Origin of the sequence: Nonomuraea guangzhouensis, from assembly GCF_019396345.1 — a bacterium.
In the GTDB taxonomy this organism is placed as follows: domain Bacteria; phylum Actinomycetota; class Actinomycetes; order Streptosporangiales; family Streptosporangiaceae; genus Nonomuraea; species Nonomuraea guangzhouensis.
Map to the genome: position 1 here is coordinate 269,535 of NZ_JAHKRM010000007.1, position 57,671 is coordinate 327,205.

A 57,671-nucleotide genomic window follows, 5' to 3' on the forward strand; every position below is an offset into this window, starting at 1 on the left:
CCTCCGGAGCTCCGGTGGCCGCGGTGGAGTCGCTCCTGTCCCGGCCGTTCTCGGCGTCGGCGCCGGACCCGCGCCGCGAGTCGATGTTCCGGATCGGCTGGATCCCCTCGCCGTACACCCGCGACTCGCCCGCGCCGGCGCCGCCCACCTCGGCGGCCGAGTGCAAGGCGGCATCGCCTTTGTCGGTGCCCATGGTGATGTTGTAGCGGGCGGTGAGCGGCCAGCGGGTGTGGTCCTGCGCGATGACCGCGGTGCGCAGGCGGAGGTCTTCGGGGCTGACCTCTTTGAGGTTGGTGTCGTCCCAGTAGACGGTGCCGCTGTCAGGTTCGTACAGGCCGGCCAGGATCTTGGCGAGGGTGGTCTTGCCGGAGCCGTTCTCGCCGACGAAGGCGACGATCTCACCGTGTTTGACCTCGATGGACACGTCGCAGAGCGCGGGCTCGTCGGCGCCCGGGTAGGTGAAGGTCACGGCGTCGGCGACGATGCTCTGGAACGCTTCGGGGGCCGTGGTCGGTCGGGGGCCGGGGAGGCGGCGTTCGGCGTCGGCGCAGAACTCCAGGAAGTCGGTGAAGTAGAGGCCCTGCTCGTAGAGGCGGTTGGTGGCGTACATCAGGCTGCTCAGGGACTGCTGGGCGGATCTGATCGCCAGGACGGCGGTGCCCGCCACGGCGAGCGGGATCGCGGCGATGGCCAGCAGGACGCCGAGCGCGGCGTAGACCAGGCCGGTGCCCAGGCCGCCGAAGGCCTCGCCCACGAGCCGCGCCGTCGTCTCCCGTCTGGCCAGCCGCAGCAGGACGTCCTGCTCGGCCTTGGCCACCGCGTCGTACATGCGCAGCAGGAAGCCGCGCATCGTGAACGAGCGGACCTCGGCGGCGGACTCGCGGTCTGCCAGCAGCTCGGCGATGATCCACTTACGGCGGCGGGCCGGGATGAGCGCGTGCATCGTCATGTAGCGCATCCGCGCGCTACGGACCGCGGCCCAGGCGTCGGGCAGCACCGCCAGCAGGAGCAGCGGCAGCAGCACCGGGTGGAGCACGCCGAGCACGCCGGCCACGGCCGTGATGCCGACCGCGGCGGTCACCACGTCGATGGCCGAGCTCACCACCGAGTCGGCCACCGCCACGCCCCGCATCTTGGCGCGCTCGAGGGAGTCGTGGAAGCCGGGGTCGTCGTAGGCGACCAGGTCGACGCGGCTGGTCAGGCCGTAGAGCCGCTCCTCGGTGAGCCGGGAGATCTGGGGGGTGAGACGGGCTTGCGCCCAGCCGGCGCCCGCCTGCATGGCGGTGCGCAGCGCGGCGGCGGTGGCGACCAGGGCGAGGCTGGGCAGCGCGGCCATCACGCGGTCGGGGGTCGGCCCCTGGCTGAACAGGGCGGCGAGCACGCCGGTGGTGGCCAGCAGCCCGAACGCGGTGAACACCCCGCCGAGCAGGTTGAGCGAGATGGTGGCCAGGGCGTCGCGTGGGCTGGCCCCCCACGCCATGCGCATCGCCTGGCGCACGAGCGAGGGCAGCCGGCGGGCGATGGTCAGGAAGCTGACCTCCGCCATCTTGTCGGTGTGGGCGTGCCAGTCGGCGACGGAGATCTCGCCGAGTTCGAGAGGCTCGTCATCATGCATACGCACAGTGTGCGATCGGGCACTGACAGTTTTATGGTCGTGGTCCCGGGGGCCCGGGGGTGAGCAGGCCTCGGTTGAACGCCTCGGCCACGGCGGCGGCACGGTCACCTACGCCGAGCTTGGCGTAGATGTTGAGCAGGTGGGTCTTGACCGTGGCCTCGGTGATGAACAGCCTGGCCGCGGTTTCCCGGTTGGTGGTGCCGGCCGCCACCAGTTCGAGGACCTCGAGTTCGCGGCGGCTGAGCGGGCTGGTGCTGGGGGCTCGGAAGCGGCTCATCAGCCGGGCCGCCACCGATGGCGCCAGCACCGACTGACCTTGGGCCGCCGCTCGGACCGCTCGCACCAGTTCGGCGCGGGGGGCGTCCTTGAGCAGGTAGCCGGTCGCGCCCGCCTCGATCGCCGGCAGGACGTGGCTGTCGGTGTCGTAGGTGGTCAGCACCAGTACGCGTGCGGGTATGCCCAGCCTGGCCAGTTCGGCTATCGCGGTCACGCCGTCCATGCCGGGCATGCGCAGGTCCATCAGGATCACGTCGGGGGAGAGGGATCGGGCGAGCCGGATCGCCTCGGCGCCGTCGGATGCCTCGCCGAGCACCTCGAACTCCGGGTCGCGCGCGAACATGCTGCTCAGCCCGTCCCTGACCACGGGATGATCGTCCACGATCAGCAGGCTGATCGGCGCGTCGGCCTCGTCACGACCGCCACTGGTCTCCGGCGCGCCGGCCTCGTCGCGACTGCCGCCGGTCTCCGGGGTGTTGTCGAGGCGGCTCACCGGCCGACGCCTGTCTGCGCGGCGGGAATGGCGACAGGGGTGGCGACAGGGGTGGCAGCGGGGGTGGCGGTAGGGATGCAGGCCGAGATTCCCGTGCCGGCGCCCGGTTCCGATTCGACCTGCAGCGTTCCGGACAGGGCCTCGATTCGTTGCCGCATCGCGACCAGACCGAACCCGCCGAACCCGCCGGACTCGCCGCCGCCCGCGGACGCGTGCGGGCCGCCGCTGCCGAGCCGGGCCGGGTCGAAGCCGCGCCCGTCATCCCATACGTCCACAGCGACCTCACGTTCCATATAGGACAGCGTCACCCCGACCCTGCCCGCCCGAGCGTGCTTGGCCACGTTGGCCAGTGCCTCCTGCGCGGTCCGCAGCAGCGCGACCTCGGCTTCCGGCGGCAGTGGCCGGGCCGTGCCGGTCGTCGCGACCTGGACCGCGACCCCGTGCAGCGCCGACCAGCGGTCCGCGACGTCGGCCAGTGCCTCGCTCAGCCGTGCCGTCCGCAGGGGCTCGGGACGCAGCGCGTGCACCGATCGCCGTGCCTCGGTCAGGCTCTCCCTGGCCAGCGTGGTCGCGGCCGTGACGTGCCGGTGCCATTCGGCCGGATCCTGGCCGGCCTGTTCGGCCGCCTGCAGTTGGGTGATGATCCCGGTGAGCCCCTGGGCCAGGGTGTCGTGGATCTCCCGCGCCATCCGCTGCCGCTCGTCCAGCACCCCGGCCTCCCTCGCCTGGGCCAGGAGCCGCTCGTGCAGGCCGGCGTTCTCCGCCAGCGTCGCCTCGAGCCGCCGGTTGGCCTCGCCCAGCTCTTCCAGAGCCCGCAGGCGCTGCTCGTTCCGCTGCGCGGCCCGCTCGGCGAACCAGGCGAAACCACACATGGGGAGTACGTTCGCCGCCACGACCGCCAGGCAGGTCATCAGGCCCCCGAGCGTGGTCTTGTCCACGTCGTACGCCTGCGCGATGCTCGCCACGACCGCCACCCCGGCGACGCCGGGCAGCCGCCACGGCCAAGGCAGGAGCCTGAACGCGTAGACGTACCCGGCGGGCGTGAAGAACCCGAACCAAGGATCCCTGACCACCAGAACCATCATGATCACGACCAGCACGGCGACGAACACCGTCATCACCGCCGGCCGGTCCCGCCAGGCGGGACGCAGGGTGAACACACACAGCATCCACACCGCGGCCAGCGCGCACAGGACCAGGTCGAAGAGCAGGGAGCCGCCCGCCGAGCGCTTGTTGATCACCGTGACGGCGACCAGGAGCGCCAGCAACGCGTACGGCATGACGGTGATGACCGGACGCTCTCGGTGCTCCCGCGCATCCGCCCAGAAGCGGGGCATCATCATCCGCGCCCTCCTGCTGACAGCTCCTCCCCGCGAACAATCTAGCCGCGCCTGGCGGCGAACAACGAGCGCAGATGCCTGCCGTTGACGATCAGGACGACGCCGAGCAGGAGCAGTCCGCAGACCCCCTGTTCGATCCTCATCCACATCGGCAGGAGGCCGGGGATGGAGATGAGGACCGCGATGGCCACCACCATGAGGGCCGAGGTGATCCGCAGCCGGAGGTACGCCCGGCGCCGCCCCCGGGCCGTGCCGGTCACGAAGGCGTACATCAGCGACGAGGCGACGGCGACGATCGCGCCGCGGATCCAGACCGTGTCGTTCACCATCGCGGGGTCGTCGCGCAGCACGTACGCGGCCACGAGGGTGAGCACGCTCAGGACGAAGTAGCAGCCGACGAGGACCTTCATGCGGCGGAACGCCGTCAGGCTGAACGGATCCTCATCGGCTGTCGCGCGCGGAGACGGGGAGTTCGAGGGATGGCGCATGCCCTCAGCGTCGCAACGCCACGCCCGCGCGCGCATCGACCGATCTCATGAGTCGACGGCTGAACCGGCCGATCGGCCGGATGGCTGAGCCGATCCACCAATCGGTTGAGCCGCCTCGGTGAAGACGTAGACGTAGGGGTGGTGCGGCGCCACCGAGCCGTCGGCGGCGGCGCGGGCCAGGGCGAGCGCGCCGTCGGCCGAGGTGCCTCGCGGTGGCCGGAAGCGAGCGCCGGGGAGCAGGGTGCGGACCGTGTTCTGGAAGGGCTCCATCAGCAGGTCCGCGGCGTCGAAGAGCCGGCCGCCCCAGGAGAAGACCGGTTCGAGTCCGGCCGCGGCGGCCACCGCGGTCTGGCCGAGCTGCCGGCCGGCCTCGGTCCAGATCTGCCGGGCCACCGGGTCCCCGTCGCGGGCCGCCTCCCCGACGTACGGCGCGAACGAGGCGAGGTGGTGGGCCGCCGACGCCGAGCCGTAGACCAGCGCCACCAGCTCCGAGGGGTGCCCGAAGCGGGCCGTCAGGTGCGCGAGGAGAGCGGCCGACCCGCCGACCCGGCCGTCATGCGCGCGCAGCGCCGCCTGCAGGCCGCGCATCCCGATCCAGGCGCCGCCGCCGTGGTCGCCGAGCAGGTATCCCCACCCGTCGGACTGGTTCCAGACGCCGGCCAGGTCGGTGCCGAGCGTGATGACGCCGGTGCCCGCGGCGACCACGACTCCGGGCTGGAAGCCGAGCGCGCCGACGTGCGTGGTCACCATGTCACCGGTGACCACGAGCGCGCCCAGGCCGAACCGCCCGCGCAGCGCGCGCCAGAGCGTGCTCGGGTCCCGGACCAGGCCGGGCAGCCCGGTCGTGCCGATCGCCATGCCGAAGAACCGGTCGATCCTCAGGTCGCGTACGGTGTCCTCGATGACCCGGGTGATCCGTGCGGCGAGCCGATCGAGGTCGACCCGGCCCTCCTCACGGGGCACCGGAGACGCGTCGTCCCCGGCCGCGCTCGACCCGCCGGCCTCGATCCGCACCCTGACCCCGCCACCGCCGACGTCGACGCCCGCGAAGCTCATCTGGCGCCCGCCAGCGCGGCGACGGCCGCCCGGACGCCCGGGTGCCGCTCCAGCGCGGACCGCGCCTGATCGGGGGAGCAGCCGGTGAGCAGCCGTACGAGCGCCTCGGGGATGTTCCCGCCCGCGTCGGTCAGGACCGCGCGGCAGCTCGCCTCGTCCTCGCCCGTCGCCTCGACGAGCAGCCGTACCGCGCGCTCGGCGAGCTTGCCGTTGGTGGCGACCAGCCCGACCATGAGGTTCCCGTACGTCCGGCCGGACTTGATCATGAGAGCCGTGGAGAAAGCGTTGAGGATCACCTTCGTCGCCGTGCCCGCCTTGAGCCGGGTGGAGCCGGTCAGCGCCTCCGGCCCGGTGGCGGCGACGACGGTGATCTCGGCCAGCTCGCGGAGCGGGGCGTCCGGGACGCAGGTGACCAGCACCGTGAGAGCGCCGGCGGACCGGGCCACGCGCAGCGCGCCGGCCACGTACGGAGTCGATCCGGATGCCGTGATCCCGATCGCCACGCTGGTCTCGTCGAGGACCTCGGCGTCGGCGGCGCCCAGCTCCTCGGAGTCCTCGCGGTCGACGGAGGAGTCGCCGACGGCGGCGGGCCCACCGGCGAAGTGGGCGGTGAACAGCTCGCGCGCCACCCCGAAGGTCGGGGTGATCTCGGTGGCGTCCAGCACCGCCAGCCGCCCTGACGCGCCGGCGCCGAAGTAGTGCACGGTTCCGCCCCGGCTCAGGCGGAGATGTGCTTCGTCCACCGCCTGGGCGAGCGGGTCGATGGCCGCGCCGACGGCCTCGACCGCCCGGGCGTCCTCCTCCTGGAGTAGCCGGAGGACCTCACGGGACTCCAGGGTGTCAATGTCGGCGGTGCGGGGATTCCGGCGCTCGGTCGGCGGTACCACCTGGGGCATCGTTCTCCTCATAGATCGTTGTCTGATGGCTGGGCCGCGTAAGCGGTGAACAGCCGGCGTGACTCCGTGGCGAGGTCGCCCAGGTCCGCCGGCGCGGGCGCCGGCCCTTCCCGCAGGAAGGCCTCGGCCCGGTCACGGAGCTGTTCCTGGAGATCCGCCTCGGAGGCGGCGCCGGGCGTGGCGAGCGCGCGGTCGAGGCCACGCGCCCACAACTCCCAGCGGTCGCGGTAGTAGCCGCCGACGAGTCCGCTCCAATGGCGACCCGCGTAGTCGTCGAGCAGGGGGCTGTCCGTGGTGCCCCACACCGTGATGATGCGGCGGGCGTTGTCCAGCAGGACGTCGCGGTCGGCCGGGTCGGCGGCCCACGACAGTGCCTTGGACTCCCAGTGCTGGAAGGTGTACTCGGGCCGGGCGGCCAGCATCCGGTCGAGGTCTTCGAAGACGCGCAGGAACCTGGCGATCTCCGGCAGGGCGGGTGTGCCGCCCGACACCGACCGCTCCACGGCGTCGAGGTAGTAGCGGTCGGCGACCCTGGCCATGAACGCGATCCCCACTTCGACGAGATCGTGCCCCAGCGGGCCGTTCGCCAGGTCGCGGTCGTGCTCGGCCACCTCGATCAGCCGTTCCCAGGCCTGCGCCAGCACGGCCGGCTCGTACCAGAGGGCCTGGGTGACGTCGGCGCGTGCCTGCGCCATCCGCGTGTAGGAGGGTTTGGCGGTGAGGATGCCGTTGAACTGCGCGGGGTAGATCCGCCGGCCCCGGGGGTCGTAGACGGTATCGAGAAGCCCGTGCCAGGCGGTCCGCAACGCGGCCGGGCCCCTGCCGTAGCGCTGGGTCACGAAGGCGTCGAGCCAGGCGTCGAGGTCGGGGACCTGGTTCCAGATCTGGTCGGCGACGAGCTCGAAGAAGACGGGGTTGTTGCGGGTGGCCTCCATGGACAGGCCGAGGCCGGTGGGCGGGTTCGGCGCGGCCAGGGCGGTGTCGACCGAGGCCGGGACGCCGCGCAGGTCGGCGACCGGATCGGTGCGGCCGCCGAAGTTGAGCAGCGCGCACCAGAGCCAGGGCTTGCCGGAGAACTGCTCGAAGCGCTCCCACAACGGGTCGTACTCCGCCCACAGGTCCGCGATGAGCATCCGGTCATCCGGGATCGCGTCGAGAAAGGCGGTGACGCGGTCGTCGGTCCAGAAGTCCCGCTGGTAGGAGAACGGCCAGGCCTGCATGACCCAGACCGCGTCCGGATCGGCGGCCCGCAGACCGGCCAGCGTCGCCGCCGCCACGGCACCGGGGAAGGCCGGGTCGGCGTCGACCGGGATCATCTCGATGAACGGATCGGCGGCGTAGCGGTGATCGGTGCCGAAGAACTTGATCTGGGCCCGGGTGATCTCGGCGCTCAGCCGCTCGTAGAGGGGATCGGCCGGGTCGAGGACCCAGGTCTCGAAGCCCTGCCAGTCGCGGCGACCGGCCCGCGACGACGCGGCGATCTCGGGCGGGACGTGCCCGGTGAACGCCGGAAGGATGGGCGTCATGCCGAAGGCGCGCTCCCGGTCGAGGACGCGCGCCCCGAGCTCGCGATGGCGCTCGATCCAGGACGCGGACAGCGGCCCGGCGAAGCCGTCCAAACAGCCCATGAACTGGAACGGCAGGTAGCCTGGGCCGCCCAGAAAGCCGCGGATGGTCTGGTCGTCGAGATCGAGGAGAGAGTAGGCGGCATGCAGCACGGCCTCGTGGCCGGTGATGGCCAGCGGCATGGTGATGCCGTGCAGGGCCATCCAGTCGATCTCGCGCTCCCAGTCGGCCCAGTCCCAGTAGGGCATCGTGTAGCTGAACGTGCAGAAGTTGAAGTAGTAGCCGTCCTGGACCCGGGCCGAGCCCCGCCGGGGCGGGCTGTCCGTAAGCGTCGTCAGCCCCAACGGCAGCACGGTGTCCCAGCCCACGGACAGGCCGCAACGTTCCCGCAGATAGTGATGGAGGGCGACGGACGCGCTCACGCCATCCGTCGCGGCGACGGTGAGCGCGCCGTCCCTCGCCTCGTACTCATAGCCGCGCCCCGCGCCGTCGCGCGTGACGAACCGGATCGACTCGGCCACCACCGGTCCGAGAACGCGATGAGCCAGCCCGCGGACGGTGTCCGCCCACTGTGGTGCCTGCTCGGGATCACCGGATGACATCGCAGGTCACGCCCCTCGACGAATTAGTTCCGTACGGTCCATAATTATTATGCTAGCGTACCGGCAAGTCGAGGCCAGGGGAGATGTCATGGAGCAGGTGGTCGCGGTCGGCACGCAGTTCATGCGGGAGGTCAACGCCGGCGCCATCCTGCGGCGGCTGCGGACCGAGACGAGCATGAGCGTGTCCGCGCTGGCCAAGGCGGTGGGGCTGTCCCGGCAGGCGGTCACTCGCTCGCTCAACGCGCTGGCCGCGGAGGGTCTCGTCGAGTTCGGTTCCCTTGATCGTGACTCCAGCAGGGCGGGGCGGCCCGCGCAGCTCGTGCGGTTCCGGGCGGAGGCCGGCTACGTGCTCGGCCTGTCGATCAGCCCGCAGGACCTGCGGCTGGCGGTGTCCGACCTCGCCGGTACGGTCATCGCGACCGACGCGGTGCAGCTCAGCGCCGGTTCGAGTGGCGAGCAGGTGGTTTCGAGCGGCGAGCAGGTGGTGGAGACACTCCTGTCCACGGTGGCGCGCACGCTGGATTCGGCGGGCATCACGACCGACGACCTGTGGTTCGCCTCGGTGGGCACTCCCGGCATCGTCGACCCGGCGACGGGGGTCATCAGACTCATCCCGAGCATGCCCGGCCTGACCGGCGACATCCTCCATCGCCGGATGAAGGACGCCCTCGGCTGCCCGATCTACCTGGACAACGACGTCAAGCTGGCCACCCAGGGCGAGCGCTGGCGCGGCGCGGAGCGGCGCGAGGACTCGCTGGTGATGGTCCACTGGGGTGAGCGCGTCGGCGCCGGGATCGTGCTGAACGGCGAGCTCTACCGCGGTGCCTCCAACGACGCCGGCGACGTCGGCTTCCTGGACCTGTTCGCGGACGTCCCGCCGGAGCCCCGCCATCCGCACGGCCTCGGCCCGTTCGAGAGCTGGGTGGGCGGCGAGGAGATCGTCCGCCTGGCGACGGCGGCGGCCGGACGCGACGGCGACGACGCCTTCCGGGCGCGGCTCGAGGCCGCGGGGGAGCGGGCGTTCGACGCCGTGCTGGACGCCGTCGTCGACGGCACACCGTCCGCCCTGGACGTGATCGACGTGGTCGCCCGCCGCTTCGCCAAAGGCGTCGCCGCGATCCGGGCGATCCTCGATCCACGGCTCGTGGTCATCGGCGGCCCGCTGGCCAGATGCGGCGAGACGCTGCTCGCCGCGGTCCGGCGGCACCTGGCCGACCAGCCTCTGGGCCAACCGGCCCTGGAGGTCTCGACGCTCCGGGACGACGCCGTCGTCCACGGGGCCCTGCTGCACTCGCTGGACGAGCTCGAGCGCACCAGGTTCGACCTGGTGCGCAGCGGCCGTCAGGAGACCCGATGAAGATCCCCCGGGATATCGGCGACACGGAGATAGGCGAAAGGTCATGCACATGACAGCACCAGGTCGGTGGCAGGCGCTCGTCGCGCTCGGCACCGCGGCGACACTCACCCTGACGGCCTGCGCGGGCACCGGCGGCACGAGCGCCCCGGCCACCACGAAGAAGGTCGACGTCTCGACGACCGTCCCCAGCGACCCGGTCACGCTGACCCTGGCCTACAGCAACGATCCGCCCACCAAGACGCTGGTGGACGCCTTCACCAAGCTCCACCCGAACGTCACCATCAAGCCCCAGATGACGCCGTTCAACGACTACGTCAAGTCGATCAAGCTGTCGATGTCGTCGGACTCCGCGCCGGACATCGCGCAGTACAACCCCGGCGCGATGAACTCCCTGGTCCCCGCCGGGCTCATCCTGGACCTGGGCCCGTGGGCCAAGGCGTACGGCTGGGACGGCAAGTTCCCCCCGTCCAGCCTGGAGGTGCTCAGCTCGGACAAGGCGGCCAAGCGGTTCGGCACCGGCGGCCTGTACGCCGCGCCCGGCGCGCTGTCGGTGGTGGGCGTCTACTACAACAAGGAGATCCTGTCCAAGGCGGGTGTCGCGGACGTGCCGAAGACGCTCGGCGAGTTCGAGGCCGCGCTGGCGAAGGTGAAGGGCGCCGGGCAGACCCCGCTGAGCCTCGGCGCGCTCCAGGTCGGCGGGTTCCACCTGTGGAACGCGCTGCTCAACGTCACCGGTGACGTGAAGGCCTACCGGTCCTGGGTGTACGGCGAGCCGGGCGGCACCATCGAGAACCCGGGCGCGCAGAAGGCCACCAAGATCCTGATGGACTGGGCGGACAAGGGATACTTCCCGCCGTCGGCGAACGCCACGGCCGACGCCGACGCGCTGGCGAACTTCTCCAAGGGCAAGAGCGCGTTCCTGGTGACCGGCAACTGGGCCGCCTCGACGCTCGAGACGGAGATGAAGGAGAACGTCGGCTTCTTCCTCATGCCTTCGGAGTCGACCACGCCGCTGAACGTCGCCTCGGGGGCGAGCGTGGCCTACGCCATCTCGGCCAAGTCGAAGAACCCGAACGTCGCCGCGGCGTTCCTGGACTTCCTGAGCTCGCCGGAGGCGGCGAAGATCGAGTTCGACGGCGGGTTCATGCCGGTCAACACCAAGGCCGAGCTGGGCGCGACGGGCCTGCGCGGCGACATCGCCAAGGCTTTCACGCCGGTGGCGCAGAACAACGGGATCGTCCCCTTCCCCGACTACGCCTCTCCCGGCATGATCGACAAACTGACCCCCGGTGTCCAGGGGCTCATCAGCAAGAAGATGACCGCTGACGACTTCCTGCGCTCCTTGCAGGAGTCGTGGGACGGACACCATGGCTCGTGATCTGAGCACATCCATCTCCCCGCCGCGGGCCACCTCGGCCCGCGGCGGAGAGCCGGTGTCCGGAAGTAGGCGCGTCCGGCGTGGCGGACGGGCGCGCGGCTGGCTCTACGTGTTTCCCGCGCTCGCCGTCTATCTGGGGTTCGCCATCTGGCCGGCGCTGAACACGCTGCGCCTGTCCTTCCTGCACTGGGACGGCATCCTGCCGGCGACCTCGGCGGGCCTGGACAACTACATCAAGATTTTTCGGGATTCGGCGCTGTACGAGGCCATTCTGCACAGCCTCGTGCTGATCGTCTTCTTCTCGTTCATCCCCATCTGCGTTGGCCTGCTCATGACGGCCCTGCTGATGGGCAAGGTGCGGCGCGGGATGACGTTCTTCCGGATCATCTTCTTCCTGCCCCAGGTGCTGCCGCTGGTGGCCGTCGGCATCACCTGGCGCTGGCTCTACAGCGACACCGGCGTCGTCAACCAGGTCCTCGACCTGGTGGGGCTGGGCGGGATCACCCGGGCCTGGCTGGGCGACTACCAGCTGGCGCTGGTCGCGCTCGGGTTCATCGGGACCTGGGCGATGAGCGGGCTGTGCATGATGCTCTTCCTGGCCGGCGCGCAGAAGATCGACCCGTCCCTGTACGAGGCCGCCACCCTCGACGGCGCCGGATCATGGCGGCAGTTCCTCCACGTCACCCTGCCCGGGGTGCGCAAGGAGATCACGATCGCCGGCGTCATCACCACGATCGCGGCGCTGGCCAGCTTCGACCTCGTCTTCACCACGACGAACGGCGGCCCGGCGGGACAGACGAACGTGCCCGCCCTGCTGGTCTACCGGCTGGCCTTCAACGAGGGCGACATCGGCGGCGCGAGCGCGCTGGCGGTCGTGCTGACCGTGCTGGTGATCGCCGTCGTCAGCGCCATCCGATACTTCACCAGGGATGAGGGTTGAGCATGCGCGGCGGGGTCAGCATCCGGTATGGCGTACTTGTCGTGTTGGCGGTCATGGTGCTGCTGCCGTTCGCCGGCATCATCCTGGCCGCCCTGCATCCGCCGGGCGCGCAGCTCAACGGGCTGAGCATCCCTGAGCGGTGGTCGTGGGAGACCTTGGCGCTGGCCTGGGAACGGGGCAACTTCACCGCCCTCATGCGGTCGAGCGTGCTGATCTCGGTGTGCGTGGTGCCGCTCGCGCTGGTGCTGGCCACGCTGGCCGGATACGGGCTGACGGTCCTGAAGGTCTGGGGCCACAAGACGGTGACGGCCGGTTTCGTGCTGGGACTCACGCTGCCGATCGAGCTCATCGTGGTGGCGCTCTACTTCAACCTGCGCGAGGTCGGCCTCACCAACTCCTATCTCGGCATCATTCTCGCCGAGGTGGCGCTGTTCATGCCGTTCGGCGTCTACTGGATGCGCTCGCACTTCTCCAACATCCCCGAAGAGCTCGTCGAGGCCGCCCGCATCGACGGCGCCAGGGACATCGTCGTGCTGGCGCGCGTGCTGCTGCCGATCTCGTGGCCGGCGATCACCACCTTGTCGGTCCTGTACTTCATGTGGTCGTGGAACCAGTTCCTGCTGGTGCTGGTCATGATGCAGGACCCGGAGCGGCGCACCGCCCCGGGGGGTCTGGGGCTGTTCGTGGGGCAGTACTCGACCGACATCCCGTTGCTGTCGGCGGCCGGTCTGATCGTCATCACCCCGATCGTGGTCGTCTACCTCATCTTCCAGCGCAGCTTCGTCAACGGCATCACCCAGGGCGCGATCAAGGGGTAGCCCTCCGTATTCCGCACTCCCCGCCGTACTTCGGCTGGGGTCCTTTGGGGGGAGTGAGGGCGGTGATCGGCTGGGATCCTTCGGGGGAGCGGGGGCGGCGATCGCTGAGGTCCTATGGGGGAGCGGCTGGCGGCGATCGTTGGGGTTCTTCAGGGGAGTGGGCGGTGATCGTTGGGGTCCTTCGGGGGAGCGGGGTGGCGATCGTTGGGGTCCTTCGGGGGAGTGGGGTGGCGATCGTTGGGGTCCCTCTGAGGAGCGGGGACGGTGATTGTTGGGGTCCCTCTGTGGAGTGGGAGTGGCGATCGCTCGCGGTGCCGGTGACGAAGTGGTACGTGTGGGGAACGCGGCTGGCGAGGGTTGTCAGACCCGCGCGGCGGTGGGCCGTGTGGCTGGGGTGGCGGAAGTCGGGCGGCGGCCGGGGAGGAAGGCCGCGAAGGCGAGGGCGACCAGCGCGGCGCCCGCGCCGATGGCCATGACCAGGCGGAAGCCGTTCTGGGACGGGAGGGTGACGGAGCCGAGCGTGGTGGTCATCTGGGCCAGGACGACGCCGGAGACCGCGCTGGAGATCGAGGTGCCGATGGCCCGCATCAGCGTGTTGAGGCTGTTGGCGGCGGCCGTCTCCGACACGGGCACGGCCCCCATGACGAGCGCGGGCATGGCGCCGTACGCGAGTCCGATCCCGGCCCCGATCACCGCGGAGACGAGCACCAGGTGCCAGATGGCGGACATCAGCGCGATGCTCAGGCCGTAACCGGCGGCGACCACGAGCGCGCCGCACATCAAGGTCACCTTGGGACCCCTGGCCTTGGAGATCCGCGCGGACAGCGGGGCCATCACCATCATCACCAGGCCGGAGGGGCCCATCACCAGGCCCACGGTCAGCATCGACTCGCCCAGCCCGTAGCCGGTGGCCTTCGGGATCTGCAGGAGCTGCGGGAGCACCAGGGACATCGCGAACATCGCGAAGCCGAACACGGCGGAGGCGAGGTTGGTCAGCAGCACCTGACGGCGCGCGGTGGTGCGCAGGTCCACCAGCGGCTGGCTGGTACGCAGCTCCCACCAGCCCCACAGCGCCAGCGCGACGACCGCCGCGCCGAACAGGCCGATGGTCAGGCCGCTGGTCCAGCCCCAGCCGGCCCCCTGGGAGATCGCCAGCAGCAGGCACACCAGCGCGATCGACAGCCCCGCCGCGCCCACCAGGTCGAAGCGGCCGCCGGTACGCACGCTGGATTCCGGCACGAGGGTCAGCACGAGCACGGTGGCCAGGGCGCCGAGGGCTGCCGCGGTCCAGAACAGCACGTGCCAGTCGGTACGTTCGGCCAGGAAGGCGGCCGCGGGCAGGCCGAGCGCGCCGCCCACGCCCAGCGAGGCGCTCATCAGCGCGGTCGCCGAGCCGAGGCGCTCGGCGGGTAGTTCGTCGCGCATGATGCTGATGCCGAGCGGGATGACACCGGCGGCCAGGCCCTGCAGCGTCCGTCCGACGACCATGGGCGTCAACGTGTCGGCCAGAGCGCAGACGGCCGAGCCGGTCACCAGCAGGACCAGGCTGATCAGCAGCATGCGCCGCTTGCCGTACATGTCTCCCAGCCGGCCCACCGTCGGCGTCGCGACGGCGCCGGCGAGCAGCGTGGCGGTGATCGCCCAGGCCGTGTCGGCGGCCGGGGCGCTCAGGAGCCGCGGGAGCTGGGGGATCAGCGGGATCACCAGGGTCTGCATCAGCGAGACCACAATCCCGGCGAGGGCGAGCACCACGACGACGGTATTCGTCTGTGGCGGCCCGGATGGCCGGGCGTGAGCGGGCACAGTGGACATGGGGGAAACCTCCATCACAAGGGGTTGGGGACGACTCGACAGGACTTAAATCAGTCGCTTGACTTAATCTAACAGTACGGGTTTACTGACCACGAACTGACCGTCGGTTCGGAGGAGGCCGCGTCGTGAGCCAAGGCGAGCAAGTCCTGATCTATCCGATTCCCAGTGACGCGGCCCTGGAGCCGCCGGTGGAATGGGCGCAGCTCCAGCGGAAGTGCCCCGTGGCGCGGGTGACGCTGCCAAGCGGCGACGAGGCGTCCCTGGTCACGCGCTACGAGGACGTCAAGCGGGTGCTGTCCGACCCGCGGTTCACCCGGCCGACGCACGTGGACGACGCGGCCCGGATCTCGGACAACGAGTCGGGCGGGGTTTTCAACAGCGAGATGGCGACGGCGATACCGCAGTCCGGTGAGGCGCACCAGCGCTGGCGGCGGATGATCAGCAAGTGGTTCACCGTCAAGCGCATGGCCGCGCTGCGGCCGGGGATGGAGGCGATGGCCGAGCGGCTCATCGATGACATGCTGGAGCGGGGCCGGCCGGCGGATCTCAAGGCGAGCCTGGGCTTCCCGCTGCCGGTGTGGGTGATCTGCGATCTGCTCGGGGTCCCGGACGCGGACCGCGACCGGTTCGCGTACTGGTCCGACACGCTGCTCAACCTGACCCGCTACACGCAGGCGCAGATCGACACGGCGCAGGCCGAGTTCGTCCAGTACATGGCCGCCCACATCATCGCCAAGCGCGCCGAACCGGGCGAGGACCTGCTCAGCGAGCTCATCACGAACACCGACGCCGACGGCGGGCGGCTGTCCGACGCGACCCTGGTGGCCACCGGCATGGGCCTGCTGGTCGCCGGGCACGAGACCACCGCGAACATGATCGGCAAGATGGTGGCGATGCTGCTGGCCGACCGGCGTCGCTGGGAGCTGCTGCTGGCCGACCGGTCGCTCGTGCGCACCGCGGTGGAAGAGGCGCTGCGGTTCGACGCCAACGCGGGGTTCGGCATGCCGCGCTACCTCGGTGAGGACCTGGAGGTCGCCGGGACCGTGCTGCCGGGCGGGACGACCGTGGTGTGCAGCATGGCCGCGGCCAACCGCGACGAGAGCGCGTTCGAGGGCGCCGGCGACATGGACCTCGGCCGCAGCCCGAACCTCCACCTGGCCTTCGGCGCCGGGGCGCACTCCTGCCTGGGACAGGCGCTGGCCCGCACGGAGTTGCAGGCGGTGCTCGAGGTGCTGCTGCGCCGGCTCCCCTCGCTGGAGCTCGCCGTCCCGGTGGCGGACCTGCGGCGGGTCGAAGGACTCGCCGTCGGCGGGTTGCGCGAAGTCCTGGTGCGGTGGTGACCGTGACCGGCCGGACCGTCCGGGCCGATCGGGCCGAGGCGACGCGGGAGGCGATCCTGACGGCGGCGGAGCGGCTGTTCGCCGAGCACGGGGTGATGGCGGTGTCCAACCGGCAGGTCAGCGAGGCCGCGGGGCAGGGCAACAACACCGCGGTCGGCTATCACTTCGGCACGAAGACCGATCTCGTACGCGCCATCGTCCGCAAACACGCCGAGCGGATCGAGCGGGTACGCCTGCGGATACTGGTCGAGATCGGCGACAGCTCGGACGTACGGGACTGGGTGGCCTGCCTGGTACGCCCGACCGCCGATCACCTGGCCGCCCTGGGCAACCCGACCTGGTTCGCCCGGTTCGGCGCCCAGGTGATGACCGACCCGGTGTTCCGCGAAATCATGATCGAGGAGGCTCTGAGCTCGCGCGCGCTGCTCCAGATCATCGACGGGCTCAACCGGTGCCTGCCCGATCTGCCGGCCGAGGTGCGGGCCGAGCGCTATGACATGGCTCGTCAGCTCATGGTGCACGTGTGCGCCGAGCGCGAGCGCGCCCTGGCCGAGGGCACCCCCACACCCCGATCGAGCTGGCACGACGCCGCGACCGGGTTGATCGACGCCATCGTCGGACTGTGGCTGGCACCGGTCACGTCCTAAGGAGGACTTTTCCATGAACGTAGTCAAAGCGTGAACGCGCCCTCCAGCGTCCTGGTGGTCGGCGCGTCCGCCGCCGGGCTGGCCACCGCGGAGGCGTTGCGGCGCAAGGGGTATCCGGGCGGTCTGACCATACTCGGTGCCGAGCCGCATCTGCCCTACGATCGGCCACCGTTGTCCAAACAGGTCCTCTCCGGCGCCTGGGACCCCGAGCGGACTCAGCTACGGCCGCAGACGGCTCTGTCCGCCTTGGACGCCGAGTTCATCCTCGGCGACCCGGCCGTCGGCCTGGACGCGGCCGGGCGCACCGTCCATACCGCGTCCGGGCGCGCCCTGCGGGCCGACGCCGTCGTGGTGGCCACCGGGCTGCGGCCCCGCAGGCTCGCCGGGCAGGCGGAGCTGGCCGGGGTCCACACGCTGCGTACGCTCGACGACGCGCTGGCGCTGCGGGCGGAGCTGCTGGCTTCCTCGCGGCTCGTGGTCGTGGGGGAAGGCGTGCTGGGCGCCGAGATCGCCGCCACCGCTCACGGCCTGGGCCTGGAGGTCACCATGGCCGGTCCGCTGGCGGCACCGCTGGCCGGTCAGGTGGGGCCATGGGTCTCGGGGATGCTCGCCGAGCTGCACACCGAGCGCGGGGTCCGCCTGCGGCTCGGCGCCGGGGTCAGCGGGCTGACCGGCGACCAGGGGCGCGTCACGGGCGTGCGCCTGGTCACCGGCGAAGTGCTGCCGGCCGACGTGGTCGTGGTGGCGATCGGGTCCGACCCGGCGACCGAATGGCTCGCCGGCAGCGGCCTGCGGGTGGACAACGGGCTGGTGTGCGACTCCCGCTGCCGCGCGGCCGACGGGATCTACGCGGTCGGCGACGTGGCCCGCTGGCACCACGACAAGCTCGGCGGCCTGCTGCGGCTGGAGAACCGGACCAACGCCACCGAACAGGCCATGACCGTCGCGTCGAACGTCCTCGGCGACGACCAGCCCTACTGTCCCGTGCCCTACTTCTGGACCGACCAGTTCGACGCCAAGCTCCAGGTACACGGAGTGCTGCCCGTCGACGCCGAGGTGACCGTGGTGGAGGGCGACCCGGCGAACCGCCGCTTCGTCGCGCTCTACCGCCGCGACGGCAGGGTCACCGGCGTCCTGGGCTGGAACATGCCCAAACAGACGCGCCTGCGTCGGCAGGACGTCGTCGACGCGCTCTCCGACCTCGTACCGACTCCCTGACATTGGAGAATTCATGACAAGCACGGCTGAAATTCCGGATTACCCGATGACCAGGGCGAAGGGCTGCCCCTTCGATCCGCCCCCGGCGCTGCAGGCCAAGCAGGAGGAGGGCCCGCTCGCCAAGGTCCGCCTGTGGGACGGGAGCACCCCGTGGGTGGTGACCCGTTATGCCGAGCAGCGGGCGCTGCTGGCCGACCCACGGGTCAGTGCCGACATCACCCGGCCCGGCTATCCGAGCCCGGCCCCGCTCAATGGCGCGGCGCCCATCAGCTTCATCCTGATGGACGATCCCGAGCATGCCCGGCTGCGGCGGATGGTGACGGCGCCGTTCACCATCAAGCGGGTGGAGGCGATGCGGCCGGCCGTCCAGAAGATCGTGGACGACCTGATCGACGAGATGCTGGCCGGTCCGAAGCCGGTCGACCTGGTGACGGCGTTCGCCCTGCCGGTGCCCTCGCTGGTGATCTGCGAGCTGCTCGGTGTGCCGTACGCCGACCACGACTTCTTCCAGGAGAACAGCAAGGTCCTCATCAACCGGGACGCGGCCCCGGAGCAGCGGATGGCCGCCGTCGGCCGCCTGAACGGCTACCTGAACGACCTGCTGGGCGAGAAGCTCGCCAACCCCGGCGACGACCTGCTGTCCGGGCTGACCGAGCGGATCAAGACCGGGGAGCTGTCCCAGCACGACGCGGCCGGGATCGGGGTGCTGCTGCTGATCGCCGGGCACGAGACCACCGCGAACATGATCGCGCTCGGCACCCTCGCCCTGCTGGAGAACCCCGGCCAGCTGGCCCTCCTGCGGGACAGCGCGGATCCGAAGCTCGTCTCCTCGGCGGTCGAGGAGCTGCTGCGCTACCTGAACATCACGCACAACGGGCGGCGCCGGCTGGCGCTGGCGGACATCGAGATCGACGGGCAGGTCATCCGCGCCGGTGACGGGCTGATCATGCCCAACGACATCGGCAACCGCGACCCCGACGCCTTCCCCGACCCCGACCGGCTGGACATCCAGCGTGACGCCCGCCACCACGTGGCGTTCGGCTTCGGCGTCCACCAGTGCCTGGGCCAGCCGCTGGCCCGGATGGAACTGCAGGTCGTCTACAGCACCCTCTACAAGCGCATCCCCACCCTGCGGCCGGCCGCGGATCTGGAAGAGATCCCGTTCAAGCACGACGGCTCGGTGTACGGGGTCTACTCGCTCCCCGTGACCTGGTGACTTTCCCGACTACTACGACGACAGGCAAGAGGATCTCATGAAGGTGATCATCGACCAGGACAAGTGCGTGGCTTCGGGACAGTGTGTGGTCGCCGCCGCGGACGTGTTCGACCAGCGCGACGAGGACGGCATCGTCGTGCTGCTGAACGCCGACCCGCCGGCCGAGCAGGCCGCCGACGTCCGGCACGCCGCGGTGGTCTGCCCGGCGCTGGCCATCCACATCGAGGACTGACGTCCACCCGAGGCCACCTCGACCGACCGAGGTGGCCTCTGGTTCATCCGCCTCTCCCTGGCCGCACCCCGGCCACTGACCTCAGGCGCTCTTGAGCGGCTGCCACCAGGCGCGGTTGTCGCGGTACCAGGCGACGGTCTCGGCCAGGCCGGTCTCGAAATCCTTGCGGGGCCGGTAGCCCAGCTCGGCGCGGATCTTGGCGCAGTCGACCGAGTAGCGCAGATCGTGGCCCTTGCGGTCCTCGACGTACGAGACCAGGTCCCAGCCGACGTCACAGGCTTTGAGCAGCAGGTCGGTGAGTTCCCGGTTGGTGAGCTCGGTGCCGCCGCCGATGTTGTAGATCTCACCGGGACGGCCGCCGGCCCGGACCAGTTCGATGCCCCGCACGTGATCGTCGATATGCAGCCAGTCGCGGCTGTTACCGCCGTCGCCGTACAGGGGAACCGGCCGCCCGTCGAGGAGGTTGGTGACGAACAGGGGGATGATCTTTTCGGGATAGTGGTGGTGGCCGTAGTTGTTGGAGCAGCGGGTGACGCGTACGTCGAGCTCGTGGGTGCGGTGATAGGCGAGGGCGAGCAGGTCGGAGGCCGCCTTCGAGGCGGAGTAGGGGGAGCTGGGCCGCAGCGGATCGGACTCCAGCGACGAGCCCTCCGGGATCGAGCCGTAGACCTCATCGGTGGAGACGTGCACGAAGGTCCCCAGCCCGCTGCGGACCGCCGCGTCGAGCAGGGTCTGGGTGCCGGCCACATTGGTCCGCACGAACTCGGTCGCGCCCGTGATGGATCGGTCGACATGGGATTCGGCGGCGAAGTGGATCACCTGGTCGTGTTCGGCGACGAGTGGGTCGACCAGCCGCGCGTCGCATATGTCGCCCTGGACGAACGTGAATCTGTCGCTCGTGCGTACCTGGTCCAGATTCGCGGGGTTGCCGGCGTAGGTGAGTTTGTCGAGGACGGTGATCCGCGTGTCGCCGTCGGTTTCGAGCAGGGCGCGCACGTAGTGGGAGCCGATGAATCCGGCACCCCCCGTGACCAGAATCCTCATCGCAAGATCTCCTGCCTGATCCCGAGCGTAGTCACCGTGCGTCGCGTCACGATCCGCCTTTCGGCGTGGAAATCATATCGCCGGTAAACCGTGCGCAACCGTTTAGCGGCCGACATAGGGGGGCGCCGGGGGCGGGGTAGGGGGTAAATGAGGGTTGTCTTGGAGTCCATTCCGCGGTGATCCGGTGTGATGCTCGGGGAACGAATATGGATTCTGGCTGCCCGGTTTTCCCCTGAGGAAGGGTATTTCGTGAAAGGCATAATTCTGGCCGGCGGGCACGGTACGCGGCTGTACCCCATTACTCTCGCGGTCTCGAAACAGTTGCTCCCCGTGAACGACAAGCCGATGATCTATTATCCCTTGTCGGTGCTCATGCTCGCGAATATCAGAGAGATCTTGGTGATCTCCACCCCGGAGGACCTGCCGAATCTGGCGCGCCTGCTGCGCGACGGCTCACACCTCGGGCTCAGCATCACCTACGCGCGCCAGGACGAGCCCGTCGGCCTGGCCGACGCCTTCATACTCGGCGCCGACCATATCGGCGACGATTCCGTGGCGCTGGTGCTCGGCGACAACATCTTCCACGGATATTCGTTCTACGACATCCTCCAGGAGAACACCGCGGACGTGGACGGCTGCGTGTTGTTCGGCCATCCGGTCAGCGATCCCGAGCGCTACGCCATCGCCGAGATGGACTCGCTCGGCAGGCTCGTCTCCATCGAGGAGAAACCTGCGCATCCGCGCTCCAACCGCGCCGTCGTCGGGCTTTATCTCTACGACAACGACGTGATCGACATCGCCAAGAACGTCCAGCCGTCCGCCCGTGGTGAGCTCGAGATCACCGACGTCAACCGGGTCTATCTCGAGCGGGGCAAGGCGAAATTCGTCGAACTCGGACGCGGGTTCGCCTGGCTCGACGCGGGCACGCCCGACTCCATCCTGCAGGCCAGCCAGTACGTCCACATGCTGGAGGGCCGGCAGGGCGTACGCATCGCGTGCATCGAGGAGATCGCGCTGCGGATGAACTACATCGACGCCGAGGCCTGTTACCGCCTCGGCGAGGAACTGCTGCCGTCCAGCTACGGCCGGTACGTCTGCGCCCTAGCCACCGAATTCGGCCACGCGCCGCAACCGGCCGGCACGTTCTCCTAGAGATCTCCCCTAGAGATCTCCCCTAGAGATCTCCCCTAGAGATCTCCCCTAGAGATCTCCCCTAGAGATCTCCCCTAGAGATCTCCCCTAGAGATCTCCCCTAGAGATCGGCCGGCCACGATCACCGGAGGTACCCGACATGACCGTTCCCTCCTTCGACGGCTCCTCGTCCGCCGTGCCGCCCCTGTCCGGGCGCGAACCCGTGGAGGTCGCGCTCGAGGGCGGTCCCGCCGATGTTCCGCGAAAGCTGCGCGTCATGCACGACGTGGTCTCAGCGGGAAAGATAAAGATTCCGCGCAACGGCGGATACGAGCATTTCGAGCGGGTCGGCGTATCCGCGGATTCCGGCGGCCCGCCGCTCTTCCGGTGGACCACCCGTACCAAAGTGGCCGAATGAGTAAGGCCCGGGTCTCACAGCGCCTTTCGCAGATCCGGCTCGTGTTCGGCCGAGCCGGAATTCTCCCGCTCCTCGATGAAGACGGCGACCCCGTCGAGCAGGCGGCGGATGCTGAACCAGAGCCATTCGTCGATGTGGGCCACTTCCTCCTGCCGCTCCAGCAGGCTCGACAGCATGGGGAAGTGGCCGGATTCGAGAATCTCCGCCAGCATCGGCATCTTGGCCGCGCGCCACTGCCGCGTGGTGACCCCGGTACGCCGTTCGGCCTCCCATTCGCTGACGCGAAGCAGGGCGGCCCCTTGCACCTGGGCGCTCACCGCGATGCTCACCCAGTGCATCGTCACCGGATCGAGCCCGAGACCGTCCAGGGCGCCCATGGCCCGTTCGAGGTCGGCCAGCACGTTCGGCCCGAGCGGCGGCTGAGGGGTCGCGATGACCTGCAGCACCCACGGATGCCGGGAATAGAGCCGCCACTCCCGCAGCGCGGACAGTTCGAGCCGGGACCGCCAGTCGGCCGGGACGGGCGTCAGATTCTTGTCCTCGCCGTGCACGCGATCGACCATCAATTCGATCAAGGCGTCCTTGCTCGTCACGTATCGGTACAGCGACATCGTGCCCACGCCGAGCTCGGCCGCCACCCGGCGCATGGACAGCGCCTCCAGGCCCTCGGTATCGGCGATCTCGATGCCGGTGTCCACGAGCCGTTCCAACGTGAGCCCTTCGCGAGGTGCTCGCGGGGCGGGCTCGGGTTTGGGCGGCAGGGTCTCTTCTCTGGTGGGCTCTGGGGGAGGCGCCTCGGCGCAGGGCCGTGCGCGCGCGGCCACCCGCGCCCTGTATGCCCGAGCCTGGCACGACCGCGAACAATATCGCGGTCGTCGCCCCCGAGGTGCGGCACACAACGGGTTGCCGCATTCTGCGCAGGTGAGCATCTGGCCTCACAGATTTTGTCACGCGCATCTTGATAAGTGGTGAAATTCTATCACATGAGTTCGTGATGAAATTGATCGCCAAGCGTGATGAATCGCGCCGCGACTCTGCCGAAACTGCGCGATATATACCCGCCAGTGGCGCTTTGTCGGAATTTATTTCCCGTTTCGTGTCTTGAGGCCTACCGGTGGCGGACATGAGTACGTCGTATGCACTCGTACACGGTATCTGAGGAGTGTGGGATGGAAACGGAGTCGAAGATCGCCGGACGGCGGGAGTGGATAGGACTGTCGGTTCTCGTCCTGCCCGTCCTGCTGATCTCTATTACCGTCACGGTCCTTTACTTCGCGCTGCCGTTCCTCAGCGCGGATCTCCAGCCGAGCGGGCCCGAGCAGCTCTGGATCGTCGACATCTACGCCTTCTGGCTGGCGGGGCTGCTGATCGTCATGGGCACGCTCGGGGACCGGATCGGCCGCCGGCGCCTGTTACTCATCGGCGCCGCCGTCTTCGGGGTCACCTCCGCCGCGGCCGCCTACGCGCCCAGCGCCGAGATGCTCATCGTCCTGCGCGCCCTGCAAGGAGCGGCGGCCGCGACCCTCATGCCGTCCACCCTGGCGTTGATCCGCAACATGTTCCACCAGGCTCGGCAGCGCCGGCTGGCCATCGCGATCTGGGCCGCCGGGTTCTCCGGGGGCAGCGTGCTCGGCCCGATCGTGGGCGGGTGGATGCTGGAGAGATTCTGGTGGGGCTCGGTGTTCCTGATCAACGTGCCGATCATGGTCCTGCTGCTGGCGCTCGGCCCGATCCTGCTACCGGAATATCGCGACCCGCAGGCCGGCCGGCTCGACATGGTGAGCGCCGCACTGACGCTGGTAGCCGTGCTCCCGATCGTCTACGGAGTGAAGGACATCGCCGAACAGGGCCTGAGCTCGACCGCCGCGCTCGGCATCGCCGTGGGCCTGGCCGCCGGCATCTCGTTCGTCTGGAGGCAGCGCGCGCTGACCGACCCGATGCTCGATCTGCGCCTGTTCGCGAACCGGGGGTTCGGCATCTCGCTGATCACCAGCACGCTCGCCATCTTCGCCCTCATGGGGCTGTTCTACTTCATCGCGCAATACCTGCAGCTGGTGCTGGGCCTGCGCCCCTTCGTCGCGGGGATCCTGACGTTGCCCGCCGCGGGCATGGCCCTCGTCGGATCGATGCTGGCCGTGGTGGTGGTGCGATGGACGCGTCCCGGATTCGTCATCGGCGGTGGCATGCTGCTCGCGGGGGCGGGCTTCGCGGTGCTCACGCAGCTCGAAGGGGAGCCGGGCGTCCAGACGCTCGTGATCGGCCTGGCGCTGCTGGGTGCCGGGCTCGGCGCCGTTCAGGCGGTGGCCTCCGATCTGGTCGTCACGGTGGCGCCCGAGGAGCGGGCCGGCTCGGCGTCGGCGGTGCTGGAGGCCGGTACCGAGTTCGGCGCCGCGCTCGGTGTCGCGGTCCTGGGCAGCCTCGGGCTGGCGATCTACCGCTGGTCGTTCGCCGCTCCGCCCGGCCTCCCCCCTGAGGCCGCCCAGACGGCGCGCGAAACGCTCGGTGGCGCGGTCGAGGTGGCCGCCCGGCTTCCGGAGCAGACGCGGGCGGCCTTGCTCGACGCGGCACGTACGGCTTTCACCGAGGGCATGCGGATGGCCGCGATCTCGGGTGCGGTCGTCCTGGTGGCCACGGGCGTCATGGCCGCGATCCAGCTCCGGCAGGTGACCACCGAGGAGACCGTCGACCAGGCGAGGTGAGTCAGCGTAGCTCCACATAGGAGAACTGCGCGGGCAGGTCCCTCCGGCCCCGTACGTTGAGCTTGCGGTAGATCCGGGTCAGATGCTGCTCGACGGTGCTGACCGTGATGTAGATCTTCCGGGAGATCTCCCGGTTGGTGTAGCCCAGGGCCGCGAGGGAGGCCACGCGCTGCTCGGCGTCGCTCAGCAGGCCCATGCTCTCCGTGTCCTCCGTCTCCTGCTCGGCCGGATCGTCCTGGCGTACCGCCCAGCGCAGCGGCTCCGCCTGGCACTCGTCGGCCACCCGGTCGGCCCAGTAGCCGATCATCCGGGCTTTGTGGAGCTCGCCGATCTCGTTGAAGGCATGGGTCAGATCGACGAGCGCGTAGGCCATCTCCAGCCGGTCTCCGGCGCTCTGGAGCATGTCGACGGCCTCCCTGAGCAGCCCCGGCCGCTTCTTGAGGTCGCCGGTCGCGGCCAGCAGCCGGAGCGTGGCCCCTTTGGCCCTGAGCGAGTCGCCGCCGGGCAGGTCGTACGGCTCCTCGAGCAGGGTCCTGGCCTGGTTCGGCTGGCCCATCTGCATGAGCGCGGCGGCCGCTCCCTGGCGCCAGGGCACGAGTACGGGTGTGTCGAGGTTCCAGGAGCGCATGAGCCTCCCGCAGCTCAGGAAGTCGTTGAGCGCCGCGTGCGAAAGGCCCGTCGCCAGGTGGAAAGCGGCCCGTGCCTGGAGATAGTGCAACCCGAACCGGCTCTGATAGGTCGCCGCGGGGATGGGATGCCTGAGCAGTTGGGTCGCGACGTCGAACTTCCCCATTTCGGTGTTGGTGCGGATCAAGGCGGCCAGCGGCAAGCCGATATGAATCCCCATACTCCGGCTCGGTAATACATCCAGTGCTATAGAGGCATATTTATGGGCAATCGTCAGATCCCCTTGACGAATGGCTATGTGCGCTCGGAGGCCGGCCAGCACCGCTCGCCAGGTGGGGGAGCGTCGTTGTACCGCTTCTTCGAACAAGACATCACAGAGTGGGGCCGCTCGATCCGCCTGATCGGAGTAGAGCAGTGTGAAAAGAGAGGATTCGATGGCTTCAAGATGCGCATCGTCCAGCGTGGTGGACTGGAGGACGCGTTCCGCGGTCGAGATCTTATGTTCGTCCTCCTCCGTTCTCAGAAAACCCGACAAAAGGGCGGCCCCTTGCAGCTGCCATACGCCGGCTGCCGGTTTGGCCGCGTCCATGGCAGCGCCCATAGAGGTGTCCGCCGCATCGAGCAGAAGTGGGGGAAAGGCGGAAGCCAGCCACTGATGGGTGACGCCGAGCCGGAAGAGCGTCTCTTTCTCGGCGGATTCGGCGGCCATGGCGTTGAGCCGTCGCAGCGCCTCCGCGGCCTCGTCAAGCCGCCCGTGCCACAGGAAGAACCTCAGCAGCATCCGGACGTCTTCGAACCCGAGGCGGCCCTCCCGCGCCACGGCCATGAGCGGGTCGAGGTGCTGGGCGGTGGCCGCGGGATTGACCAGCCACTCCGTCCGCGCGAGCGAGGCCCGCAGGGCCGCCCGCCGCGCGTCGTCCTGACACAGGTCGATCGCCAGTCTCAGGCACTGGATGGCGAAGTCGTGCTCGTCGTTGAGCAGCGTCTGGTCGGCGGCTTCCCGCAGCTCCGCCATCGCCCATGGCTCCAGGCCGTCGGCGGCGTGGATGAGGTGCTCGGCGACCGCGGTGCTGGCCGCTCCCTCCGTGTGGAGGAGCTGGGCGGCCCGCCGGTGCATGTCCTTGCGCTGCTCGGCGTCGAGGTCGTCGAGAACGGCCGACCGGGTTTCCGGGTGGCAGAAGCTCTCTCCGTCGACGATGCCGACGGCGGCGAGATGGTTGAGAGTTTGCTGAACGGTCGCTTGCGGAAGTTCCAGTAATTCGGCCAGCAGGTTCGGAAAGGCGAGATCGCCGAGCACGGCGAGGCCGCGAGCGGTGCGCAGCGAGGTCGGGTCGGTGCGATGCAGGAGGGCGCGCACCGAGCGGGAGAAAGCATCTCCGATGACCAGCGAATTCGACTCGCCCGACTCGTGCAGGTAGTCCTCGACCAGTGCCTCGACGAGCAGAGGATTGCCGCCGCCGGCCGCATGGAAGTCCGGGCCGAGTTTTTCCGCCGTCTCCTGGTCCATGGATTTGCAGAGCATCCTGGTGACGCCCTCCTGGGAAAGCGTGCCCAGTCTCATGTGCTGGCAGTGCGGATGACGCATCAGGTCTATCTCGATAAGCGGATCCATCCCCTGTGGATTTTCGGCCGCCGTCACCACGACGAATACATTGGCATTGTTGAGCCGCTGCACGAAATTAAGCAGGAGTTGCCAGGACAATGCGTCCGAATATTCGACGTCGTCGACGGTGATGAGCACCGGCGAGCTGGTGGAGAGCTCCAGGACGATCGACCACAGCCCCTGAATGGTGTGCAGCCAATCGGGATTGTGCGGCGACTCGCCGATCGCCTTCGCGCTGAAGGCGGCCTCCTCGATCAGCCGGGCGGCCTCGGAGGCGTGCTCGATCGGCAGCGCCGCGCTGTGGAAGCTCTGGCTGGCCATCCCGAGCGGAAGGTTGCGGTCGGTCCGTGAGCAGGTGGCGCTCAACCAGGTGACGCCGGCGGCGGCGGCACGCTGGCTGAAGGTGTAGGCCAGTTCGGTCTTGCCGACCCCGGTGGGTCCCGTGATCACCATGACCCGGCCTTTGCCGTGAATGCAGTCCCTCAGCAGATCGTCCAGATCCGTGATTTCGTGGTCACGCTCGATGAGGGTCATCGTCTTTCTGGTTCGCCCCCTTACGCCAGTACGAAGGGTCGTGCCCCCTGTCTAATCATTCTCCTACTGACGCCACGCCACGTGTCAATACATTCGGACAACACTCAGGAGTGTTCGCGGATTTCATCACGGTTCCGCTGTTTCATCACTTCGTCACGGATGCGCTCGCGGTATCGCAAACCCCCCTTAGTGCCCCTTACCCGACGGGCAAAACCTAGGGGTGCCCCAGCCTGCGCGCCCGCACTGAATGAGTTATTCTCCTGTTCACTGTAAAGATAGCGGGGCGGAATGTGCGTGGTGACTCGCGGCGGGTAAGAGATTTCACGAGCCGGGCTCGGTCAAAGTGAATCAAGAGTTGCCGCCGATATAGCCCACAGCTTTTCTTGGTTTAATCCGGCCCGAAACGAGTGAGAAAGGGATTGCCGTGAGTGACGTGGTAAACACCGATGAGACCTGGATCCGGCGTTACCATCCTTCGCCCGAGGCGTCGTCCGTGCTCGTCTGCCTGCCGCACGCCGGCGGCGCGGCCAGCTTCTATTTCCCGGTCTCGAAGATGATGCCGCCGTCGGTGGAGGTCCTGGCGATCCAGCTGCCCGGCAGGCAGGACAGGCGCGGTGAGCCCGGCGTCGAGAGCATCGGGGAGCTGGCCGATCGCATCGTGGCGACGCTCCGGCCGTGGACCGGTCTGCCCGTGGCTCTGTTCGGTCACAGCATGGGCGCGACCGTCGCCTTCGAGGTGGCCCGCAGGCTCGACCGGAGTGGCACGGCCCCGCTGGGGCTGTTCGCGTCGGGGCGGCCCGCGCCATCGGCGCTCCGCCCGGCCGGCGCACAGCGGCGGTCGGACGAGTGGCTGCTGGCCGAGGTACGCAAGCTAGGTGGCACCCACGCGCAGGTGCTGGGCGACGACGAGTTCGTCCGCGCGATCCTGCCCGCGCTGAGGAGCGACTACCGGGCGCTGGACACCTATCGCTACCTGCCCGGGCCGAGACTGTCCTGTCCCATCCTCGCTCTCAGAGGCGAGGAGGATCCCAAGGTCAGCCTCGAGGAGGCCCGGGCATGGGGCGACCACACCGCGGCGGGATTCGAGCTGCGTACCTTCCCCGGTGATCACTTCTATCTCGTGGAGCACGCGGCGGAGGTCATCGCCCTCGTCGTCGACCGGATGCGCGGGGCGCTGGAAGCCTTCGATCAGCGGGTTTAGGAATAGTCGTAGAACCCGCGGCCGGACTTCCTGCCCAGCAGACCGCCCTCCACCATGCGCAACAGGACCGGTGGCGGTGAGTAGCTCGGCTCCTTGAACTCGCCGTACAACGCGTCGGCGATGGAGGCCACCGTGTCGAGCCCGATCAGGTCGGCCAGGCTCAGCGGGCCCATGGGATGGGAGCAGCCCAGCACCATGCCGCGGTCGACGACCTCCGCGGTGGCGAACCCGGACTCCACCATTCTCATGGCCGCCAGGAGATAGGGGATCAGCAGGGCGTTCACCACGAACCCCGCGCGGTCGGCCGAGTGGATCACCTGTTTGCCGAGTGTCGCGGTGACGAACAGCTCGGTCTGGAGCTTCGTCTGATCCGTCGTCAGCAGCGAGCCGGTCAGCTCCACCAGCGCGAGCACGGGCACGGGGTTGAAGAAGTGGACGCCGATGACCTGGCCGGGCCGGCCGGTCGCGCGCGCGAGCCTGATGATCGGAATGGACGACGTGTTGGACGCCAGGATGGCGTCGGGGAGTTCCACGATCTTGTCCAGCGCGCCGAACACGTCGAGCTTGGTCGACTCCTCCTCGGGGACGGCCTCGAAGACGAGCTGCCGGTCGCCGAGATCATTGAGGTCCGCGGTGAAGACGACGCGTCCCACCGCCGCGTCCCGCTCCTCCTCGGTGATCGTCCCTTTGCGCAGGCCGCGGTCGAGTGATCTGAGCAGGCGCCGCCGTCCACGGGACACGGACGCCTCCGTGGAGACCACGACCCGTACGTCGAGGCCCGCGCGGGCGCACACGTCGGCGAGGCCGGAGCCCATCACCCCGCAGCCCACGATGCCGATACTGGTGAACTGGGTCATCTCGCCTCCTGTGGCGCTCTGGCCGTCCAGCGGAGCAGGCAGGCGCCGACCGACATGCCGCCGCCGAACCCGGCGAGCAAGATGAGATCGTCCTGTTTGAGGATGCCTGACCGATTGGCTACGTCGAGCGCCACGGCCACCGAGGCGCTGCCCAGGTTGCCGTACCGCTCGACTATGCGGGGGGTGTGCGTGCCGGTGAGGCCGCAGCGCTCGACCAGCTCCGTCATCAGGCGGCCGTTCGCCTGGTGAGGGAAGAACGCGTCGATCTCGTCCAGCCCGAACCCGGTGCGGTCCACCAGGCTCTTCATCGCGGGCGGCACGTGCTCCAGCACGAACTCCGTGACGCCGCGGCCGTCCATTCTGAAGTAGTGCTCGCCGTCCGCGACGGTCGTGTGGGACGCCGGCTGCCGGCTGCCGCCCGCTTTGATGCCGATGAGCCCGTGGGCGGCGCCGTGACTGGACAGCTCGAAGTCGATGAACCCCGACGGCTTGGGCACCGCGCCGACGATGGCGACGCCGGACCCGTCCCCGAACAGGACGGAGGTGCGGCGGTCCGCGAAGTCGAGCTGCCTGGAGTACAGGTCGGCGCCGACGACCAGGGCGTAGGTGTCCGGGCGGAGCGCGATGAGGCTGTCGGCGATGGCGAGGCCGTACACGAATCCGCTGCAGACGACGTTGATGTCGAAACAGGCGGCGGTGTGCGCGCCCAGCGCGTCCTGCACGAGGTAGGACGTGGGCGGCTGGGGGGAGTCGCCGGTGGACGTCGCCACGATGATGTAGCCGATCCGGCCGACGTCGATGTCGCTCCGCCGCAACGCGTCCAGACAGGCCTGTACGGCGAGGTCCGAGGTCGCCTCGTGCGGCGCGGCGCGACGGCGGGACTCGATCTGCGTCTTGCGGAGGATCCACTCCGCGTCGACGCCCACCTGGCGCGCCAGGTCCTCGTTGGCGATCTCTTCCGCAGGGAGATAGGAACCGGTCGCCAGGATCCCGGTTGAGTGTGCGGCCACTGTCAGATCCGCCTTTTCTTGCCAGCCATGCCTATGCCGGCGTCGAGGGGGTGGGGGTGGCGTCCACCGGGCCGCGCAGCGGGTTGAGGCGGTCCGCGCCGAGCTCGGCGCGCCGCGCGGGGTCGGTGACGCCCATTCCGGGCTCGGGCGCCATGCAGAGCACGCCGACCTTGCCGATGTGTGCGTTGGTCTGCACCAGCCGGGTGGCCTCCGCGACCTCGTCCAGCGGGTAGACGGTGGACAGGGTCGGCACCACCTGCCCGAGGTCGAACAGCCGCACGCACTCCCGCACCTCCTGCAGGTTCGCCCCGTGGCTGCCGATGATGCGCTTGAGGTGCATCCAGAGGTAGCGGTTGTCGTAGTAGTGCTGGTAGCCGGTGCTGGAGCCGCAGGTGACGACCGCGCCGCCGCGACGGGCCACGAACACCGAGATGCCGAACGTCGCCTTGCCCACGTAGTCCATGACGATGTGCGGATCCTCGCCGACCGCCGTGCGGACGGCCTTGCCCAGCCGCTTGCCCAGCGTGATCGTCTGCTCGGGGGTGATCTCGACGTCGTCGGTCATCCCTATCTCGTTGCGGTTGATGACGACGTCACAGCCGAGACTTCTCAGGACCTCGGCCTTCGACTCCGAGCCGACGACTCCCACGGGTATGCCGCCGCCGTTCTTGACCATCTGCACGGCGTACGCGCCGAGGCCGCCGGCCGCGCCCCAGATGAGGACGACGTCGCCCTGCTTCATGCGGGCGCCCCGGGGGCTGACCAGCATGCGGTAGACCGTGCCGGCGCACAGCGTGACGCAGGCGGCCTCCTCCCAGCTCAGATGGGCCGGCTTGGCCGCGAGCTGGCTGGCCCGGGCCAGGGTGTAGTGCGCCAGGCCGCCGAAGTTGGTCTCGAAGCCCCAGACCCGCTGCTCGGCGCCGAGCATGCCGTCGTCGTGCGTGGCCGGTTCCTGGTCGTCGGCCTGGATCGGGCTGATCACGACGTGGTCGCCGACGCGCCAGCGTCGTACGCCCGCGCCGACCGCGACCACGACCCCGGCCCCGTCGGAGCCCAGCACGTGGAAGGGCTGGTCGTGGCGGGCCGCGAACGCGCTCGTCCGGCCGAACCGCTTGAGGAAGCCGAACGTCGGCAACGGCTCGAACGTCGCCGACCAGACGGTGTTGTAGTTGATCGAGCTGGCCATGACCGCCACCACGACCTCGTCCGGCGCGAGTTCGGGCATGGGCACCATGCCGACGCGCAGCGACTTGCGGACGTCCTTGTCGTCCATGCCGGTGAACATCTCGGTGTCCTCCACCCGGAGGTAGGAGGCCGGATACTCCTTGGGCAGCGGGATCTTCGTCAGCTCGCCGGGCGTGGCTCCGCCCAGCAAGGCGTCGGCCATGGGATCCATGTCACTCCTTAGTCTTGAGCCGATCACAGCGGGATGTTCCCGTGACGGCCACGTGTCGCCGACGCGGTGGCGAGCGCGGTGGCGAGCGCCATGGCGAGCTTGGGCCGGGTCTGCGCGGGGTCGATCACTTCGTCGACGACGCCCAGGGCCACGGCGCGGGCGACGCCTCCTGCCACGCGGGTGTGCTCGGCGACGAGTTGCCGCCGCAGTTCGGCGCGCTCGTCGTCGTGCGCGGCGGCGAGCCGCTTGCGGTGCAGGATGCCCACCGCCGCGTCCGCGCTCATCACCGCGATCTTCGCCTCCGGCCAGGCGAACACCGCGGACGCGCCGAGCGAGCGGGAGTTCATGGCGATGTACGCCCCGCCGTACGACTGGCGCGTGACCAGCGTGACCCGGGGGACCGCCGCCTCGGCGAAGGCGTGCAGCAACTTGGCGCCCCGCCGGACCACGCCACCCCATTCCTGGGTGACACCGGGCAGGTAGCCGGGAACGTCGACGATCACGATCAGCGGAATGCCGAACGCATTGCACATCCGGACGAATCGCGAGGCCTTCTCGGCGCTCAGCGAGTCGAGGCAGCCGCCCATGCGCAGCGGGTTGTTGGCGATCACGCCGACGCTCCCGCCGCCCAGGCGGCCGAGGCCGACGACGATGTTGGGGGCCCAGCGCGGCTGTAATTCCACGAAGGGGGTGCCGTCGTCGACGATCTCGCGGACCAGCGGGCGCACGTCGTAGGCCCGCCGCGCCCGCTCCGGCAGCAGCGATCGCAGGTCCGTTCCGCCCAGCGCGACCCGGGGTTCGACGCGGGCGCGGTGGGCCAGCAGCAGGGTCACCCGCCGGGCGGACTCGTACGCTTCGCTCTCGGAGTCGACCACGATGTGCGCCACGCCCGACTTGCGGCTGTGCGTCTCGGCTCCGCCCAGCGACTCCATGTCGATCCGCTCACCGGTGACGGACCGCACGACGTCGGGGCCGGTCACGAACATCCGGCCGGCCTTGGCCATGATCACCACATCGGTGAGCGCCGGACCGTAGGCGGCGGCTCCCGCGGCGGGGCCGAGGATGACCGAGATCTGCGGCACCCGCCCGGAGGCGCGGGTCATCGCGGCGAACATCCGTCCGACGCCGTCCATCGACTCGACGCCGTCCGCCAGCCGGGCGCCGCCGGAATGCCACAGGCCGATCACCGGGCAGCCTTCGCGCACCGCCGTGTCGATGGCGGACACGATCTTCTCGCAGCCCGAGGCACCGAGCGCGCCGCCCATGATGGCCGGGTCGGTGCAGAAGGTGACCACCTGATGGCCCGCGATGCGGCCCATGACCGCGGACACGCCGCTGGCGTCGGCATCGTGCAGCGGCGTCACCGAGTCGGCGTCGAGCAGCCGGGCCAGCCGTACGGCCGGCGCGCGCTGGTCGAGCGGGAAGTGTTCCTGGGTGATCGGCGGGGTGGCGGTCAACGCGGTCTTCCGTTCGCATTCAGGGTGGAAAAGATTGTTTCCCGCATGTTTCCTACCTCCAGCGCCAACGCTGAGGACTTATCGTATGGATTCCAGCAGACTGCTGGAAAATAGGCTTATCCATGCCCTATCTCTACACAACCCTTACGAGTCCCCCTATGCGCCCTATAGCCTTGCCGGCGGAGGCGGAACGCCGGCCTCCCGGCGTTGTTCCCGGTCGCCACGTACGCGGGCGGAGTCGCCGCCGCGGCGCTCGCGTCCGCACGTCAAGCCCTGTTCCGCACGGCATCCGGGTCGATCCGCCGGACGGTGCCAACCCTGCGCAGGGGGAGCGACCCGGAAAAGAATGGCTTTATCGCATATTGCGCCATAGTTGCCGCTAGGGGGGCCGGTAGGGGTTGTTTCGCGCGTCTCCAGCGGCCAATCATGGTGCCGTCATTTCGACGTACGGCACCATTTCCTATGCCGGAAAGGTCAGCACATGGAGATAGCCGAGCTTGGAGTCGAGAGCGCTTTTCTGATCACGCCGGACGTCCACTCTGACCACCGGGGGCTTTTCCTCGAAGTGTTCAGCCAGCCGGTGTTCGAGCGGGCGGTGGGTCATCGGCTGTCCGTCGCCCAGCTGAACTGCTCGGTGTCCCGGCGCGGGACCATCCGCGGCATGCACGCCATCGCGCTGCCGGGCCAGGCCCGCTATGTCACCTGCGCGCAGGGGGGCATCGTCGACGTCGTGCTCGACATCCGGATCGGCTCGCCGACGTACGGCGCGCACGTCGCGGTCGAGCTGACCGCCGCGAACCGGCGGGCCCTGTATCTGGCGGAGGGGCTCGCGCACGGGTTCGCGCCGCTGACCGACGACGCCACCGTCGTCTACCTGTGTTCGAGCACCTGGTCCCCGGGCGCGGAGGTCATCATCAACGCGCTGGACCCGGAGCTCGGCCTGCCCTGGCCCGCGGACGGCCCGGTGCAGTCGGAGAAGGACGCGGCGGCGCCCTCCCTGCGGGAGGCCAGGCAGCTCGGGCTGCTGCCCACGCTCGCCGAGTGTCAGGCGCGGTACGCCGAACTCGCCGAGCTCACGTTGACGAGGTGACGGTGATGATCCCCCTGTTCCGGGTGGCGATGTCTCCCGAGGCGCCGACCAGGGCCGCCGAGGTCCTCGGCAGCGGCAGCATCGGCCAGGGAGCCAAGGTCGAGGAGTTCGAACGGGCCATCGCCGGCCGGGTCGGCCGGGACGAGGTGGTCACGGTCAACAGCGCCACGGCGGGCCTGCACCTCGCCCTGCACATGGTCGCCCGCCAGGATGACGACGACGGCGAGGTGCTGTCCACGCCGTTGACCATGGAGGCCACCAACTGGGCGATCCTGGCCAACCGGCTGCGCATCAGGTGGGTGGACGTCGACCCGGCCACCCTCAACGTCGACCTGGACGACCTCGCCCGCAAGATCTCGCCGAAGACGCGGGCCATCATGATCGTGCATTTCGCCGGCTATCCGGTCGACCTCGACCGGCTCCGCGCGATCATCGACCTGGCCGAGGCCAGATTCGGCTTCCGGCCACCGGTGATCGAGGACTGCGCGCACGCGTGGGGCGCGACCTACGGCGGTACGCCCATCGGCGGTCACGGCAATCTGTGCGTGTTCAGCTTCCAGGCCATCAAACACCTGACCTGCGGCGACGGGGGCGCTCTCGTCCTGCCGACCGAGGAGCTGCGGCGGCGCGCCACGCGGTTGCGCTGGTTCGGCATCGACCGGACGGCCGACCGGCTGCGCAACCCGCCGGACGTCACGGAGTGGGGCTTCAAGTTCCACATGAACGACATCAACGCCTCGATCGGCCTGGCCAACCTGGCCTGGGCGGACGAGGTGCTGGCCCGGCACCGTGCCAACGCCGCCTTCTACGACAGGGAGCTCGCCGGCGTCGCCGGCCTGGAGCTGACCGAGCGGGCCGCCGATCGCCGATCCTCCTTCTGGATCTATCCGATGAAGGTGGAGGACCGCGACGGCTTCATCAAGCGCATGGACGAGGCCGGGATCATGACCAGCAACGTGCACGAGCGCAACGACCTGCACACGGCCGTGCGCCCGTACTCCAGCCTGCTGCCCGGTCTCGACCGGGTCGCCCCGCGCGTCGTGTGCGTGCCCGTCGGCTGGTGGGTCACCGAGGAGCAGCGTACGCACATCGCGGACACCATCAGGCGGGGCTGGTGACCTCGCCTGCCGCTCTCCCTGCCAAGGGCACGGTGCCGTTCGGGGAGCACAAGACCTGGTACCGGGTCACCGGCACGCCGGGCGCGGGCCGGCCGGCCGTCGTCGTGCTGCACGGCGGGCCCGGCAGCACCCACGACTACCTGGTCGGCCTCGCCGCGCTCGCCCAGGAGGGCTGGCCCGTCGTGCACTACGACCAGCTTGGCAACGGCGGCTCCACGCACCTGCCCGGCAAGGGGGCCGAGTTCTGGACTCCGCGCCTGTTCCTCGACGAACTGGACAACCTGCTGCTCAGGCTCGGCCTCCGCGACGACTACGTGCTGGTCGGGCAGTCCTGGGGCGGCATGCTGGCCGCCCTGCACGCCTCGGCGAGACCGGGCGGCCTGCGCGGCCTGGTGGTCGCCGACGCCCCCGCCTCCTACCCGCTGTGGCTGCGGGAGATGCGGGTGCTGCGCGACCGGCTGCCCGAGGGCGTCAACGAGACGTTGCGCCGCCACGAAGCCGCGGGCACGACCGATTCGCAGGAGTACTTCGACGCGATGATGGTCTTCTACAACCGGCACGTCTGCACGCTGGACCCGTGGCCGCGCGAGTTCGTCGCCACGTTCATGGAGATCTACAACGACCCGACGGTCTACTACGCGATGAACGGGCCGAGCGAGTTCCACGTGATCGGCTCGCTGCGTGACTTCGGCGTGGAGGACCGCGTCGCGGACATCGAGGTGCCCACCCTGCTGATCTCCGGGCGGCACGACGAGGCCACGCCCGCCACCGTGCGACCGTACTTCGACCTCATCCCCGACGTGCGGTGGGAGGTCTTCGAGGAGTCCAGCCACACGCCGCACCTGGAGGAGCCCGAGCGGTTCAGACAGGTGCTGATCGAGTTCCTGAAAGGTCTGGGTTAGTGAAGTGGACATGCGGACCGCGATCGTCTTCCCCGGCATGGGACCCACCCGGTTCTCCGATGTCGACTCGTTCATGCTCGGCGACCCCGCCGCGCGGCGGCTGGTCGCGCTCGCCGACGACGTGCTCGGCTACTCGCTGGCCGGCCGCTTCCGCGACTCCGGTGACGACTACTCCGAAGCGGCACAGGTGGCCTTCCTGGTGAACTGCCTGGCTCTGGCGGAATGGGCGGAGCGGACGCTGGAGGTCAACCCGCACCTGGTCGCGGGCCCGAGTTTCGGTGGCAAGGCGGCCGCCGCCTATTCGGGCGCGCTGTCGTTCGCCGACGCCGTGCGCATGACCGCGGGTCTGGCGCGCTGCGCGGAGGACTACTTCGCGCACGAGCACCGGGACATCGTCACCTGCTCCTTCGTCCGCGTTCCCGAGGCCCGGCTGGCGGAACTGGTGGCGGAGCTGCGCGAGCGAGGCGAATGGCACGACGTCTCCTGCTACATAGATCACGACTTCTTCATGGTCTCGCTGCGGGAGCGGCAGGTGGAGTGGTTCGAAGGCCGGGTCCGGGCGATCGGCGGGCTGCCGTTGTACACGATGCGGCCGCCCATGCACTCGGCCGCCTTCGAGCCGCTGCGCAAGAGGGCCGAGGAGGAGGTGTTCGGTGAGCTGCGCTTCACCGACCCGCGGGTGCCGGTCGTCGACGATCACGACGGGAGGCTGCTGACCGGCGCGGCGGGGGTGCGGGCCATGGTGCTCGACGGCTTCGTCCGGCCGCTGCGCTGGCCCGAGGTGGTGGCCACGCTGCGGCGGCTCGGCGTCGAGCAGCTCTGCGTCAGCGGCCAGGACGCCATGTTCGGCCGGGTGCCGATCACCACGCGGAACTTCACCGTCGTCCCGGTGAACCCGAGGACGGCGGTGCTGCCGCGGCCATCGGTGCCCTCGGCCTGACGAGGCCCTGCGGGCCTCCCCGCGGGCCTCGTCAGGCGCCGGCCGGTCAGGCCACCGAAATCCCCGAAAGGACCGTCCAGAGCGTGCCCGGAGTCTCGAACGTCTCCTTCGTCAGCGCGTCGTCCTTGAATCGCACCCCGTATGCCTCCTCAAGGGTGGCCAGGAGTTCGACGATGCCCAGCGAATCGAGGCCGAGGCCCGGCAGATCCGCATTTTCGAGGAGCTTCTCGGTGGCGGGCAGAAACGGCAGATGCGGCCGCAGGAGTTCTTCGAAGCGTGCATCCCACATGACAGCTGATTTCCTTTCTCCAGTTTACCGAGAAAAAGCCTACGGCGCTGACGTTATCCGGCAACAATGTGAATGTCCATAATGGTGGATCAGATGAATGCAGATTATCCGGCACCCCTCTATGCGTATTTCCTGCGCGGCCTGGCCATGGCCCCCGACCGGCCCGCCTTCCGGGTCGGCCCGGACACGGCGACCTACGCGGAGCTCCACCGGGCGGCACTGCGCTGGGCCGGCGTCCTGCTGAGGTCGGCGCCGTGCCGGCCCGGCGCCGTGGGGGTCCTCGCGGACAAGGGGGGCACAGCGTACGCCGGCATCCTGGCCGGCCTCTACGCGGGAGCGGCGGTCGTGCCGCTGCAGCCGGACTTCCCGGCGTCCCGGACGCGCCAGATGATCGAGGCCGCCGGGGTGTCGGCGCTGATCGTCGACGACCGGGGCCAGAAGCGGGCGGAGGAACTCCGCGCCCAAGGGGTGGACGTGCCCGTCCTGTCGCCCGACACACTCGGTGGCGGGCGGGCCCTCGCCGCGCCGCGGCCGGTCGAGGCCACCGACGTCGCCTACGTGCTGTTCACCTCGGGGTCGACGGGCCGGCCCAAGGGGGTGCCCATCACGCACGGCAACACCGCGCACTACTTCGGGCTGCTGGCCGGACGCTATGACTTCACCCCCGACGACGTGTTCTCACAGACCTTCGACCTGACCTTCGACTGCGCGATGTTCGACCTGTTCTGCGCCTGGGCCGCCGGAGCGACCGCCGTGGGCGTGCCGTCGCACGCGTACGGGCACCTGCCGGAGTTCCTCGCCGAGCAGGGGATCACCGTGTGGTTCTCCACCCCCAGCGCGATCCCGCTGGTCCGCAGGACCGGCGGGCTGGCACCGGGGGCGCTGCCCACCCTGCGCTGGAGCTTCTTCGCCGGGGAGGCGCTGAAGTGCGCCGACTCCGTCGACTGGCAGCGCGCGGCGAGCGGCTCCGTCCTGGAGAACCTCTACGGCCCGACCGAGCTGACGATCACGATCACCGGTCACCGCTGGTCACCGGAGACCTCGCCCGGCCAGTGCGTCAACGGCCTGTCCCCGATCGGCAGGGTGCATCCCGGCCACGGCCACCTCCTGGTCGACGACGCCGGCCGGCCCGTCAGCCACGAGGGCGAGCTGTGGATCACCGGGCCGCAGCTGACGCCGGGATACCTCGATCCGGCGGACGACAAGGGCCGGTTCGTCGAGCGGGACGGCCGTACCTGGTACAACACCGGCGACCGCGTCCGGGCCGCGGCCGACGGCGAACTCGTCTACCTCGGCCGGGCCGACGCCCAGGTGCAGGTGCACGGCTGGCGGGTGGAACTGGCCGAGATCGATCACGCCGTGCGCGGCGTCGCCGGAGTGGCGGACGCGGTGACGGTGAGCGCCGAGAACGACGGCACCGCCGTACCCGTCGTGTTCTACACCGGGAATCGGCTGGCGCCCACCGATTTCACCACCCGGCTCGTCGAGACGCTGCCGGCCGGCCTCGTTCCGCGGCACTATCGCCATCTGGACGAGCTGCCGCTGAATCCCAACAGAAAAGTCGACCGGGCCGGCCTGCGTGAGCTGGCCGACGGTCTGGTGCGGAAACGCGGGCGCGCCGGAGAAGAGGGGAGGGGCGCATTAGGGGGGCGGTAGGGGTCTATTTGAAATATGGGTTCGAGATAACTTTCCGATGCTGAGATATTCGCTGGAGATTCCTTTCCCACCGGGCGGGAGGACGATATTGGACGGGACGCGGTTCCTTCGATCGGGCCTCATCCACGATCTGCTCGACGAGGCCACCAAGGCGAGACCGGACGGCGGCGCGGTCCGCGACGCGCACGGAGCGTGGAGCTACCGGCGGGTCGACGAGCTCAGCCGGGGCGTCGCCGGCTGGCTGGCGGCGGCCGGCGTCGGCCCGGGAGACCGGGTCATCGTCCAGCTGCCCAACCGGCGCGAGACGGTGCCCATCGTCTACGGCATCTCCCGGCTCGGCGCCGTCTTCGTACCGCTGCATCCTGAGATGAAGGCGTTCCACCTGCGCTCCGTGCTGGACGACGCGGAGCCCACGCTGATCATCGGCGGCGGCGAGGCCATGCACGACCTCGCCACCGTGCCGGTGTTCGACCTCGACGACTTCTGGACCGAGGTCGAGGACATGGCGGGGTGGCCGGAGGTGTACGAGCCGGGCAAGATCCTGCCCGCTGACGTCGCCATCCTCATCTACACCTCGGGCAGCACCGCCGCCCCCAAGGGCGTGATCTGCCCGCACGCGCAGGTCACCTTCGCCGCCTCGGCCATCAACGCGGTGCTCGGATACCGCCAGGACGACGTGGTCTTCTGCCGGCTGCCCATGTCCTTCGACTACGGCCTCTACCAGATCTTCCTCGCCGCGCTCGGCGGCGCCGAGCTGGTCCTGGCCGAGGACGGAGCCGACCTGACCCTGCTCGGTCAGCTCCGCGAGTCCGGCGCGAGCGTCGTGCCCGTCGTCCCGTCACTGGGCGGCATGATCGCGACGCTGGCCCGGCGGGCCAGCGAGGCCGCGCCGAAGGTGCGGATGTTCACCAACACCGGGGCCGCGCTGCCGGAGGCGACCATCCGGAGCCTGCGCGCCTGCTTCCCCGGGGCCCAGGTGGTGCGCATGTACGGCATCACCGAGTGCAAGCGCGTCACGATCATGGAACCGGAGCTCGACCAGGAGCGCCCCGGCGCGGTCGGCCGCCCGCTGCCCGGCACCCGGGTGGTGATCGCGGACACCGCGGGCCGGCCGCTGCCGGCCGGGGAGACCGGGGAGATCGTGGTCGCCGGTCCGCACGTGATGGCCGGCTACTGGCGCGACCCCGAGCTCACCGCGCGCGCCTACCGCCCCGACCAGGACACCGGTGAGGTCCGCCTGCACACCGGCGACTACGGCCGGCTCGACCAGGACGGCTACCTGTACTTCGAAGGCCGGCGCGACGACATGTTCAAACGCAAGGGCACCCGGATGAGCACGATCGAGATCGAGGCGGCCGCCATGGACATCCCGGGCGTGCGCGCGGCCGTCGTGCTGCCCCCGGCCGAAGGACACGACCTCGTCGTGTTCGTCGAGGCCGACCTGACACCCCATGCCGTGCTGGACGCGCTGAAGCAGCGGCTCGAACCCGCGAAGGTGCCCGCCTCCTGCCGCGTCCTGCCGCGCTTCCCGCTGACGCTCAACGGCAAGAACGAGCGCAAACAGATGGCCCTGCTGCTCCTTGGAGGCGACGCGTGAACTGGTACACCGAGCTCGCCGCCCGCTACGGCTCCCCGCTGTACGTCTACGACCTGGACCGCGTCACCGCCGCGCACGCGGACCTGCGCCGCGCCCTGCCCGACGGGTTCTCGCTGTACTACTCCTTCAAGGCCAACCCGCATCCGGAGATCGCGCGAGCGCTGCGCGACGGCGGAGCGCGCGCCGAGATCAGCTCGACCGGTGAGCTGAACGCGGCGTTCGCCGCCGGCTTCGACGGGTCCGAGGTGCTCTGCACCGGACCGGGCAAGACCACCGAAGAGCTGGAGATCGCCGTCGACGGCGGTGTCCGCGCCTTCTCCGTCGAGTCGCTCACCGACCTGTGGCACGTCGGCGAGGTCGCGGTCAAGCGCGGCGTGACCGTGGACTGCCTGCTGCGCGTCAACAGCGCCGAGCCCGGCGCCGCCACCAGCATCCGGATGACCGGCGCGCCGTCCCAGTTCGGCTTCGACGACGAGACGATCCCCGGCCTGATGCCGCGGCTCCGGGCGGTGCCCGGCACACGGCTGGCCGGCGCGCACCTGTTCTCGCTGAGCAACTCCAAGGACGAGGAGAGCCTCGTCGCCGAGTTCGCGCACACCATCTCGGTGGCCGCCCGCCTGGAGCGGGAGACCGGCCTGCCGATCCGGCTGCTGGACATCGGCGGCGGGTTCGCCGCGCCGTACCTCGCCTCGGGAGAGCGGCCCGTGTACGGCGGGCTCCGCGCCGAGCTGGAGACCGTCCTCGACGCGCGCTTCCCCGCCTGGCGGGCGGGCACGCCCGAGATCGCCTGCGAGTCCGGCCGTTACCTGGCCGGCGACTGCGGCCGGCTGGTCTGCACCGTGGTCAACGTCAAGGAGAGCCGCGGCCGCAGGTTCGTCATCCTGGACGCCGGCATCAACACCCTCGGCGGCATGTCCGGGCTGGGGAGGCTGCTGCCGGTCTCGGTGGAGCTCGACGACGCTGACTTCGACGGCGAGCGGCGGCCCGCGACCCTGGTCGGCCCGCTCTGCACCCCCGGCGACATCATCGCCAGGAACGTGTCGCTGCCGCCGCTCGAACCCGGCGACGTCGTGTCCATTCCCAACGCGGGGGCCTACGGGATGACCGCGAGCCTGGTGATGTTCCTGGGCCACCCCGCGCCCATCGAGGTCGTCGCGCGCGGTCACCAGGTGGTGTCCGTCTCCCGGATCGAATTCAACCGCAAGTACGAGTGAGCTACGAGTGAGCGGAGTGTGTCTTGAGCGAGCAGCGTCGCGTCCTCGCCGACCTGGTGAACGACCTGACGGTCGAGGTCCTGCGGACCGTGCTCCCCGATGCCCCTGACGCGGTGGACCCCCAGCGTGGCTTCAGGGAACTGGGACTCGACTCGCTGGCCGCCGTCGAGCTGCACGACCGCCTGGCCCAGGCGGTCGGCGCCGAACTGCCGATCACCATCGCCTTCGACCATCCCACCCCCGACGCGGTGGTCGACTATCTGTTCACCGAGGTGCTGGGCCTGGCCGACGCGGAGACCGCCGAGGTCCAGCCGGCCGCCGCCACGGATGAGCCGATCGCCGTCATCGGCATCGGCTGCCGCTATCCGGGTGGGATCACCACTCCGGAGGAGCTGTGGCGGCTGGTCGCCGAGAGCGGGGAGACCCTCACCGGGTTCCCCGTTAATCGTGGCTGGGATCTTGACCGGCTGTTCGACGACGATCCGGACGCGCCCAACGCCACCTATGTCCGGTCGGGGCATTGGCTGCACGACGCCGGTGAGTTCGACGCCGGCTTCTTCGGCATCAATCCGCGTGAGGCCGTCGCCATGGACCCGCAGCAGCGCCTGGTGCTGGAGGCTTCCTGGGAGGCGTTCGAGCGGGCGGGCCTCGATCCGCGCTCGCTGCGGGGCAGCCAGTCCGGCGTGTTCATCGGCGCCGAGCCGCAGGACTACGGTCCCCGGCTCGACAAGGCGCCGGAGGAGATCGAGGGCTACCTCGTGACGGGGAACGCCCCGAGCGTGGTGTCCGGCCGGATCGCCTACGCCCTCGGACTCGAAGGGCCCACCCTCACCGTCGACACCGCCTGCTCCGCCTCCTTGGTCGCCCTGCACCTGGCCTGCCAGGCGCTGCGGAACGGCGAGACCGACCTCGCGCTGGCCGGCGGCGTGACCGTGATGTCCACCCCCGGCACCTACACCGCGTTCAGCCGGCAGCGGGTGCTCGCCGCGGACGGCCGCTGCAAGGCGTTCGCCGCCTCCGCCGACGGCACCGGCTTCTCCGAGGGCGTCGGGATCCTCGCGATCGAGCGGCTGTCGGACGCGCGCCGCCGGGGCCACCCCGTGCTCGCGGTCATCCGGGGTTCGGCGATCAACCAGGACGGCGCCAGCAGCGGCCTGACCGCCCCGAACGGTCCCTCCCAGGAACGGGTGATCCGCCGGGCGCTGGCCAACGCGGGGCTGTCACCGGCCGAGGTAGACGTGGTCGAGGCGCACGGCACCGGCACCAAGCTGGGGGACCCGATCGAGGCGCACGCGCTGATGGCCACGTACGGAAAGGACCGGGGCGAACGCGGGCCGCTGAGACTGGGCTCGATCAAGTCGAACATCGGGCACACCCAGGCGGCGGCCGGCGTGGCCGGTGTGATCAAGATGGCCATGGCCATGCGTCACGAGACGCTGCCGCGCACCCTGCACGTGGACGAGCCGTCGCCGTACGTCAACTGGTTGCTCGGCGCGGTCGAACTGCTCACCGAGAGCCGGCCCTGGCTCGCCAACGGTACGCCGCGGCGAGCCGGCGTCTCGTCCTTCGGCGTGAGCGGCACCAACGCGCACCTGATCCTCGAGGAGCCGCCGGTAGCAGCCACCATGGAAGGGGACGGCGGTCTGCCCCCGGCTGCCGTCCCCGTGGTGCTGTCCGCGAAGGCGCCGGAGGCGCTGCGCGCGCAGGCCGCCCGGCTGGCCACCCATCTGGCCGAACACGAGGACCTGGAACTGGCCGACGTCGCCCACTCGCTGGTGACCTCCCGCTCGAGCTGGGAACACCGCGCGGTGGTCGTCGCCGGTGACCGGGCCGAACTGCTCGCCGGGCTGACCGCTCTGTCCGAAGGCGAGCCCGCCGCCGACGTGATCGAGGGCGAGGCCACCGCGGAGCGCCGCGCGGTCTTCATCTTCCCTGGCCAGGGCTCGCAGTGGGCGGGCATGGCGGTGGAGCTCCTGGACTCCTCCCCCGTCTTCGCGCGGCGCATGGAGGAGTGCGCGGCGGAGATCGAGCCCTATGTCGAGTGGCGGCTGTTCGATGTGCTGCGTGGCGAGCCGGGCGCCCCTTCGTTCGAGCGGCTCGACGTCGTGCAGCCGGCGCTGTTCGCGGTGATGGTGTCGCTGGCCGCCCTCTGGGAGTCGCTGGGCGTCCGGCCGGCCGCCGTCGTGGGTCACTCGCAGGGCGAGGTCGCCGCCGCGTACGTGGCCGGCGGCCTGTCGCTGGCCGACGCCGTACGCGTGATCGTGCTGCGCAGCCGCCTGTTCGCCGAGCGCCTGATGGGCAAGGGCGGGATCGCCGCGATCGGCGCGGCGGCCGGTGCGGTGGAGGAGCGGCTGGCCCGCTGGGCGGGGCGGCTGTCCATCGGAGCGAAGAACGGCCCCTCGTCGTGCACCGCGGTGGGCGACGAAGACGCCCTGGCCGAACTCGTCGCCGAGTGCGAGGCGGACGGCATCCGGGCGCGCCTGCTGGCCACCACCGTCGCCTCCCACTGCGACCAGGTCGACCCGCTGCGCGAGCAGCTGACCGAGATGCTCCGCACCGTGTCTCCGACCACGGGAGACGTGCCCTTCTACTCCACCGTCACCGGTGGCGAGCTGGACACCGACGAGCTGACCGCCGACTACTGGTTCCACAACGCCCGTCAGCCGATCGAGTTCCAGGCCGTGATCGAGGGGCTGCTCGCGCGGGGACACGACGCGTTCCTGGAGATGAGCGCGCATCCGGTGCTCGTGATGAGCGTGCAGGACACGATCGACGAGGCCGGGGCCGACGCGTTCGCCTCCGGCACCCTGCGCCGTGGCGAAGGCGGTCTGCGGCGCGCGCTGGCCTCCGTCGCGGCGGCGCACGTACGCGGTGTGCCCGTCGACTGGGACAGCCTGCTCACCGGCGCGAACCAGGTCGATCTGCCGACGTACGCCTTCCAGCGCCGGCACTACTGGCTGGAGACCCGGACCTCGGCCGGGGACGTCGCCTCGGCGGGACTGACCGCCCCCGGCCATCCGCTGCTGGGCGCGGCCGTGACGCTGGCCGAATCCGGTGGGGCGCTCCTCACCGGACGGCTCTCGGTCCAGCTCCACCCCTGGCTGGCCGACCACGCCGCCGCCGGCACGCTGCTCCTGCCCGGCACCGCCTTCGTCGAGCTCGCCATCCGGGCGGGCGACCAGGTCGGCTGCGGCCTGCTGGAGGAGCTGACGCTGGAGGCCCCGCTGGTCGTCCCCGAGCGCGGTGGCGTGTGGCTGCAGGTGTCCGTCGGAGCGCCCGAGGACGCGGGGCGCCGCCGGATCGGCGTGCACTCGCGGGCGGAGGACGCCCCGGCCGACGCGCCGTGGACCCGCCACGCGAGCGGGTACGTGGCCGCCGACGACGCGCCCGAGGACTTCTCCCTCGCCCAGTGGCCTCCGGACGGAGCCGTCTCCGCGGACCTCGACGGCCTGTACGAACGGCTCGCCGGGGCCGGCTACGGCTACGGGCCGTTGTTCCAGGGGCTGAAGGCGGCGTGGCGGCGTGGTGACGAGGTCTTCGCCGAGGTCACGCTGCCCGAGGGGGCGCGCCGGGACGCCGAGCTGTTCGGCCTGCACCCGGCGCTGCTCGACGCGGCGCTGCACGCGGGGTCGCTGCTGGAGGCCGCCGATGAGCGCCTGAGCCTGCCCTTCGCCTGGACCGGCGTGTCCCTGCGGGCCACCGGCGCCTCGGCCGTCCGGGTCCGGCTGTCACCGGTGGGGCCCGACGCCCTGTCGTTGTGGCTGGCCGACACGTCGGGCGTGCCTGTCGCCACCGTGGCATCGCTGGTCTCGCGCCCGGCCTCGGCGCAGCAGCTCTCCGCCGCTTCGGTCGCCCACGGCGACTCGCTGTTCCGCGTGGCGTGGACTGCGGCGTCCGCGCTGTCTGCGGCGTCCGCGTCTTCCGCGGCGCCGTCGGCGACGGCGGCCGGGGGCGTGGCGGTACTTGGGCCGGACCCGCACGGCCTGCGCCGGGCCGGCGTCGCGACCGCCGAGTTCGCGGATCTGACCGCGCTGACCTCATCGGATCGGCTGCCCGACACAGTGTTCGTAAGCTTCGCCTCCCAAGGCTCCGCGGTGGGCGGTGATGTTCCGGGTGGTGCGCAGTCAGCGACGCACAGGGCGCTGGGGCTCGTACAGGCCTGGGTGGCCGATGAGCGGCTGGCCTCGGTGCGGCTGGTCGTGGTGACCCGCGGCGCGGTGGCGGCGGGGACCGACGCGGAGGTGCGGGATCTGGCGAACGCCCCGGTGTGGGGCCTGCTGCGGTCCGCGCAGTCGGAGCACCCCGGCCGGTTCGTGCTGCTGGACCTCGACGACTCCGAGATACCGGCGCTCGCGGCGCTCACCGAGCCGCAGCTCGCCGTACGAGCGGGCGAACTGCTGGTGCCCAGGCTGGCCCGCGCGGCCACCACCGACACGCTGACACCCCCCGCGAGCGCCCCGGAATGGCGCCTGGACGCGGCGATCAAGGGCAGCCTGGACGGCCTGTCACTGGTCCCGTGCCCGGCGGCGGCCCGCCCGCTCGGCCCGGACGAGGTGCGGGTGTCGGTACGCGCGGCCGGTCTCAACTTCCGGGACCTGGTCGTCACCCTCGGCATGGTGCCCGAACACGACGAGCCCATCGGCGGCGAGATAGCGGGCGTGGTGCTGGAAGTGGGCGCCGGGGTAGCCGATCTGGTGCCCGGTGATCGGGTGCTGGGGTTGCTGGACGGCGCGTTCGGTCCGGTGGGGGTGACGGATCGGCGGTTGCTGGCTCCCATGCCCGCCGGGTGGTCGTTCGCCGAAGCGGCGTCGGTCCCGGTGGCGTTCCTGACCGCCTACTACGGCCTGGTCGATCTGGCCGGGGTACAGCCGGGGGACAGGGTGCTCATCCACGCCGCCGCCGGTGGGGTCGGGATGGCTGCGGTGCAGCTCGCCCGCTGGCTCGGCGCGGAGGTGTTCGGTACGGCGAGCCCGGGCAAGTGGGCAGCGCTCACCCTGGACGAGGACCACGTAGCCTCCTCACGCACGCTGGACTTCGCGGAGAAGTTCGGCCAGGTCGACGTGGTGCTCAACTCGCTGACCGGCGAGTTCTTGGACGCCTCACTGGGACTGCTGCCCGAGGGCGGCCGGTTCCTGGAGATCGGCAAGACCGACGTTCGCGAACCCGGCCAGGTCGCCGGGGGTGTGCGGTACCTCCCGTACTCCCTGATGGAGGCCGGCCCCGACCGCCTGCGCGAGCAGCTGGCCGAGGTGCTGGCGCTGTTCGAGCGGGGTCTGCTGGAGTTGCCGCCCGTCCGGGTCTGGGACGTGCGGCGGGCCGGGGAGGCGATGCGGTTCATGTCGCTCGCCCGGCACACCGGGAAGATCGTGCTGTCGATGCCGCCCACGTTCGGCGGCGGGACGGTGCTCGTCACCGGCGGCACGGGCGGCCTGGGCGCGCTGGTGGCGCGCCATCTGGTGACGGTGCACGGCGTGCGGGACCTGCTGCTGGTGAGCCGGTCGGGGATGTCGGCCACGGGTGCGGCGGACCTGCTTCAGGAGCTGTCCGCATTGGGCGCGCGGGTACGTATCGCGGCCTGCGACGTGGCGGATCGGGGCGCGCTGGCCGAGGTGCTGGCGGAGGTCTCGGCACAGGCGCCCCTGCGCGGGGTGGTGCACGCCGCCGGAGCGCTCGACGACGGGGTACTCGACTCGCTGACGCCGGAGCGCGTGGACGCCGTGCTGCGGCCGAAGGTCGCCGGGGCGTGGAACCTGCACGAGCTGACGCGGGACCTCGATGTGTCGGCGTTCGTGCTGTTCTCCTCGGCGGCGGGCGTCCTGGGGGACGCCGGGCAGGGCAACTACGCGGCGGCCAACGTGTTCCTCGACGCCCTGGCGGCGCACCGGCGCGCGCACGGCCTCGCCGCGGTGTCGCTGGCCTGGGGCTTCTGGGAACAACGCAGCAACATGAGCGCCCACCTGCGCGACGCCGACATAGCGCGGATGGAGCGGTCGGGCGCCCGCGGCCTGTCGTCCGAGGAGGGGCTGGCGCTCTTCGACGCCGCCCTGACGGTGGACGAGGCCCTGCTGGCGCCGATCCGCCTCGACCTCGCCGCGATGCGCCGCGAGTCCGCCTCGGTGCAGCCGTTGTTGCGCGGCCTGGTCCAGCCGCCCGCGCAGCGGAACGTCGCCGCGAGCGCCGTACCCGGCGGTGCCGCCTCCGCGCTGGAGCGGCAACTGGCCGGGCTGCCCGAGACCGACCGCGACCAGGTGCTCGTCTCCCTGATCCGCGCGCAGGCCGCTACCGTGCTCGGCCACGCCGACGCCGCCTCGGTGGACGCCGGCCGGGCGTTCAAGGAGCTGGGCTTCGACTCGCTGACCGCCATCGAGCTGCGCAACCGGCTCAACGCCGCCACCGGGTTGCGGCTGTCGGCCACGCTGGTCTTCGACTATCCGACGCCCGCCGCACTCGCCCAGCACATCAAGGGCAAGCTGCTCGGCGCGGAGTCGCCGGCCGCGCCGGTCGCCGCGCCCGCCGCGCCGCTCGACGACGATCCGATCGCCATCGTCGGGATGAGCTGCCGGTATCCCGGCGGCGTCGACTCGCCGGAGGCCCTGTGGCACATGCTGGTCGAGGGCCGGGACGCGATGTCGGAGTTCCCCGCCGACCGGGGCTGGGACCTGGAGCGACTGTACGACCCCGACACCGAGAGTGCCGGCCGCAGCTATGTGCGGGTGGGCGGGTTCGTGTACGAGGCCGGAGAGTTCGACGCGGCCTTCTTCGGGATCTCCCCACGCGAGGCCCTGGCCACGGACCCGCAGCAGCGGCTGCTGCTCGAAGCCTCCTGGGAGGCCCTCGAACGCGCGGGCATCCACCCCGGCTCCCTCAGGGGCAGTTCGACGGGCGTGTTCGTCGGTGCGTCCGCCACCGGCTACGGCACCGGGCCCCTGCCCGAGGAGGTGGAGGGATACCTGATCACCGGCAACTCCAGCTCGGTGATGTCCGGCCGCGTCGCCTACGCGCTCGGCCTGGAGGGGCCCGCCATGACCTTGGACACGGCGTGCTCGTCGTCCCTGGTCGCCCTGCATCTGGCCTGCGAGTCGCTGCGGCGCGGCGAAAGCACGCTCGCGCTGGCCGGCGGCGTGACCGTGCTGTCCACGCCCGAGATCTTCGTGGAGTTCAGCAGGCAGCGGGGCCTGGCACGGGATGGGCGGTGCAAGGCGTTCGCGGAGGCGGCGGATGGTACGGCCTTCGCCGAAGGTGTCGGTCTGGTGCTGCTGGAGCGGCTGTCGGACGCGCGACGCCACGGGCATCGAGTGCTGGCGGTGGTACGGGGCAGCGCGATCAATCAGGACGGCGCGAGCAACGGGCTGACCGCGCCCAATGGCCCCTCCCAGCAGCGGGTGATCCGCCAGGCGGTGGCCAACGCCGGTCTCGGCCTGTCCGACATCGACGCGGTCGAGGGCCACGGCACCGGCACGACGCTCGGGGACCCGATCGAGGCGCAGGCGCTGTTGGCCACCTACGGTCAGGATCGGCCGCAGGATCGGCCGCTGTGGCTGGGCACGGTGAAGTCCAACATCGGCCACACCCAGTGCGCGGCCGGCGTCGCCGGGGTGATCAAGATGGTCATGGCGATGCGGCACGGCGTACTGCCGAAGACGCTGCACGTCGACTCCCCGTCCTCGCACGTGGACTGGTCGGCGGGCGCGGTGTCGCTGGTGACCGAACCGACCCCCTGGCCCGGCGGCGACTGTCCGCGCCGGGCGGGAGTGTCGTCGTTCGGGATCAGCGGGACCAACGCGCATGTGGTGATCGAGGGCGTTCCCGCCGAGGAGCCGGTCCCGGATGACGCGCCCACGCCTGCTGACGTGCCGGTGCCCGTGGTGGTCTCCGGTCGCGGTGAGGACGGCGTACGGGCGCAGGCTGAGCGGCTGCATGACTTCGTCAGTGGATCCGTGGCCGGGCCGGCGGAGGTGGGTCATTCGCTGGTCAGAACGCGTCCCCTGCTGAGTCATCGGGCTGTGGTCGTGGCGGCCGATCGGGAGCAACTGGTGGCGGGCCTGGCGCGGGTGGCCGCGGGGGCTGAGCAGGTAGACGTCGTGACCGGTCCGGAGGGACCCGGTGGGCTGGGGTTCATGTTCACCGGTCAGGGAAGTCAGCGGGCGGAGATGGGCCTGGCGCTGACCAGGGCGTTCCCCGCGTTCAAGTGGCATCTGGAGGCGGTGGCCGCGGGCCTGGACCGCTACTTGGACGTACCGCTGACCGAGGTGATGTGGGAGCGGCCGGAGCTCCTGGATCGGACGCGGTACGCCCAGACGGGGCTGTTCGCGGTGGAAGTGGCCCTCTACCGGCTGCTGGAGTCATGGGGCGTGGTCCCCGACTACCTGCTGGGTCACTCGGTGGGCGAGCTGACGGCGGCGCACGTGGCCGGGGTGCTGTCCCTGGAGGACGCGTGCGCGCTGGTGGCGGCCCGTGGCCGGTTGATGGGGAGCCTGCCCGCCGGTGGGGCGATGGTCGCGGTCGGGGCGGAAGAACGGACCGTGTCCGACCTGCTGACCGCAATATCCGGCGTGGCGATCGCCTCGGTGAACGGACCGGCCTCGGTCGTGGTCTCGGGTGACGAGCCCGCCGTGGAGCGGGTGTCGGAGGAGTTCGCCCGGCGCGGCATCAGGTGCCGACGGCTGCGGGTCAGCGACGGGTTCCACTCCCATCGCATGGAGCCGATCCTCAGCGCCTTCGGTGAGGTTGCCGCCGGGCTGGAGTACGGCGTCCCGGAGATCCCGGTGGTGTCGAACCTGACCGGCGAGCCGGTACGGGAGTTCTCCGCCGAGTACTGGGTGCGGCATCTGCGCGAGCCGGTGCGGTTCGCCGACAGCGTCGCCTACCTGCGCGAACGGGGCGTGCCGACCCTCCTGGAGCTGGGTCCCGACGGCGTGCTGTCGGGGCTGGTACAGGAGCAGGGGCCCGCGCCGGTGGCGGTGCCGGTGCTGCGGCGCGACCGGGACGAGGCCGGGCAACTGGTGGCCGCCCTCGGCCGGGCGTACGCGCGCGGTGCGGACGTGGACTGGGACGCGTTCTTCGACGGCGCCGGACAGGCGGTGGAGCTTCCCACCTATGCCTTCCAGCGCCGCCATTACTGGCTGCGGCCTTCCCACCATGGCGGCGATCCCGCCTCGCTCGGGCTGGAGGCCGCGGATCACCCGCTGCTGGGTGCCGCCGTCGAGCTGCCCGACACCGGTGGATCGCTGTTCACCGGCAGGCTCTCGCTCGGCACCCACCCCTGGCTGGCCGATCACCGGATCCTCGACACCGTACTGGTGCCGGGCACGGCCTTCGTCGAGCTCGCCGTCGCGGCCGGTCACCAGGCCGGGTGCGATCTCGTGGAAGAGCTGACCCTGGAGACCCCCCTCGTGCTGGGGGAGCGGGACGCCGTCACGATCGAGGTGATCGTCTCCGGCACGGATGACTCGGGCCGCCGTACGCTGACCGTGTACTCGCGGGCCGCCGAGGGCGAACGGCCCTGGATCCGGCACGCGACCGGGACGCTCGCCGCCGGAGCGCGACCGCCCGCCTTCGACCTGGCCGCATGGCCGCCACCCGGCGCCGAGCCCATCGACGTCGGCGGACTCTACGAGCGGCTGGCCGGCGAAGGCGTGGCCTACGGACCCGCCTTCCGGGGACTGCGCGCGGCCTGGCTGCGCGACGGCGAGGTGTTCGCCGAGGTCGAGCTGCCTGATGCCACGGACGCCGGGCGCTTCGGTCTGCATCCGGCGCTGTTCGACGCCGTGCTGCACGCTATCGGGCTGGCCGAGGAGGCCGACGACCAGCAGGTCGAGCTGCCCTTCACCTGGAGCGAGGTCAGCCTGTACGCGACCGGCGCCGCTGCCGCCCGCGTACGGGTGTCCGCCAGCGGCGCACCTCTGCTGAGCGTGGCCGACGCCACCGGCGCGCCGCTGGCCACGGTGGGCGCGCTGGCCATGCGGCCGGTCTCCGGCGCCGGGCTCCGCGCGGGCCGGAACGGGGCCGGTGCCTCGCCGTACCAGGTGACATGGACACCGGTGCCCACCGGCGACCCCTGGGACGACTGGGCGGTGCTCGGCGCTGAGGACGACGCGCTGCCCGGCGCCCTGCGTGCCGCGGGACTCCCCGTGCGTACCGCCGTGGGCCTGGCCGCGCTGAGCACCACTCCCAGGGTGGTGCTGGTCTCCGCCGGGCACGCGTCCGCGTCGGCCGACCTATCGGCGGCCGCCCGCGATGTCGGGCACGCGTCCGCGTTGGCCGATCCTTCGGGGGCCGCCCGCGACGTGACCGGCCGGACGCTGGCCCTGCTGCAGGACTGGCTGGCCGACGAGCGCTTCGCCGGTGCCAGGCTGGCCGTGGTGACCGGCGGCTCGGTGCGCGCCACCGCCGATGACGACGCTCCCGACCTCGTCCACGCGCCCGTCTGGGGTCTGGTACGCGCCGCGCAGGCGGAGAACCCCGGCCGGTTCCTGCTCATCGACGTGGACGGCACAGAAGCCTCCTACCGGGCGCTGCCCACCGTACTGGCCGGTCAGGAGCCTGAACTGGCCCTGCGCGAGGGCGAGGCCCGTGTGCCGCGGCTGACCAGGACCGACGACGGCCTGCTGAAGCCACCGGCCGGTGCGTGGCGTCTGGAGATCACCAAGCCGGGCACGATCGACGCCCTGGAAGCGGCCGTCTGCGACGCGGCCCGGCGGCCCCTGGGCGAGTTCGAGGTACGGGTGTCGGTGCGGGCCGGTGGACTGAACTTCCGCGACGTCCTGATGGCGCTCGGCATGTACCCCGGTCCGGCGTCACTCGGCAGCGAGGGCTCCGGCGTGATCGTCGAGGTCGGCTCCGGCGTCACCGGGTTCGCCCCGGGCGACAGGGTGCTCGGGCTGTTCGAGGAGGGTTTCGGGCCCTATACGACGACCGACCACCGGATGATCGCGCACATGCCGGCCGGCTGGTCCTTCGTGACCGCGGCCGGGGTGCCGGCCGTGTTCGCGACCGCCTACTTCGGCCTGGTCGATCTGGGCGGAGTGCGGTCGGGTGACCGGGTGCTCATTCACGCGGCTGCCGGTGGGGTGGGGATGGCCGCGGTGCAGCTCGCTCGCTGGTTGGGCGCGGAGGTGTTCGGCACGGCGAGCCCGGGCAAGTGGGGCGCGCTGTCTCTGGACGAGGACCATGTGGCCTCGTCACGGACGCTGGACTTCGCGGAGAAGTTCGGCCAGGTCGATGTGGTGCTCAACTCGCTGGCCGGGGAGTTCATCGACGCTTCACTGGGACTGCTGTCCGAGGGCGGCCGGTTCGTGGAGATGGGCAAGACCGACCTCCGCGACACCATCGCTCCCGGGATCCGTTACACGCCCTTCGACCTCTCGGACGCCGGACCCGACCGGACCAAGGAGATCCTCACCGAGCTGGTGAAGCTGTTCGAGGACGGCGTACTCGAACCACTGCCGACCCGGGTCTGGGACCTGCGCCGCGCGCCAGAGGCGTTCCGCCACATGGCGCAGGCCCGGCACATCGGCAAGGTCGTGCTGACCGTCCCCGCGCCGCTCGACCGGCCCGGCACCGTGCTCGTCACCGGCGGCACCGGCGGACTCGGCGCGCTGGTGGCCGGGCATCTGGTGGCCGAGCACGGCGTGCGCGACCTGCTGCTCGTCGGCCGCAGAGGGCTCGACGCCCCGGGCGCCGAGAAGCTCCGCGCCGAGCTCACCGAGCAGGGCGCCCGCGTCGAGGTCGCGGCCTGCGACGTCGCCGACCGGGACGCCCTGGCCGCACTGCTCGGCCGGGTGGCGCCGGACCGGCCGCTGACCGCGGTCGTGCACACGGCGGGCGTCGTGGCCGACGGTGTCATCGACTCGCTCACCCCCGCGCAGGTGGACACGGTCTGGCAGCCCAAAGCCGAGGCCGCCTGGCACCTGCACGAGCTCACCGAGGACCTGGACCTGTCGGCCTTCGTGCTCTTCTCCTCCTCGGCCGGCACGCTCGACGCCGCCGGGCAGGGCAACTACGCGGCGGCCAACGCCTTCCTCGACGCGCTGGCCGCGCACCGCGGGGCGGCCGGTCTGCCGGCGGTCTCGCTGGCCTGGGGCATGTGGGCGCCGGAGGTCGGCGGCATGACCGCCCAGCTCGGCGAGGCTGACCTGCGGCGGCTGCGCCGCTCGGGCCTGCTGCCGCTGTCGGCCGAGGCGGGGCTGGCCCTGTTCGACGAGTCGCTCGGGCGCGACGAGGCCGCGCTGGTGCCGATCCGGCTGGATCTCACGGCCATGCGGTCGCGGGAGGAAGGGCCGCCGGCGATGCTCCGCGGCCTGGTCACCGCGCCGATCAGCCGGGCGCCCGCCACCGCCCAGGCCACCGCCCCGGCCTCGCTGGCCGATCAGCTGGCCCCGCTGTCCAGGACAGCACGTGACCGCCTGCTGCTGAGCCTGGTACGGACCCACGTCGCCGCGGTGCTCGGCCACGCCACCGGAGACCCGGTCGACCCGGACCGAGGGTTCAAGGAACTGGGCTTCGACTCGCTGACCGCCGTCGAGCTGCGTAACCGGCTGAGCGCGGCGGCGGACGTCCGCCTGCCCGCCACGCTCGTCTTCGACTACCCGACACCGGCCGCCGTGGCCGGCTACATCAAGACCGAACTGCTCGGCGACGACGAGACGGCGGCCGAACCCCTGGAAGCTGAACTGGCGGAGCTCGAGCACGCACTGGACAACCTCGTACCGGACCCCGACGGGCACGCGAGGATCACCGCCCGGCTCAAGGCCCTCACCGCGAAATGGACCGACCGGACGGCGGACGACCCGGCGGAGCCGAGACTCGAATCGGCCAGCGCGGAAGAACTTTTCAACATTCTCGACAAAGAATTCTGAGGACATGTCACGGGCATCGGCAAAACACGAGATTTTCCGTCCCGAGTACCGTTCATGCCACCGAACCATCCCCGAAGAGGAGGGCCCGGATGGCCCTTCAGGCCGATGCGCCGAATATGAACCGGAGATTACGCTCTGTGCTATGAGCAGACTGGGAGACAAACAGAGGAGCTGCCGAGACGACATCGTACGGTTAACTTCCGTGCGAAAAACGTACAACACCCGGACCGGCGGTATCGCGGCGCTGGAAGGCGTCACCATCGGCTGTGGGAAAAGCGCGCTCACCGCGATCATCGGGCCGTCGAGATCCGGTAAGAGCACGCTGCTGCGCTGCGCGTCGGGACTGGAACGGCCGAGCTCGGGATCGGTGTTCCTCGACGGCGAGGAACTCACGGACCTCGACGACGCGTCGCTGACCAGGCTGCGGCGAGACCGGCTCGGCTTCGTCTTCCAAGGGCCCAATCTGCTGCCCGCCCTGGACGTGGCGGAGAACATCGCGCTCCCCCTCCACCTGTCGGGCCGGAGCATGGACACCGCGCTGTTCGACAGCGTGATCGCGCACATCGGCCTGGCGGACCGCCTGCGCGACCTGCCGGACAAGCTGTCCTTCGGCGAGCAGCAGCGGGTGGCGGTCGCCCGCGCCGTGGTCGGCCGGGCGCCGGTGATCTTCGCCGACGAACCGACCTGCGCGCAGGACTCCCACGACATCGACCGGCTGCTCGGCCTGCTGCGCGAGTCGGTACGGGCGGCCGGACAGACGGTGGTGGTGGCCACGCACGATCCGCGGATCGCGGCCTACGCCGACCACGTCTACTTCCTGTCCCGCGGCCGGGTCGTGGACGAGCTGACCCTCCCGCCCAGCAAGGCGGTGGCCGAGCGGATGGCCCACCTGGCGATGTGGGACAGGGGAGAGCCGTCCTGATGTGGCGCCTGACCCTGCGCACCCTGACCCGCCGCAGGGGCGCCTACTCGGCCGTGCTCGCCACGGTCTTCGCCGCCGCCACCATCGTGGCGGCGTGCGGGGGGCTGCTGGCTGCGGGGCTGCGGGCCTCGTTCCCGCCCGAGCGGCTGGCCGGCGCCACGGTGGTGGTCGCGGGCGACCCGTCGTACCGGCTGCCGGCCGCCGCGCCCGGCGACGACGACGCCGAATGGGCGAGCCTGCCGGAGACCGTACGGCTGAAGCGCTCCCTGGTCGCGACCTTGCGGGCGGTGCCCGGCGTCGCCGGCACCATCGGTGACGTCTCCTTCCCCGTCACCCTGCTCGGCGGGGACGCGCCCCGGGGCGCGGGGCACGAATGGACGTCCGCGGGGCTGCTGCCGTACGAGCTCCAGGCCGGCACCGCGCCGGTGGCGGACGGAGAGGTCGTGCTGGACGCGGCACTCGCCGCGCGGTCGGGCAGCCGGGTGGGCGAGCAGGTCCGGCTCGTGGTCCACGGCAGCGTCGCGGTCTTCCGGGTGACCGGCGTCGTCGCCCCGGCGGGGGGACGTACGGCCACCGCGGCGGCGATGTTCTTCGCGCCGGCCGACGCGCGGCGGCTGTCCGGCCATCCCGACTCGGTGGACGCGATAGCGGTGATCCCCGCCCCTGGGACGGGCGAGCAGACGCTCGCGGACCGGGTACGCGCCGGCCTGCGCGGCCAGTCCGCGGTGACGCTCACCGGGGACGACCGCGGCCTCGCCGAGTTCCCGCAGGCGCGCGCCGGCCGGGACAACCTGATCACCGTCGCCGGCCTGATCGGCGGCACGACGCTCCTGGTCGGCATGCTCGTCCTGGTCAGCACCATGCGGCTGCTGGTCGAGCACCGGGCGCGGGAGATGACGCTGCTGCACGCGATGGGCGCGCCCCCACGGCGCATCCGCCTGATGATGCTCGGCGAGGTGACGACGGTCTCGGTGGTCGCGACGGTGGCGGGTTCCGTGCTCGGCTTCCACCTCGGCGGATGGCTGTTCGGGCACCTGGTACGCGACGGGGTGGTGCCCGCGGCCATGCGTTTCGACCCGGGCCCGCTCCCGGCCGCGGGCGCGGCGGCGGTGTGCCTGTGCGCCGGGCTGGCGGCCGCGTTCTTCCCGGTATGGCGGGCCGCGCGGCCCCGGCCCGCCACGGTGCTCAGCGCCCCGCCGCAGGACCACGGGCTCGACCGGGCGCGTTCGGCGCTCGCCTTGATCTGCCTTGGCGTGGTGGGCACGACGATCTGTTCGGGCATGCTGCTGATCCGGTCGTCCGCCGTGAGCATCACCTGCCTCGCCGCGATCGTGGTGATCCTCGGCGTGGCCGTGGTGGCCTCCAGGATGACCAAGGCGATGACCGGGCTGGTCGGCCGGGCCGTACGCGCGCGGCCCAGGACGATCGGCCGCCTGGCCCTGCTCAACAGCTGCGCCCGGCCGTTCGGCATGGCCGCCGCGGTCCTGCCCATCATGCTCGCGACCGGGATCAGCACGGCCAACATCTATCTCCAGATGACGCAGGCCGACCAGGCGCGGCAGGTCCGCACGGACGACCTGCGGGCCGATGACGTGATCACCGCCGGGCCGGGCGGTCTCGCCCCCGGCCTGCTCGACCGGGTCCGCTCCGTCCCGGGGGTCATGGCCGCTTCGGAACTGGCCGGCAGCAGCGGGTTCGTCGAGGCCCCGTACGACGGCTGGCAGGGCGAACACGGCTGGCCGCTCCTGGGCCTCACGGCCGACGGCGCGGCCGGGGTCACCGACCTCGCCCTCACCTCGGGCACCCTCACCGCCCTGCG

Annotated in this window: 39 protein-coding genes (2 of these 39 cut by a window edge); 23 read left to right on the forward strand and 16 right to left on the reverse strand. The window is 70.7% G+C overall.

What is annotated here, in order from left to right:
* The 7 genes from KME78_RS16390 to KME78_RS16420 all read right to left on the reverse strand — a co-directional run.
* Nucleotides 1-1,615, reverse strand: partial view of an ABC transporter ATP-binding protein gene (locus tag KME78_RS16390; protein ID WP_219529744.1) — the 5' portion only. The gene continues 434 nt to the left of window position 1, outside the view; the window shows 1,615 of its 2,049 coding nt (coding positions 1-1,615); its start codon is at nucleotides 1,613-1,615; its stop codon lies off the left edge, out of view.
* Between the two features lie 31 nt (nucleotides 1,616-1,646).
* Nucleotides 1,647-2,288 carry a response regulator gene (locus tag KME78_RS16395; RefSeq protein ID WP_219529969.1) on the reverse strand — a complete coding sequence of 214 codons (642 nt, stop codon included), beginning with the start codon at nucleotides 2,286-2,288 and terminating at the stop codon, nucleotides 1,647-1,649.
* Between the two features lie 92 nt (nucleotides 2,289-2,380).
* Nucleotides 2,381-3,727, reverse strand: a complete 1,347-nt coding sequence (locus KME78_RS16400) for a sensor histidine kinase (protein WP_246651158.1) — start codon at nucleotides 3,725-3,727, stop codon at nucleotides 2,381-2,383.
* A 38-nt stretch (nucleotides 3,728-3,765) separates the two neighbouring features.
* Nucleotides 3,766-4,212, reverse strand: a complete 447-nt coding sequence (locus KME78_RS16405; RefSeq protein WP_219529745.1) for a hypothetical protein — start codon at nucleotides 4,210-4,212, stop codon at nucleotides 3,766-3,768.
* A 45-nt stretch (nucleotides 4,213-4,257) separates the two neighbouring features.
* The gene (locus KME78_RS16410) at nucleotides 4,258-5,268 is read right to left on the reverse strand and encodes an N-acetylglucosamine kinase (protein WP_219529746.1); all 1,011 of its coding nucleotides are present in this window, start codon (nucleotides 5,266-5,268) and stop codon (nucleotides 4,258-4,260) included.
* Nucleotides 5,265-6,164, reverse strand: coding sequence for an N-acetylmuramic acid 6-phosphate etherase (locus tag KME78_RS16415; protein ID WP_219529747.1), 900 nt, complete (start codon nucleotides 6,162-6,164; stop codon nucleotides 5,265-5,267). The genes KME78_RS16410 and KME78_RS16415 overlap by 4 nt, the downstream gene beginning before the upstream one ends.
* Nucleotides 6,165-6,172: 8 nt before the next feature.
* The gene (locus KME78_RS16420; RefSeq protein ID WP_219529748.1) at nucleotides 6,173-8,332 is read right to left on the reverse strand and encodes an alpha-N-acetylglucosaminidase; all 2,160 of its coding nucleotides are present in this window, start codon (nucleotides 8,330-8,332) and stop codon (nucleotides 6,173-6,175) included.
* Nucleotides 8,333-8,420: 88 nt separating this feature from the next.
* Here KME78_RS16420 and KME78_RS16425 point away from each other — a divergent pair, with 88 nt between their 5' ends.
* From KME78_RS16425 to KME78_RS16440, 4 genes are read left to right on the forward strand one after another with little or no spacing between them, the layout of a single operon-like run.
* Nucleotides 8,421-9,689 (forward strand): ROK family transcriptional regulator, encoded by a 1,269-nt coding sequence (locus KME78_RS16425; protein WP_219529749.1) that lies wholly within the window; start codon nucleotides 8,421-8,423, stop codon nucleotides 9,687-9,689.
* Between the two features lie 49 nt (nucleotides 9,690-9,738).
* Nucleotides 9,739-11,067 carry an ABC transporter substrate-binding protein gene (locus KME78_RS16430; protein WP_246651159.1) on the forward strand — a complete coding sequence of 443 codons (1,329 nt, stop codon included), beginning with the start codon at nucleotides 9,739-9,741 and terminating at the stop codon, nucleotides 11,065-11,067.
* On the forward strand, nucleotides 11,057-12,007 hold the full coding sequence (locus KME78_RS16435) for a carbohydrate ABC transporter permease (protein WP_219529751.1): 951 nt from the start codon (nucleotides 11,057-11,059) through the stop codon (nucleotides 12,005-12,007). The genes KME78_RS16430 and KME78_RS16435 overlap by 11 nt, the downstream gene beginning before the upstream one ends.
* A gap of 2 nt (nucleotides 12,008-12,009) precedes the next feature.
* The gene (locus KME78_RS16440; RefSeq protein ID WP_219529752.1) at nucleotides 12,010-12,825 is read left to right on the forward strand and encodes a carbohydrate ABC transporter permease; all 816 of its coding nucleotides are present in this window, start codon (nucleotides 12,010-12,012) and stop codon (nucleotides 12,823-12,825) included.
* Nucleotides 12,826-13,185: 360 nt separating this feature from the next.
* On the opposite strand, the gene KME78_RS16445 is transcribed toward KME78_RS16440, so the two are convergent.
* Entirely contained in the window at nucleotides 13,186-14,637 is a 1,452-nt protein-coding gene (locus KME78_RS16445) for an MFS transporter (RefSeq protein WP_246651160.1), read from the reverse strand.
* A gap of 125 nt (nucleotides 14,638-14,762) precedes the next feature.
* Here KME78_RS16445 and KME78_RS16450 point away from each other — a divergent pair, with 125 nt between their 5' ends.
* The 5 genes from KME78_RS16450 to KME78_RS16470 are packed head-to-tail and all read left to right on the forward strand — an operon-like array spanning nucleotide 14,763 to nucleotide 19,290.
* Entirely contained in the window at nucleotides 14,763-15,977 is a 1,215-nt protein-coding gene (locus tag KME78_RS16450; RefSeq protein WP_219529754.1) for a cytochrome P450, read from the forward strand.
* Nucleotides 15,978-15,979: 2 nt separating this feature from the next.
* A complete protein-coding gene (locus tag KME78_RS16455; protein ID WP_219529973.1) occupies nucleotides 15,980-16,624 on the forward strand; it encodes a TetR/AcrR family transcriptional regulator in 645 nt (214 codons plus the stop codon).
* Nucleotides 16,625-16,654: 30 nt separating this feature from the next.
* Nucleotides 16,655-17,842 carry an NAD(P)/FAD-dependent oxidoreductase gene (locus KME78_RS16460; protein ID WP_219529755.1) on the forward strand — a complete coding sequence of 396 codons (1,188 nt, stop codon included), beginning with the start codon at nucleotides 16,655-16,657 and terminating at the stop codon, nucleotides 17,840-17,842.
* A 13-nt stretch (nucleotides 17,843-17,855) separates the two neighbouring features.
* Nucleotides 17,856-19,058: a cytochrome P450 gene (locus tag KME78_RS16465; protein WP_219529756.1), complete on the forward strand. Its 1,203-nt coding sequence runs from the start codon at nucleotides 17,856-17,858 to the stop codon at nucleotides 19,056-19,058.
* Between the two features lie 37 nt (nucleotides 19,059-19,095).
* Nucleotides 19,096-19,290 carry a ferredoxin gene (locus KME78_RS16470; protein ID WP_219529757.1) on the forward strand — a complete coding sequence of 65 codons (195 nt, stop codon included), beginning with the start codon at nucleotides 19,096-19,098 and terminating at the stop codon, nucleotides 19,288-19,290.
* An 81-nt stretch (nucleotides 19,291-19,371) separates the two neighbouring features.
* Here KME78_RS16470 and rfbB read toward each other — a convergent pair whose 3' ends face one another.
* Entirely contained in the window at nucleotides 19,372-20,334 is a 963-nt protein-coding gene (gene rfbB, locus KME78_RS16475; protein ID WP_219529758.1) for a dTDP-glucose 4,6-dehydratase, read from the reverse strand.
* A gap of 249 nt (nucleotides 20,335-20,583) precedes the next feature.
* Here rfbB and rfbA point away from each other — a divergent pair, with 249 nt between their 5' ends.
* Nucleotides 20,584-21,486 (forward strand): glucose-1-phosphate thymidylyltransferase RfbA, encoded by a 903-nt coding sequence (gene rfbA, locus KME78_RS16480; protein ID WP_219529975.1) that lies wholly within the window; start codon nucleotides 20,584-20,586, stop codon nucleotides 21,484-21,486.
* A gap of 139 nt (nucleotides 21,487-21,625) precedes the next feature.
* Nucleotides 21,626-21,883 (forward strand): DUF5988 family protein, encoded by a 258-nt coding sequence (locus tag KME78_RS16485; protein WP_219529759.1) that lies wholly within the window; start codon nucleotides 21,626-21,628, stop codon nucleotides 21,881-21,883.
* A 14-nt stretch (nucleotides 21,884-21,897) separates the two neighbouring features.
* Here KME78_RS16485 and KME78_RS16490 read toward each other — a convergent pair whose 3' ends face one another.
* On the reverse strand, nucleotides 21,898-22,593 hold the full coding sequence (locus KME78_RS16490) for a TetR/AcrR family transcriptional regulator (protein ID WP_219529760.1): 696 nt from the start codon (nucleotides 22,591-22,593) through the stop codon (nucleotides 21,898-21,900).
* 459 nt (nucleotides 22,594-23,052) lie between these two features.
* On the opposite strand from KME78_RS16490, the gene KME78_RS16495 reads away from it, so the two are divergent.
* Complete coding sequence (locus KME78_RS16495) at nucleotides 23,053-24,582, forward strand: MFS transporter (protein ID WP_219529761.1); 1,530 nt, start codon at nucleotides 23,053-23,055, stop codon at nucleotides 24,580-24,582.
* Nucleotide 24,583: 1 nt separating this feature from the next.
* Here the strand turns inward: KME78_RS16495 and KME78_RS16500 are convergent, their stop codons facing one another.
* Complete coding sequence (locus KME78_RS16500; RefSeq protein ID WP_219529762.1) at nucleotides 24,584-27,346, reverse strand: helix-turn-helix transcriptional regulator; 2,763 nt, start codon at nucleotides 27,344-27,346, stop codon at nucleotides 24,584-24,586.
* 424 nt (nucleotides 27,347-27,770) lie between these two features.
* Between KME78_RS16500 and KME78_RS16505 the strand changes: the two genes are divergently transcribed.
* A complete protein-coding gene (locus KME78_RS16505) occupies nucleotides 27,771-28,547 on the forward strand; it encodes a thioesterase II family protein (RefSeq protein WP_219529763.1) in 777 nt (258 codons plus the stop codon).
* Here the strand turns inward: KME78_RS16505 and KME78_RS16510 are convergent.
* The 4 genes from KME78_RS16510 to KME78_RS16525 are packed head-to-tail and all read right to left on the reverse strand — an operon-like array spanning nucleotide 28,544 to nucleotide 33,267.
* The gene (locus tag KME78_RS16510; protein WP_219529764.1) at nucleotides 28,544-29,404 is read right to left on the reverse strand and encodes a 3-hydroxybutyryl-CoA dehydrogenase; all 861 of its coding nucleotides are present in this window, start codon (nucleotides 29,402-29,404) and stop codon (nucleotides 28,544-28,546) included. The two genes, KME78_RS16505 and KME78_RS16510, sit on opposite strands and share 4 nt — an antisense overlap.
* Entirely contained in the window at nucleotides 29,401-30,414 is a 1,014-nt protein-coding gene (locus tag KME78_RS16515; RefSeq protein ID WP_219529765.1) for a 3-oxoacyl-ACP synthase III family protein, read from the reverse strand. Before KME78_RS16515 ends, KME78_RS16510 begins: the two co-directional genes overlap by 4 nt.
* 31 nt (nucleotides 30,415-30,445) lie before the next feature.
* The gene (gene ccrA, locus KME78_RS16520; RefSeq protein WP_219529766.1) at nucleotides 30,446-31,810 is read right to left on the reverse strand and encodes a crotonyl-CoA carboxylase/reductase; all 1,365 of its coding nucleotides are present in this window, start codon (nucleotides 31,808-31,810) and stop codon (nucleotides 30,446-30,448) included.
* Nucleotides 31,811-31,833: 23 nt separating this feature from the next.
* The gene (locus KME78_RS16525; protein WP_246651161.1) at nucleotides 31,834-33,267 is read right to left on the reverse strand and encodes an acyl-CoA carboxylase subunit beta; all 1,434 of its coding nucleotides are present in this window, start codon (nucleotides 33,265-33,267) and stop codon (nucleotides 31,834-31,836) included.
* Nucleotides 33,268-33,748: 481 nt separating this feature from the next.
* Between KME78_RS16525 and KME78_RS16530 the strand changes: the two genes are divergently transcribed.
* Genes KME78_RS16530 through KME78_RS16545 form a run of 4 tightly spaced genes read left to right on the forward strand, consistent with a single transcriptional unit; the run spans nucleotide 33,749 to nucleotide 37,317 of the window.
* Nucleotides 33,749-34,357, forward strand: a complete 609-nt coding sequence (locus KME78_RS16530; RefSeq protein WP_246651162.1) for a dTDP-4-dehydrorhamnose 3,5-epimerase family protein — start codon at nucleotides 33,749-33,751, stop codon at nucleotides 34,355-34,357.
* Nucleotides 34,358-34,362: 5 nt separating this feature from the next.
* Nucleotides 34,363-35,475, forward strand: coding sequence for a DegT/DnrJ/EryC1/StrS family aminotransferase (locus KME78_RS16535; protein WP_219529767.1), 1,113 nt, complete (start codon nucleotides 34,363-34,365; stop codon nucleotides 35,473-35,475).
* On the forward strand, nucleotides 35,472-36,377 hold the full coding sequence (locus KME78_RS16540; protein WP_219529768.1) for a proline iminopeptidase-family hydrolase: 906 nt from the start codon (nucleotides 35,472-35,474) through the stop codon (nucleotides 36,375-36,377). Before KME78_RS16535 ends, KME78_RS16540 begins: the two co-directional genes overlap by 4 nt.
* 10 nt (nucleotides 36,378-36,387) lie before the next feature.
* On the forward strand, nucleotides 36,388-37,317 hold the full coding sequence (locus KME78_RS16545; RefSeq protein WP_219529769.1) for an ACP S-malonyltransferase: 930 nt from the start codon (nucleotides 36,388-36,390) through the stop codon (nucleotides 37,315-37,317).
* A gap of 46 nt (nucleotides 37,318-37,363) precedes the next feature.
* On the opposite strand, the gene KME78_RS16550 is transcribed toward KME78_RS16545, so the two are convergent.
* Nucleotides 37,364-37,606, reverse strand: coding sequence for a phosphopantetheine-binding protein (locus KME78_RS16550; RefSeq protein WP_219529770.1), 243 nt, complete (start codon nucleotides 37,604-37,606; stop codon nucleotides 37,364-37,366).
* A gap of 93 nt (nucleotides 37,607-37,699) precedes the next feature.
* On the opposite strand from KME78_RS16550, the gene KME78_RS16555 reads away from it, so the two are divergent.
* The 6 genes from KME78_RS16555 to KME78_RS16580 form a co-directional block, all read left to right on the forward strand.
* A complete protein-coding gene (locus KME78_RS16555; RefSeq protein WP_219529771.1) occupies nucleotides 37,700-39,262 on the forward strand; it encodes an AMP-binding protein in 1,563 nt (520 codons plus the stop codon).
* Nucleotides 39,263-39,350: 88 nt separating this feature from the next.
* Nucleotides 39,351-40,859, forward strand: a complete 1,509-nt coding sequence (locus KME78_RS16560; RefSeq protein WP_246651163.1) for an AMP-binding protein — start codon at nucleotides 39,351-39,353, stop codon at nucleotides 40,857-40,859.
* Complete coding sequence (locus KME78_RS16565) at nucleotides 40,856-42,073, forward strand: type III PLP-dependent enzyme domain-containing protein (protein ID WP_219529774.1); 1,218 nt, start codon at nucleotides 40,856-40,858, stop codon at nucleotides 42,071-42,073. The genes KME78_RS16560 and KME78_RS16565 overlap by 4 nt, the downstream gene beginning before the upstream one ends.
* Before the next feature lie 23 nt (nucleotides 42,074-42,096).
* A complete protein-coding gene (locus KME78_RS16570) occupies nucleotides 42,097-54,930 on the forward strand; it encodes a type I polyketide synthase (protein ID WP_219529775.1) in 12,834 nt (4,277 codons plus the stop codon).
* Between the two features lie 202 nt (nucleotides 54,931-55,132).
* Nucleotides 55,133-55,852 (forward strand): ABC transporter ATP-binding protein, encoded by a 720-nt coding sequence (locus KME78_RS16575; protein WP_308126981.1) that lies wholly within the window; start codon nucleotides 55,133-55,135, stop codon nucleotides 55,850-55,852.
* Nucleotides 55,852-57,671 carry the 5' portion of an ABC transporter permease gene (locus KME78_RS16580; protein WP_219529777.1) on the forward strand. Its footprint extends 748 nt past the window's final position, so the window shows 1,820 of its 2,568 coding nt (coding positions 1-1,820); the start codon lies at nucleotides 55,852-55,854; its stop codon lies off the right edge, out of view. Before KME78_RS16575 ends, KME78_RS16580 begins: the two co-directional genes overlap by 1 nt.

Bases quoted from the DNA above. Each gene is read 5' to 3' on its own strand.
- KME78_RS16400 (WP_246651158.1), bottom strand. From the start codon at position 3,727: ATGATGATGCCCCGCTTCTGGGCGGATGCGCGGGAGCACCGAGAGCGT.
- KME78_RS16405 (WP_219529745.1), bottom strand. From the start codon at position 4,212: ATGCGCCATCCCTCGAACTCCCCGTCTCCGCGCGCGACAGCCGATGAG.
- KME78_RS16410 (WP_219529746.1), bottom strand. From the start codon at position 5,268: ATGAGCTTCGCGGGCGTCGACGTCGGCGGTGGCGGGGTCAGGGTGCGG.
- KME78_RS16415 (WP_219529747.1), bottom strand. From the start codon at position 6,164: ATGCCCCAGGTGGTACCGCCGACCGAGCGCCGGAATCCCCGCACCGCC.
- KME78_RS16420 (WP_219529748.1), bottom strand. From the start codon at position 8,332: ATGTCATCCGGTGATCCCGAGCAGGCACCACAGTGGGCGGACACCGTC.
- KME78_RS16425 (WP_219529749.1), top strand. From the start codon at position 8,421: ATGGAGCAGGTGGTCGCGGTCGGCACGCAGTTCATGCGGGAGGTCAAC.
- KME78_RS16430 (WP_246651159.1), top strand. From the start codon at position 9,739: ATGACAGCACCAGGTCGGTGGCAGGCGCTCGTCGCGCTCGGCACCGCG.
- KME78_RS16435 (WP_219529751.1), top strand. From the start codon at position 11,057: ATGGCTCGTGATCTGAGCACATCCATCTCCCCGCCGCGGGCCACCTCG.
- KME78_RS16440 (WP_219529752.1), top strand. From the start codon at position 12,010: ATGCGCGGCGGGGTCAGCATCCGGTATGGCGTACTTGTCGTGTTGGCG.
- KME78_RS16445 (WP_246651160.1), bottom strand. From the start codon at position 14,637: ATGTCCACTGTGCCCGCTCACGCCCGGCCATCCGGGCCGCCACAGACG.
- KME78_RS16465 (WP_219529756.1), top strand. From the start codon at position 17,856: ATGACAAGCACGGCTGAAATTCCGGATTACCCGATGACCAGGGCGAAG.
- KME78_RS16470 (WP_219529757.1), top strand. From the start codon at position 19,096: ATGAAGGTGATCATCGACCAGGACAAGTGCGTGGCTTCGGGACAGTGT.
- rfbB (WP_219529758.1), bottom strand. From the start codon at position 20,334: ATGAGGATTCTGGTCACGGGGGGTGCCGGATTCATCGGCTCCCACTAC.
- KME78_RS16485 (WP_219529759.1), top strand. From the start codon at position 21,626: ATGACCGTTCCCTCCTTCGACGGCTCCTCGTCCGCCGTGCCGCCCCTG.
- KME78_RS16495 (WP_219529761.1), top strand. From the start codon at position 23,053: ATGGAAACGGAGTCGAAGATCGCCGGACGGCGGGAGTGGATAGGACTG.
- KME78_RS16500 (WP_219529762.1), bottom strand. From the start codon at position 27,346: ATGACCCTCATCGAGCGTGACCACGAAATCACGGATCTGGACGATCTG.
- KME78_RS16510 (WP_219529764.1), bottom strand. From the start codon at position 29,404: ATGACCCAGTTCACCAGTATCGGCATCGTGGGCTGCGGGGTGATGGGC.
- ccrA (WP_219529766.1), bottom strand. From the start codon at position 31,810: ATGGATCCCATGGCCGACGCCTTGCTGGGCGGAGCCACGCCCGGCGAG.
- KME78_RS16530 (WP_246651162.1), top strand. From the start codon at position 33,749: ATGGAGATAGCCGAGCTTGGAGTCGAGAGCGCTTTTCTGATCACGCCG.
- KME78_RS16535 (WP_219529767.1), top strand. From the start codon at position 34,363: ATGATCCCCCTGTTCCGGGTGGCGATGTCTCCCGAGGCGCCGACCAGG.
- KME78_RS16545 (WP_219529769.1), top strand. From the start codon at position 36,388: ATGCGGACCGCGATCGTCTTCCCCGGCATGGGACCCACCCGGTTCTCC.
- KME78_RS16550 (WP_219529770.1), bottom strand. From the start codon at position 37,606: ATGTGGGATGCACGCTTCGAAGAACTCCTGCGGCCGCATCTGCCGTTT.
- KME78_RS16555 (WP_219529771.1), top strand. From the start codon at position 37,700: ATGAATGCAGATTATCCGGCACCCCTCTATGCGTATTTCCTGCGCGGC.